The organism is Methanosarcina sp. MTP4 (assembly GCF_000970045.1).
GTDB lineage: Archaea > Halobacteriota > Methanosarcinia > Methanosarcinales > Methanosarcinaceae > MTP4.
In genome coordinates this window covers 2133843-2191513 of record NZ_CP009505.1, presented here as the reverse complement: position 1 = coordinate 2191513, position 57671 = coordinate 2133843, and the positions used below count along the sequence as shown (strand labels likewise).

50 protein-coding genes, 1 tRNA gene and 2 pseudogenes (1 of these 53 only partly in view) are annotated in these 57671 nt (G+C 44.2%); 25 read left to right on the top strand and 28 right to left on the bottom strand.

Features of this window, described 5'->3' with window-relative positions; all coding sequences use genetic code 11:
* The 3 genes from MSMTP_RS09210 to MSMTP_RS19220 form a co-directional block, all read right to left on the bottom strand.
* On the bottom strand, positions 1-490 hold the 5' portion of the coding sequence (locus MSMTP_RS09210; protein ID WP_048178744.1) for a YIP1 family protein. Its footprint begins 182 nt before the window's first position; only the first 490 of its 672 coding nucleotides appear in the window; it begins with the start codon at positions 488-490; its stop codon lies beyond the left edge, outside the window.
* A 288-nt stretch (positions 491-778) separates the two neighbouring features.
* On the bottom strand, positions 779-973 hold the full coding sequence (locus tag MSMTP_RS20370) for a DUF2178 domain-containing protein (RefSeq protein WP_082090566.1): 195 nt from the start codon (positions 971-973) through the stop codon (positions 779-781).
* Between the two features lie 431 nt (positions 974-1404).
* On the bottom strand, positions 1405-1599 hold the full coding sequence (locus MSMTP_RS19220; protein WP_156153765.1) for a hypothetical protein: 195 nt from the start codon (positions 1597-1599) through the stop codon (positions 1405-1407).
* A 256-nt stretch (positions 1600-1855) separates the two neighbouring features.
* On the opposite strand from MSMTP_RS19220, the gene MSMTP_RS09200 reads away from it, so the two are divergent.
* Both MSMTP_RS09200 and MSMTP_RS09195 read left to right on the top strand, forming a co-directional pair.
* The gene (locus tag MSMTP_RS09200) at positions 1856-2647 is read left to right on the top strand and encodes a hypothetical protein (RefSeq protein WP_156153764.1); all 792 of its coding nucleotides are present in this window, start codon (positions 1856-1858) and stop codon (positions 2645-2647) included.
* A complete protein-coding gene (locus MSMTP_RS09195) occupies positions 2644-2925 on the top strand; it encodes a winged helix-turn-helix domain-containing protein (RefSeq protein ID WP_048178742.1) in 282 nt (93 codons plus the stop codon). The genes MSMTP_RS09200 and MSMTP_RS09195 overlap by 4 nt, the downstream gene beginning before the upstream one ends.
* A 158-nt stretch (positions 2926-3083) precedes the next feature.
* Here MSMTP_RS09195 and MSMTP_RS09190 read toward each other — a convergent pair whose 3' ends face one another.
* Together MSMTP_RS09190 and MSMTP_RS09185 are read right to left on the bottom strand one after the other, a co-directional pair.
* Positions 3084-3983 carry a CPBP family intramembrane glutamic endopeptidase gene (locus MSMTP_RS09190; RefSeq protein ID WP_048178741.1) on the bottom strand — a complete coding sequence of 300 codons (900 nt, stop codon included), beginning with the start codon at positions 3981-3983 and terminating at the stop codon, positions 3084-3086.
* A gap of 396 nt (positions 3984-4379) precedes the next feature.
* Positions 4380-5261, bottom strand: coding sequence for a pirin family protein (locus tag MSMTP_RS09185; protein WP_048183193.1), 882 nt, complete (start codon positions 5259-5261; stop codon positions 4380-4382).
* 626 nt (positions 5262-5887) lie between these two features.
* On the opposite strand from MSMTP_RS09185, the gene MSMTP_RS09180 reads away from it, so the two are divergent.
* From MSMTP_RS09180 to MSMTP_RS09140, 9 genes are all read left to right on the top strand, one after another.
* Positions 5888-6577: a hypothetical protein gene (locus MSMTP_RS09180; protein ID WP_048178740.1), complete on the top strand. Its 690-nt coding sequence runs from the start codon at positions 5888-5890 to the stop codon at positions 6575-6577.
* A gap of 480 nt (positions 6578-7057) precedes the next feature.
* Positions 7058-8716: an ABC transporter substrate-binding protein gene (locus MSMTP_RS09175; protein ID WP_048178739.1), complete on the top strand. Its 1659-nt coding sequence runs from the start codon at positions 7058-7060 to the stop codon at positions 8714-8716.
* Positions 8694-9599 carry a class I SAM-dependent methyltransferase gene (locus MSMTP_RS09170; protein ID WP_048178738.1) on the top strand — a complete coding sequence of 302 codons (906 nt, stop codon included), beginning with the start codon at positions 8694-8696 and terminating at the stop codon, positions 9597-9599. The genes MSMTP_RS09175 and MSMTP_RS09170 overlap by 23 nt, the downstream gene beginning before the upstream one ends.
* A gap of 115 nt (positions 9600-9714) precedes the next feature.
* On the top strand, positions 9715-10698 hold the full coding sequence (locus MSMTP_RS09165) for an ABC transporter permease (protein ID WP_048178737.1): 984 nt from the start codon (positions 9715-9717) through the stop codon (positions 10696-10698).
* A gap of 170 nt (positions 10699-10868) precedes the next feature.
* Complete coding sequence (locus MSMTP_RS09160) at positions 10869-11714, top strand: ABC transporter permease (protein ID WP_231582736.1); 846 nt, start codon at positions 10869-10871, stop codon at positions 11712-11714.
* 20 nt (positions 11715-11734) lie between these two features.
* Positions 11735-13456 (top strand): ABC transporter ATP-binding protein, encoded by a 1722-nt coding sequence (locus MSMTP_RS09155; RefSeq protein ID WP_048178736.1) that lies wholly within the window; start codon positions 11735-11737, stop codon positions 13454-13456.
* Positions 13457-13791: 335 nt separating this feature from the next.
* Positions 13792-14784 carry an ATP-binding cassette domain-containing protein gene (locus MSMTP_RS09150; protein ID WP_048183187.1) on the top strand — a complete coding sequence of 331 codons (993 nt, stop codon included), beginning with the start codon at positions 13792-13794 and terminating at the stop codon, positions 14782-14784.
* On the top strand, positions 14781-15545 hold the full coding sequence (locus tag MSMTP_RS09145; RefSeq protein WP_048178735.1) for an ABC transporter permease: 765 nt from the start codon (positions 14781-14783) through the stop codon (positions 15543-15545). The genes MSMTP_RS09150 and MSMTP_RS09145 overlap by 4 nt, the downstream gene beginning before the upstream one ends.
* A 260-nt stretch (positions 15546-15805) precedes the next feature.
* On the top strand, positions 15806-16387 hold the full coding sequence (locus MSMTP_RS09140; protein ID WP_048178734.1) for a DUF2121 domain-containing protein: 582 nt from the start codon (positions 15806-15808) through the stop codon (positions 16385-16387).
* Between the two features lie 327 nt (positions 16388-16714).
* Here MSMTP_RS09140 and ade read toward each other — a convergent pair whose 3' ends face one another.
* Entirely contained in the window at positions 16715-18358 is a 1644-nt protein-coding gene (ade, locus tag MSMTP_RS09135) for an adenine deaminase (RefSeq protein WP_048178733.1), read from the bottom strand.
* Positions 18359-18626: 268 nt separating this feature from the next.
* Entirely contained in the window at positions 18627-21302 is a 2676-nt protein-coding gene (locus MSMTP_RS09130; protein ID WP_052718346.1) for a COR domain-containing protein, read from the bottom strand.
* 233 nt (positions 21303-21535) lie between these two features.
* Here MSMTP_RS09130 and MSMTP_RS09125 point away from each other — a divergent pair, with 233 nt between their 5' ends.
* Positions 21536-25339 carry a hydantoinase B/oxoprolinase family protein gene (locus MSMTP_RS09125; protein WP_048178732.1) on the top strand — a complete coding sequence of 1268 codons (3804 nt, stop codon included), beginning with the start codon at positions 21536-21538 and terminating at the stop codon, positions 25337-25339.
* A 127-nt stretch (positions 25340-25466) separates the two neighbouring features.
* Here MSMTP_RS09125 and MSMTP_RS09120 read toward each other — a convergent pair whose 3' ends face one another.
* Together MSMTP_RS09120 and MSMTP_RS20195 are read right to left on the bottom strand one after the other, a co-directional pair.
* Positions 25467-25700, bottom strand: a complete 234-nt coding sequence (locus MSMTP_RS09120) for a hypothetical protein (protein WP_052718345.1) — start codon at positions 25698-25700, stop codon at positions 25467-25469.
* 150 nt (positions 25701-25850) lie between these two features.
* Positions 25851-25976, bottom strand: a complete 126-nt coding sequence (locus MSMTP_RS20195) for a hypothetical protein (RefSeq protein ID WP_255350966.1) — start codon at positions 25974-25976, stop codon at positions 25851-25853.
* A gap of 383 nt (positions 25977-26359) precedes the next feature.
* On the opposite strand from MSMTP_RS20195, the gene MSMTP_RS09115 reads away from it, so the two are divergent.
* Entirely contained in the window at positions 26360-26926 is a 567-nt protein-coding gene (locus MSMTP_RS09115; RefSeq protein ID WP_048178731.1) for a flavin reductase family protein, read from the top strand.
* Between the two features lie 174 nt (positions 26927-27100).
* Here the strand turns inward: MSMTP_RS09115 and MSMTP_RS09110 are convergent, their stop codons facing one another.
* From MSMTP_RS09110 to MSMTP_RS09100, 4 genes are all read right to left on the bottom strand, one after another.
* On the bottom strand, positions 27101-27670 hold the full coding sequence (locus MSMTP_RS09110; RefSeq protein WP_231582735.1) for an Ig-like domain-containing protein: 570 nt from the start codon (positions 27668-27670) through the stop codon (positions 27101-27103).
* A 17-nt stretch (positions 27671-27687) separates the two neighbouring features.
* Positions 27688-27858, bottom strand: coding sequence for a hypothetical protein (locus MSMTP_RS19215; RefSeq protein ID WP_156153763.1), 171 nt, complete (start codon positions 27856-27858; stop codon positions 27688-27690).
* A 489-nt stretch (positions 27859-28347) separates the two neighbouring features.
* Positions 28348-28878, bottom strand: a complete 531-nt coding sequence (locus tag MSMTP_RS09105; protein WP_048178730.1) for a GNAT family N-acetyltransferase — start codon at positions 28876-28878, stop codon at positions 28348-28350.
* A 174-nt stretch (positions 28879-29052) separates the two neighbouring features.
* Positions 29053-29352 carry a carboxymuconolactone decarboxylase family protein gene (locus MSMTP_RS09100; RefSeq protein ID WP_048178729.1) on the bottom strand — a complete coding sequence of 100 codons (300 nt, stop codon included), beginning with the start codon at positions 29350-29352 and terminating at the stop codon, positions 29053-29055.
* 614 nt (positions 29353-29966) lie between these two features.
* Here MSMTP_RS09100 and MSMTP_RS09095 point away from each other — a divergent pair.
* From MSMTP_RS09095 to MSMTP_RS09085, 3 genes are all read left to right on the top strand, one after another.
* Positions 29967-30482, top strand: a complete 516-nt coding sequence (locus MSMTP_RS09095) for a hypothetical protein (protein ID WP_231582734.1) — start codon at positions 29967-29969, stop codon at positions 30480-30482.
* An 82-nt stretch (positions 30483-30564) separates the two neighbouring features.
* Complete coding sequence (locus tag MSMTP_RS09090; RefSeq protein ID WP_048178728.1) at positions 30565-31191, top strand: cysteine hydrolase; 627 nt, start codon at positions 30565-30567, stop codon at positions 31189-31191.
* Positions 31192-31724: 533 nt separating this feature from the next.
* Positions 31725-33545: a hypothetical protein gene (locus MSMTP_RS09085; RefSeq protein WP_156153762.1), complete on the top strand. Its 1821-nt coding sequence runs from the start codon at positions 31725-31727 to the stop codon at positions 33543-33545.
* Positions 33546-33648: 103 nt separating this feature from the next.
* Here the strand turns inward: MSMTP_RS09085 and MSMTP_RS09080 are convergent, their stop codons facing one another.
* The gene (locus MSMTP_RS09080) at positions 33649-34641 is read right to left on the bottom strand and encodes a YihY/virulence factor BrkB family protein (protein WP_231582733.1); all 993 of its coding nucleotides are present in this window, start codon (positions 34639-34641) and stop codon (positions 33649-33651) included.
* A 28-nt stretch (positions 34642-34669) separates the two neighbouring features.
* Between MSMTP_RS09080 and MSMTP_RS09075 the strand changes: the two genes are divergently transcribed.
* Positions 34670-35191: a cob(I)yrinic acid a,c-diamide adenosyltransferase gene (locus MSMTP_RS09075; RefSeq protein WP_048183173.1), complete on the top strand. Its 522-nt coding sequence runs from the start codon at positions 34670-34672 to the stop codon at positions 35189-35191.
* Between the two features lie 129 nt (positions 35192-35320).
* On the opposite strand, the gene MSMTP_RS19210 is transcribed toward MSMTP_RS09075, so the two are convergent.
* The 8 genes and pseudogenes from MSMTP_RS19210 to MSMTP_RS09040 form a co-directional block, all read right to left on the bottom strand.
* Complete coding sequence (locus MSMTP_RS19210; RefSeq protein ID WP_156153761.1) at positions 35321-35461, bottom strand: hypothetical protein; 141 nt, start codon at positions 35459-35461, stop codon at positions 35321-35323.
* A gap of 355 nt (positions 35462-35816) precedes the next feature.
* Positions 35817-36044 (bottom strand): hypothetical protein, encoded by a 228-nt coding sequence (locus MSMTP_RS09070; protein ID WP_156153760.1) that lies wholly within the window; start codon positions 36042-36044, stop codon positions 35817-35819.
* A gap of 294 nt (positions 36045-36338) precedes the next feature.
* Positions 36339-36628: pseudogene (locus MSMTP_RS09065) on the bottom strand (NosD domain-containing protein); the annotation flags it as partial.
* A gap of 318 nt (positions 36629-36946) precedes the next feature.
* Positions 36947-40168, bottom strand: a complete 3222-nt coding sequence (locus tag MSMTP_RS17955; protein ID WP_052718343.1) for a nitrous oxide reductase family maturation protein NosD — start codon at positions 40166-40168, stop codon at positions 36947-36949.
* A 30-nt stretch (positions 40169-40198) separates the two neighbouring features.
* Complete coding sequence (locus MSMTP_RS09055) at positions 40199-41467, bottom strand: nitrous oxide reductase family maturation protein NosD (RefSeq protein ID WP_052718342.1); 1269 nt, start codon at positions 41465-41467, stop codon at positions 40199-40201.
* 30 nt (positions 41468-41497) lie between these two features.
* Positions 41498-42682: a nitrous oxide reductase family maturation protein NosD gene (locus MSMTP_RS09050; RefSeq protein WP_048178724.1), complete on the bottom strand. Its 1185-nt coding sequence runs from the start codon at positions 42680-42682 to the stop codon at positions 41498-41500.
* A gap of 832 nt (positions 42683-43514) precedes the next feature.
* Positions 43515-43652: pseudogene (locus MSMTP_RS19200) on the bottom strand (methyltransferase family protein); the annotation flags it as partial.
* A gap of 366 nt (positions 43653-44018) precedes the next feature.
* Positions 44019-44804, bottom strand: a complete 786-nt coding sequence (locus tag MSMTP_RS09040) for a GNAT family N-acetyltransferase (protein ID WP_048178722.1) — start codon at positions 44802-44804, stop codon at positions 44019-44021.
* Between the two features lie 314 nt (positions 44805-45118).
* Between MSMTP_RS09040 and MSMTP_RS09035 the strand changes: the two genes are divergently transcribed.
* Both MSMTP_RS09035 and MSMTP_RS09030 read left to right on the top strand, forming a co-directional pair.
* On the top strand, positions 45119-47173 hold the full coding sequence (locus MSMTP_RS09035) for a HEAT repeat domain-containing protein (protein ID WP_052718341.1): 2055 nt from the start codon (positions 45119-45121) through the stop codon (positions 47171-47173).
* Positions 47174-47324: 151 nt separating this feature from the next.
* Positions 47325-47747, top strand: coding sequence for a secondary thiamine-phosphate synthase enzyme YjbQ (locus MSMTP_RS09030; RefSeq protein WP_048178721.1), 423 nt, complete (start codon positions 47325-47327; stop codon positions 47745-47747).
* Positions 47748-48437: 690 nt separating this feature from the next.
* Here MSMTP_RS09030 and MSMTP_RS09025 read toward each other — a convergent pair.
* From MSMTP_RS09025 to MSMTP_RS09015, 3 genes are all read right to left on the bottom strand, one after another.
* A complete protein-coding gene (locus MSMTP_RS09025) occupies positions 48438-49034 on the bottom strand; it encodes an isoprenylcysteine carboxylmethyltransferase family protein (RefSeq protein WP_048178720.1) in 597 nt (198 codons plus the stop codon).
* Between the two features lie 265 nt (positions 49035-49299).
* Positions 49300-49779, bottom strand: a complete 480-nt coding sequence (locus MSMTP_RS09020) for a trypsin-like peptidase domain-containing protein (protein WP_048178719.1) — start codon at positions 49777-49779, stop codon at positions 49300-49302.
* Positions 49780-49981: 202 nt separating this feature from the next.
* Positions 49982-50215: a hypothetical protein gene (locus MSMTP_RS09015; protein WP_048178718.1), complete on the bottom strand. Its 234-nt coding sequence runs from the start codon at positions 50213-50215 to the stop codon at positions 49982-49984.
* Between the two features lie 432 nt (positions 50216-50647).
* Here MSMTP_RS09015 and MSMTP_RS19705 point away from each other — a divergent pair, with 432 nt between their 5' ends.
* Together MSMTP_RS19705 and MSMTP_RS09010 are read left to right on the top strand one after the other, a co-directional pair.
* A complete protein-coding gene (locus MSMTP_RS19705; protein ID WP_197076038.1) occupies positions 50648-50821 on the top strand; it encodes a hypothetical protein in 174 nt (57 codons plus the stop codon).
* 274 nt (positions 50822-51095) lie between these two features.
* Complete coding sequence (locus MSMTP_RS09010) at positions 51096-51554, top strand: hypothetical protein (RefSeq protein WP_231582732.1); 459 nt, start codon at positions 51096-51098, stop codon at positions 51552-51554.
* Between the two features lie 722 nt (positions 51555-52276).
* Here the strand turns inward: MSMTP_RS09010 and MSMTP_RS09005 are convergent.
* Positions 52277-52361, bottom strand: a tRNA-Leu gene (locus MSMTP_RS09005).
* 239 nt (positions 52362-52600) lie between these two features.
* Here MSMTP_RS09005 and MSMTP_RS09000 point away from each other — a divergent pair.
* From MSMTP_RS09000 to MSMTP_RS08980, 4 genes are all read left to right on the top strand, one after another.
* Positions 52601-53356, top strand: a complete 756-nt coding sequence (locus tag MSMTP_RS09000) for an MBL fold metallo-hydrolase (protein ID WP_048178716.1) — start codon at positions 52601-52603, stop codon at positions 53354-53356.
* Between the two features lie 537 nt (positions 53357-53893).
* Positions 53894-54241: a hypothetical protein gene (locus tag MSMTP_RS08995; protein ID WP_048178715.1), complete on the top strand. Its 348-nt coding sequence runs from the start codon at positions 53894-53896 to the stop codon at positions 54239-54241.
* Between the two features lie 781 nt (positions 54242-55022).
* Positions 55023-55313: a hypothetical protein gene (locus MSMTP_RS08985; protein WP_156153758.1), complete on the top strand. Its 291-nt coding sequence runs from the start codon at positions 55023-55025 to the stop codon at positions 55311-55313.
* A gap of 23 nt (positions 55314-55336) precedes the next feature.
* On the top strand, positions 55337-55630 hold the full coding sequence (locus MSMTP_RS08980; RefSeq protein ID WP_048178712.1) for a hypothetical protein: 294 nt from the start codon (positions 55337-55339) through the stop codon (positions 55628-55630).
* 52 nt (positions 55631-55682) lie between these two features.
* On the opposite strand, the gene MSMTP_RS08975 is transcribed toward MSMTP_RS08980, so the two are convergent.
* Both MSMTP_RS08975 and MSMTP_RS08970 read right to left on the bottom strand, forming a co-directional pair.
* Positions 55683-56501 carry an Mrp/NBP35 family ATP-binding protein gene (locus MSMTP_RS08975; RefSeq protein WP_052718340.1) on the bottom strand — a complete coding sequence of 273 codons (819 nt, stop codon included), beginning with the start codon at positions 56499-56501 and terminating at the stop codon, positions 55683-55685.
* 368 nt (positions 56502-56869) lie between these two features.
* Positions 56870-57622: a metal ABC transporter ATP-binding protein gene (locus MSMTP_RS08970; RefSeq protein ID WP_048178711.1), complete on the bottom strand. Its 753-nt coding sequence runs from the start codon at positions 57620-57622 to the stop codon at positions 56870-56872.
* Positions 57623-57671: the final 49 nt, after the last annotated feature.

Below are 57671 nucleotides of genomic sequence, written 5' to 3'. Positions count from 1 at the left end.
ATAGGGGATTATTTGAGAACATCTGTTCCATACCCTGGGCCATAAGTTGTGGGTCTTGTGCTGAAAAATCTACTGAAGATACTAATACATACGTTACAACCAAACTTATGAAGCTGCTAAATATTTGTGGCACAAATCCGTAGCCTACAAACTCTAACGTTCTCTTAAAAGAACCCTTTGAAGCAAATACATATGATATAGAATATAAGATTCCGGCCAGTATAAACCAATTTAAAAACGTTCCAATCAAACCTCCAACAATACCCCCAATGACACCGATTGACATTACTGTAGCAGATATAGATGAATCCATATCAGAAGGTAAAAATTCTTTAAGTTTATTCATGACCAGAAAACTTGAACCTATTGCAAATATTGATATTACAAGCATTATCAATAGAGGATACTTAAAACTGACTTCAGTTCCTATTTTCTCCCTGAAAAACGAATTAGGATCGAATATTAGATTATTTAGGTTTAGATTATCCATATCTTTTACACCATTGTAAATCTTATTCAATATATGCTATACACTTCATTAAAATTTCACATCATCTCTAAAGTACTTATATTTAACTTCGCCAGTCCAGGTTTTATTCCAGCCGAATACCCCGCAGCTTGCTGCGGGGATGGACACTTCCCCGAGAACCGTTGATGATATACGATTTATCAAATCCATTTTTTGTTTGTTAACTTCTGCTCGAACTAAACCTTGGTAGGTCTATTGTCTTCTTTTACGGAATCTCTTTTACATATTTCTTCTGTACCAGTAAAAGATTCACGTATAAGAGATTCCTGTAATAGCAAAAAGTGCTCCTACTACCGGCTTCGCGGGCAATTGAATGTCCAAAATCGCAAGAGTTGCATACAGAAATCCCTGGATTATACATATTAGCTGGAAGGTTTTGAAACTGGCTTTTTCTGAAATTCGATAATCTCTTTCGTCTTCCTTTACTTCTCCACTTAATTTCATATTTGTCACGATGTCAAAACTACATTACATATTGTATATAAAACTATCCTTTTAGACGGAACAAATTTACATACTGTGGGTTTTAAAAATATAGCAATTCAAAGTAAACGGTTTATCTGGTCCGGCATTCTGCTTCACATAATTATAAAAGAAAAAGCTACAGTCTACGAATGCCCTTTTTCACATCTCTTTTTTAGGTCCAAATTCACCTTTGACACCTTCTGGAAGTTTACCGCAGTATATCCTATCGTTCAAAGATGAGTAAAAAAGTGCGTAAGGCTAACCAAAAAGGATATCCGAATGACTGAATTAAATAATTCTGATAAAATATGAGGACTAAATCCGGTGTCGGTGCACCGGACAAGCAGAGACAACGAAAAAGAATTAGGCCTTATAATGTTTGGCGCAGTTCAAAAATAGTTTTTTTAATTTCAATAATTTGCCTTATTTTGCCCTTTCCCGAAGAGATAGAAGGCAATTGCGTACAGGATTCCTGAGATGACCGCAGCAATCATCCAGATGCCCATCAACACGTTGCTTAGGCTTTTTTTCTGTGTGAGGATATCGTAGCTTGCCCACAGAAGAATAAAACTTAAGCTTCCCAAACCGATAACTAATAAAGACAAGTTATACCTCCTCTACTGCAAAGAACACTTTCAACATTATATGATTTTTTATATCTATACCCCTTTATTCTTCATGCTTCTCCGTAATAGTCCGAAACTCCTGCTGAGCCGTACTGCCCTTCCCCGGGAAGCTTTCAAGGCATTTTCTTAATGAAAGACGTTTTCTAAAAGAGGATTACTTGTATAAATACATAAGGTAGTAAAAAAATATAGTTCACCTCCACTTTTTCCAAAAATTATATATAATTCCGGCTTAATGGACGTACCCATGACCCTCGGGGCGCTTAATGCGACCTTTAATGAAGAATTCATTAATCTCGCCTCGGAAGCTGCAGTATCGACCAGCATACCCGAGCTTGTATTCAGCCTTATCACATATTTCCTGATGGCAGCCTTGGCCCTGCAAATCTACCGGGAGGTTTCGAAGATTTATTCCTTCATGGAGTACGAGGGGCTCAAATATTTCAAAAACGCCTTCCTTTTCTACGGCTTTGCAAACCTCTTCCCGGCTGCACTGACTCTTGCTCTCCTGCTGGCAAAATCCTCAGCCTCGGCAACCCTGTACCTTCTGGCAGTTGTCCTTCTGCCTTTATTCTTCCTTACCGGGTTAAGTTTCCTGTTTGCCAAAGTAAACCTGCTTTCCTCCATTATCTGGAAACTTGTAGAGGGAATTGTCAGGACAAAGACCCGCAGAACCCTGTTTTTCCTTTCCGTCATGCTGTTCGTACTGGTGGACGGGATAGTCTATCTCCTGGTCCTGGCAGTTGCCGGGAATTATCTTGCCCTGGGGTACAAGGCCCTTATTTTTGTGCTTATCCTGCTGCTTATCAGGTCAAACATGCGTTCGGGAGAAGGGACAAAAACCCTTACCCACCCCTACTACCTGGGCCTGATCCTGATCTTTACCCTGAGTTTCCTGGGAAATTTTTCAATAATAATTGAAGACAGCCATGAACTTATGGGCTATGCCCTGGATTTCCTGACCCTTATCGCCTATGCAATAATTCTCAAAGGAGTGAAAAAGTGGAGTCGCATTCTTCTGGGATGAAGCCGTTTCAAAAGCGAAGCCGGCTGGAAATTATAAGGGACATCCTCACGGTTATCCGCGACTCCGACAGCACCATCAGTCCAACAAAACTTCTTAGGTTGTCCAATCTCTCCTACCAGATGTTTGAGGAATATCTCGGAGAGCTTGAAGCCAAAGAACTGGTCGAATTAAAACCTTATAAAGGGAAGAGGAAGATCTACTCCCTCACGGAAAAAGGCCGGATGTTCCTGGAAAAATACGAGGACTTCGTCTCTTTTTTAAGGGATTTCGGGTTGTAAACTGCTTTTTCGATACATTGTTCGTTATTAATTTTCTCAGTGCTTTGTCGCTGTCCGGGACGACCTCTCAGTTCGAAGTTTCAAGGTGCAAGCTCATTTTTTCGGATCAAGATTTCGAGTTAGGATTTAGGGTCAGGGTTTCGGATCAGAATTTTGATTCAGGATTTTGAATCAGGGTTTCGAATCGGGGTTTCGGCTAAGAATTTCGATTCATTTTTTCTGCTCAGGGTTTCGGGTCCCCAGATTATTGTGACCGCAGCGGCGGCAATGATCAAGAACAGGATGTAGTAAATCTCCGCCCTTGCAGTGAATTCAAAGAGTTCTCCTGTGAAATTGACCATGAAATGGAAAAGTATGGCCGAAAGCGTGCTTCGCCGGGAATTGTTATAGATCCAGGTCATCAAAACCGACTGGGGGATCTTATCCAGCATGAAAAGCCAGAATCCCGGGGTGCCCAGGCCCAGGCCGTGCTGGTAGGTGCCTTCGATGAAAAACAGGGGCATGTGCCAGAATGTCCAGACTGTCCCCAGGATCAGGCTTGATTTCAAGGCGTTTCGGTTTGACTGCAGGCGGTCTAGGGCATACCCTCGCCAGGCGATTTCCTCGGGCAGCGGGCCGAAGAGGAGCAGGAAAAGGGCAAAAGGCACGATTGCCAGGGGCTGCTCTAAAAAGCGGCCTGCGGCTTCAAGCTGAATTCCCCTGCCCCCGAGAAGGAAATCGGAAAATGCAGCAAGCCCGGTCAGGAGAGGAACGGTGAGAAAAATAACGGCATACCATTTCAGCCCGATTCGTTTGTAATCGATTATCCTCTGCCAGTAGTCCCGCCGCCCTTCCTTTCCTTCGGTCAGGTATACGAGAAAAACAGCCGTTACCGGGAGCATCAGCCCGCCGAGGTAGCGCAGTACCGTGCTTAAATATGCATGTTCCGGCATTTCCAGCAGGGCAGCCGGGAGCTCAAAGAGCCAGGAAAGGCTGTAAGCAAGGATAAAGAAGAGCCATGGGCTTGAGAGGGTTGACGTCTGTAAACGCTTTTTTTCAAATATCCCGCAACTTTTCATTAAAATTTAAGGATTTGGAAAAGAGTTAATGTTATCTATAATTTATACAGTCATTTATTTTTACAGTAATTTTCGTATTCATTTTTGGGTTCCGTAGAAATCCTGTTCTATCGCTTAAGATGCTCCTGGTTTGTGAACGGGCCACTCTTAACATTTCATCCACGGTCTGCCTTTTATTAATATATGTCTTATCAAATAATTAGCTGCCAACGAGCCTTCATATGTAGAACGGCGCAGTATTTCGGAGATAATCCGTACTTCAGAGCGGTACCGCATTTTATCATGGCTTACGCAGGAAAACAAAAATATATAAAAATATGGAAAGTATTATTCGGGTATTATCTGGCTATTATTTTGGGTATTATCTGGCTATTATTTCAGGTGTTATTTCAGGTGTTATTTCAGGTGTTTGATAAATCTCCCGCTTCTGTATTCCTCAAATGCCACTTTCAACTCTTCCTGCGTGTTCATGACAATCGGCCCGTACCAGGCTACAGGCTCACGGATAGGTTTTCCAGAGACCAGGAGGAACCTTACCCCTTTTTCTCCTGCTGTCACCTCTATTGAGTCCCCGTCCCCGTACAGGACAAGGTTTTCCTGATCGATCAGGCAGTCTTGCCTGAGGTCGAAGTATTTTGCCCCTTCCAGCTCGAAGGCATAAGGGTCCCGTTCCTCATCGAAATACCCCGCTCCGTCTATCACGTACGCGAACATGGTATAACCCGGGATGGCCATGTGGGTGAATGTTGCATACCTCGGAACTGTCACGTCCACATATACAGGATCGGTTACGATTCCCTTAACCGGCCCTTCAACCCCATTTATAGCCCCGCAGATAATTCTCATCTTTATGCCTTTTTCCAGGAAAAGCTCGGGAATCTGGCTGCTTTTGATCTCCTGGTAGCGTGGGTCCATCATTTTATGGGAAGCAGGAAGGTTTGCCCAGAGCTGGAAACCCCACATAAGCCCGCTTTTCTCCCCTTTTGGCATCTCCTGGTGGACAATCCCGCTCCCGGCAGTCATCCACTGCACGTCTCCTGCCTCAATCACGCCGCTGTTCCCCATGCTGTCCCCGTGATCGACCTCCCCGTGCAGGACATAGGTAATAGTCTCGATTCCCCGGTGCGGGTGCCAGGGAAAACCCATAATATATTCTTCCGGGTACTCCGAATGGAAATCATCCAGAAGCAGAAACGGATCAAGTTCCGGGACCTGGTGGAACCCGAAAGCCCGCTTTAAATGAACTCCCGCACCCTCAATAGTTGGCATACTTTTCATGATTTTCTTAATTTTCCTGACCTTACCCAATCTAATTCCCCCTCTGTAGAAAGTGGTTCGGAAATGTTGTTCGAAAATGTTATTCAAAAATGTTGTAAATCAATAAATACGTCCGCTTATGTTGTAAATCAATAAATACGTCCATAAGTCCGCTTGAGCGAAGCGAAACGGACAGCGTACTGTTGCGATTTCATCGCAACTCTGCTGGTGCAACTCTGCTGGTGCAACTCTGCTGGTGCAACTCTGCTGGTGCAACTCTGCTGGTGCAACTCTGCTGGCTCAACTATACCGAAACGTATCTCGTACTCCCCAGTATAGAATTATCCGGTGTCGTGATATAAATTTTTGCTGGCTAATAGTCGGGAAGTAAATTGCTGCAGGTAAATCGTTGCAGGTCTGAAAAGTATCTTTATGTCTTTCTTTTTATAATATCTCAATGATTGAAAAAAATTATATAGTTCTCTTTTCAAACAAGTATATTGAAGTTCATGCAGGTTTGCGAAAAACATCCTATGCCTAAAAAAAGCCCGGACTATAATATGGGAGCTTTCCCGGGCTCATTCAACTTCATCCTTTGGGATTTCCTTCGATTATACTGAAGAAACCGATAAAATAAGTGATATATCATGGGTATTTTTTCAAAAAGTGCAAGTTCCGAGCTAAAGGCATTCCTGGAAACCGAAGACCTTGATGACCTTGTAAAAGCAAGAGAGAGGGTCCAGCACCTGGACGAAAACGACATAAAGAAAATCCGTTCAATCCTGGAAAAGTGGGATAAGCCCCAGGAGGTGTCCAATCTCCTTTTCCATCCCTCTTTGATACCCGAAGACATCAGGTTCAGCTCCCTTCTCAAAGGACTGGAAGAAAGAGATAATCTCTACTACCTCCTTGCTTCAATAGCAGGTTTGCAGGGGATGGAAGAAGAATTTTCCGAAGAAGAAAAGATTATAATTAAGGAGCATTTGATTTCAGCCCTCGAAATCACAGGAGGGGTTCTTGCAGCCAGAGCTTCCGTTACGATCGTCGGTTTTCTTTCCATTGGGGATGCGAACAGGATGTTTAAATTCCTGTCTCATCCGGAAGAAGTTGTAAGGCTTAACATTCTGTCCTGGCTTATCGAAACCCTGGAGGAAACGGATGTAGAAACATTTGCCTTAATGCTTCAAAGCAGCGAAGTCCCGGAGGACATACAGGCTGACACAATAGAAAAATTCCGGGAACACCTCCGGAAAAAAGAATCAGGAGAAACCGATTTTTCCACAATGCCCCTTTATGCATATATCCCCAATTTAAATGAAGTTTTAAAGAGGGCCTGATTATCTTATACATGAAGCGCTACGGTTCTTTTCTTTTTTTCTTTTGATGTTTTTTCTTTTGATGTTTTTTCTTTTGATGTTTTTTCTTTTGATTTTTTTCAAATGAATACGGGAAGAGATGGGGGATTGTAACAGGAAATGCAAATAAGCTATGTTGATCAATGAAAATTAATCTCTTTTTCGAATTATGCCCCTCTATATTTGTTATTCGGAATCACCCCGGTAAAGTATCCCAATTTTGGGACCAAAAGTTCCGAATTTTTAAAGCTGAATGAGTATAAATTAATAAAATTGAAAGGGTATGTAACCTAATTGTATAATTCAAGATGGTTTTGATATCTTTTTTTCCTACTTTTCTTTATATTAGGAGCATTTCGTAATACTCTTATATGTTTAGGTATGATCTATGTTTTGTTAATATCATTTATTCAAATTACCAGGTGATTAGTAGGGTAATTCACAAAAATGAGGTGTTCTGTAATGGAGAAAAAAAAGTTATCAGTATTATTTTCTGTTTTCCTGACAGCCCTGATTTTAATTACGGCGGGCTGTATCGGCCAGAGTGCTCAGACCGAGGACGTTGCTGAGGAGACCTTAGCTGAGAATACTGTTGACGGCTCACAGCATGCGGATGTTGTTTACCTGAGCGGCGGAGATTATGGCTATCCACAGCCGTTTACGATATATCCCAGGGGTCCCGGGTCATCAAAGGTCGGGATGATCTTTGACAGCCTGGTAGAAAGGGATGAAATGGGCATAATTCCCTGGCTGGCTGAAAGCTGGGAGATCAGTCCGGATGGGACGGAATATACATTTTATCTCCGGGAAGGTGTCGTGTGGAGCGATGGGGCACCTTTTACGGCAAGCGATGTTAAATTTACTTTCGATTACGAGCAGGAAAATGTACCTGTCGCGGGTGGAATTGAGGCAGGGGTTATAGACAATGTCCAGGTAGTGGATTCCAGTACAGTCAAATTTGTACTGACCCAGCCTGTTTCAACATTCCTTTACAAGCTCACGGGTTTTAAGATCATACCCGAGCATATATACGAAGATGTATCGGATCCTACCAGTTTCCTTGATCCGGAGGCGGTCACAGGTACCGGTCCGTTCCTGCTTGACGAGTACAATAAAGAGCACGGATCATACCGCTTTGTAACAAACGAAAAATTCTGGGGACCGGATACTTCCGTTAAATCCGTCGAATTTGTTCCGGTCAGCGATTCGTTAATAGCTTTTGAACAGGGGGAAATCGATTTCACAGGCATATCCCCGGATATTCTTGACCGGTTCACATCAGACCCTGATGTAAGAGTGGTACAGCAGCCGGCTTTCTGGGGTTACCAGTTTTATTTCAACATGAAAAAATGTCCGGAGCTTAACGACAGAAGAATAAGGCAGGCCTTTGCTTATGCCATTGACCGTGAAGAACTGGTGGAAAAGATCGCAAGAGGTGCAGGGAAAGCCGGTAAAATGGGCATACTCTCCGAAGACCACATATGGCACAACCCTGACCAGCCCGAATATGGCTACGACCCGGAGAAAGCCAGAGCATTGCTTGACGAAGCCGGTTGGACTGACACGGACGGGGATGGAATACGCGATAAAGGCGGGGAAAAACTGTCATATGTCCTGTCCCTTGGCAGTGGCGAAGTCCGCATCGGCGAACTTATAAAAGAGAGACTGAGCGAAGCAGGAATTGACGTTCAGGTGAGAGCCTTGGAGAGCAAATCCCGGGATGCCAACCTTAGGAACGGGGACTTTGAACTTTTGATCAGCGGCTTTGGCGGCTGGGGAAGAGATGCGGATTATCTCCGTACAAGGTACTGTGATACGGGTTCGCAGACAGGAAGTGTGTCATCCGGTGCAGCAGTATTTGGTTACCATAATGATACCCTGAACGCACTATGTGCCCGGGAATTGCAGGAACTGGACGATAGTGAACGGAGAGAAATAGTATACAATATGCAGACCGTGCTTGCGGATGATGTACCCGCAATCCCGCTCTATTATACTACAAGATATGATGCATGGCGCATTTCAAAATACGACGGCTGGATGAACATGTATGACCATCATGCAAGAACCCACAGCATTCTTTCGTATCTTGAGAGGGATGGAATTGCAGAGAAAAGATAATATCAATAACCTGATCGAATGCTGGAAAAAAGCTACGGGTAATGGTCTGACTGTCCTTGATGAAGGCAGGACGGCAGAATTCTGGAACAAACGCTCCGGGAACTATGCTAATAATATTGACAAGGACAAAAGAAAGAAGAAAAGCGCCGACATTCTTGAATTTCTTAAGGAAGCCGGTTTTAATCCGGAAGGTTCCAGAGTCCTGGATATCGGGTGCGGACCCGGTACCCTCTCCCTTCCCCTTGCAAGGCTTGGAGCGGAAGTGACTTCACTTGACATCTCTTCCGGAATGCTCGACAGACTGAAAGATGCCGTAAAAAAGGAGCCTCTTCCGATAGATATCATCGAATGCTCCTGGTGGACGGCAGACATAGATGCCCTTGGATTCAGGAACGAGTATGACCTTGTAATTGCGTCCATGACCCCCGGAATAAGGGATGTTGAAAACCTGGATATGATGATGGCCTGCTCAAAAAACCTCTGTTATTACAGTAACTTCCTGAGAAGAGGGGAGGACAGGGCGTATCGTGATATCCGGACTTCGATACTCGGTGAAAACTCTGCGAATAACATGAACGGCATGATCTACCCTTTCATGTACCTTTATCTCTCAGGCTACAAGCCACTGGTCAGGATCAACCATTCCGAATGGCATGAAGAGACAAACTGGAGAGAAGCCGCAGAAAGGGCAATAGAGTTCATTGGAAGGAGCCGTGATTTTGATGATGAAACTAAAGAAAAAATAATGGATTATTATCAAAATGTCTCTCCGGATGGGATCTACCGTTCCGAATCGGATGTATATACCGGTATGATGGCCTGGGAAGTTAACGGCAGAGGATCGGATAGAAACGTAACGCCAGAGGATCGGAAAATAAGTTAACAGCAAATGATCGAAGAGTAAGTTAACAGCAAATGATCGAAGAGTAAGTTAACAGCAAATGATCGAAGAGTAAGTTAACAGCAAATGGTTGGATGGTAAAGGGGCGGATGATTGGATGGGAGAGGACAGGAATTCATTTATTTTCAGGTTGTTATTGACCCTTTTTGTAATTCTTGCCATTAATTTTTTCCTTCCGAGGATGATGCCCGGAGACCCATTCTCAACCACTTCCGCAGATGAGGCAGGGGAAGAGATTATTGTAATGACAGAGGAGCAGCGCCTTTATTACATGAACTATTACGGGCTTGACAGGCCGCTACACGAACAGTTTTTGGTATACATGAAAAACCTGATGAAGGGCGACCTGGGCAGGAGTATTTATTACAAAATGCCGGTCAGTGACGTAATAATGCTCCATCTCCCCTGGACTGTGTTGATTGTCGTGGGAGCTACGGTAATCAGTACCTTCTCCGGTGTGGTTCTCGGGACATTTTCGGCAAAAAACAGGAAAAAGGGGAGTGACAGAATTATGATGACGGGATTAATTGCCTTTGCAGAAATTCCCTCATTTCTGCTCGGGCTGATTCTTCTTCTGGTTTTTAGCGCGTATTTCAGGCTTTTCCCGCTTGCAGGGGCTATTACTCCCTTCGCGGACTATAACGGTCCTGCAGAACAGGCCTGGGATATACTGTACCATGCTTTCCTGCCTGTCGTGACCCTCTCCCTTTCCCAGCTGACCGGCGTGTACCTGCTCACCAGAAATACCCTGATTACGGTGACTACAAAGGAATATATAAGGACTGCCCGGGCCAAGGGGCTTGGGGAAAAAACCGTATGGAACCGCCATGCACTCAGGAATGCCCTGCTTCCGGTAGTGACAAGAACAGGCTTTATGATCGGGATAATGATGGGGGGCGTTGTACTTGTTGAGACTGTTTTTTCTTATCCCGGCATAGGGATGACGCTCAGAAGTGCTGTGGTCGGCCGGGATTATCCCCTGATCCAGGGTATTCTCCTGGTAATTGCGGTCTCCATACTTGTCTGCAACCTGCTGGTCGACAAAATATACGGAAAACTTGATCCGAGAGTCGTAGTATGATAAAGGATATTGCTGCCTATGGAAACGCCGGAATACTCTCACTTATTCAGGCTTTAAATATTAACGGAATTCTCAGCAGTATAGCCAGGAAATTTCCTAAATTTAGTACTGTAGATAAGACATCCTCTAAATTTAGTGTTATAGCCAGGATATTTTCGAAGTTCAGTATCATGACCGGGACATTCTCCAGGTTCAGTACTGAAGGTAAAATTGGGATCCTTGGCATTACCTGTATCGTTTTAATGGCAGTTTTTGCTCCTGTGATAACAATGCATCCTCCTCAGAAAATCACAGGGGATTCCCTTGAAGCTCCCGGGCCCGGACACATACTCGGAACCGATGAACTTGGTATGGATATCTGGTCACAAATATGTTACGGTGCAAGAATGAGCCTTACAATAGGGCTTGCAGTAGGTTTTGCGGCAGGTTTTGGGGGAGGAGCTATCGGAATACTTGCCGGGTATATTGGAGGGTACGTTGACCAGGGGCTGATGAGGGTAATTGACGTGACAATGGCTCTTCCGAGTTTTCCTCTCCTGATTGTAATATCCGCTTTTCTCGGACCGAGTATTCTTAACGTAATTCTTATCCTCTTTCTTTTCAGCTGGGCCAAACCCGCACGCATTGCGCGTTCCCAGACACTGTTTTTAAAGAAGAACAGCTACATTATTGCCGCCCGGAATTACGGGGCAAAACCATTCTACCTGCTCTGGAGGCATATCTTTCCAGAAGTCATGCCTGTTCTGCTTGTGCTCATCATCGGCATATCCTCCCATGCAATCATAGCCGAAGCGGGGCTTGCCTTCCTGGGGCTTGGAGACCCTACTTCCAAGAGCTGGGGGATGATGCTTAATCATGCAACCGGTTTCAGTTCGATATATTTTACTCCATACTGGCAGTGGTGGCTGTTGCCCCCGCTGTTTATGCTTATTTTCCTCCTGCTCTGTCTGGCATTCATAAGCAGGGATATGGAAAGGATACTTGATCCGAAATTAAAGATAAAGAAAGGGTTCTGATTAGGAGAAGGGTTCCGATTATGAGTCTGCTACAAATCAAGGATCTTAAATGTCACTACCTGACCGATACTGATACTGTCAGGGCTGTCGATGGCATTTCTTTTGAAATCGAAGACGGAGAAATCCTGGGTATTGTCGGAGAATCCGGAAGCGGCAAAACCACTGTTGCCCTCGGGATTATGGGGCTATTGCCGGAAAATGCAGCCATTTCCGGGGAAATTCTCTACAGGGATGAGGAAATCTCTTCTTTGCCCGAATCCGGGATGGACAGGTTAAGATGGAAGGATATTGCAATCGTTTTCCAGAACGGCCTGGAGGTGATGAACCCTGTTATGAAAGTAGGCGTTCAGGTAACGGAACCAATGAAAAGGCACCTTGATCTCAGCCCGGAAAAAGCCCGGAGTAGATGTGCCGACCTGTTCCGGGCTGTCGGCCTTGACCCGAAATGGATGGATTCGTATCCCCATCAGCTCTCCGGGGGTATGAGGCAGAGGGTTCTTCTGGCAATGGCTCTTTCATGCGATCCAAAATTGCTGATACTTGATGAAGTTACTTCGGCCCTTGACGCATTTACCCGAAAGGAAATCAGGGATCTTCTGGTCGACCTTCAGAAGAAGAACGGGTATACGATGTTAATGATCTCTCACGATATCACTTTTGTGTCATCCGTGGCGTCAAGGATTACTGTCATGTATTCAGGAAAGGTTGTGGAAAGCGGCCCTGTAAGGGATATTCTCGTATCTCCCCGCCATCCTTATACGAGGGGGCTTGTCCATTCGACCCCGGATATTTTCGTTTATAAAGATTTATGGGGAATTCCTGGGGATGTTCCTGCAGGGGATGGGTTTAAGGGCTGCCCTTTCAGCCCGAGGTGTACACAAAAAATCGATATATGCACTAAAGCTCCCCCTGTCCTGGTGCCGACAGGAGGCGGGCGGGAAATTGCGTGCCATAGGGGAGGCGTAGCAGGCCTTCTGGAAGCCAGAAACCTGAGTTTCAGTTATCGTCTGCCAGACGGGGAATATCTTCAGGCAGTTGATGATGTCAGTCTGGAAGTGAGAGAAGGGGAGGTTCTTGCACTTGTCGGTCAGACCGGTTCGGGCAAGTCAACCCTTGCACATATCCTTGCAAACGTAATAAGGCCCGAATGCGGAGAGGTCTTGTTTATGGACGGGAATGTCAGCAGGGAAAACTACGGAAACAGGTTCAACGGCATTCAGATAGTATTCCAGGACCCTTTCAGCTCAACCAGCAACAGGTTTACCGTGCTTGATGCAGTCAAAGAGCCTCTTTATATCAATAAGATCGGGGCCAATGGTGACAGGTTGCAAATGGTAAAAAATGCCCTTGAACTTGTTCGCCTTCCCACCACCGATAATTTCCTCCGTAAATATTGCGGGGAACTCAGCGGCGGGCAGAGGCAGAGGGTTGCACTTGCCAGAGCAATGGTTATGGAGCCAAAACTTCTTATTGCCGATGAAATTACTTCGGCTCTGGACGTTTCAACCTCTGCAAACGTATTGCGTCTTTTAAAGGGCCTTCAGAACAGGAGAGGGTTTGCAATGATATATATTTCACATGACCTCTCCCTGACACTGAAGATTGCTGACAGGATAGCCGTTATGAATTCCGGAAAGATTGTAGAGATGGGTAATTCCCACGATGTGATGCTTTCACCTTCTGATGAGTATACAAAAAGGCTTGTGGGTTCAAGAATAGGGCTTTGCTGCCATAACCATTGAGCAAAACCAATCTTATTTATATAATATATAAACTTGCACTGTTTATTTTTGTCAATGGAAGGTGAATTTTGAAAGATGAATTTCTTAAAATTGTTCAAAAAGCTCGGTTTGAAGGTTTGTTTAGTTTGAAGGTTTGTTTAGTTTGAAGGTTTGTTTATAGTTCTGAACGTAAATATTTACACTTATATATAACCACGGAAGACACAGAAAACACGGAAGGTATGTGCCTCTATTTCCTTTATTCCGTGTTTTCCGTGCTTTCTGTGGTTAAATTTTCACTTGAGATTGGTGAAGGAATTTGGGTCATTGACTATAGTTTGAAGGTTCTGTTTAATATGAGTGCAATAATAATTAAAGAGCTGACAAAAAAATTCGGGGAATTTACTGCTGTGGACAGTGTCTCATTTTCGGTTGAGCCCGGAGAACTTTTCGGGCTTTTAGGCCCTAATGGTGCGGGAAAGACAACTATTCTCAATATGCTGACTACTCTTCTTCTTCCTACGGCAGGTGATGCTGAAATCGCAGGATATGATCTTAGAAGAGATCCTGGTGAGGTAAGGAATAATATCGGAATAATATTTCAGGACCCTTCGCTTGATATAGGGCTTACCGGGAGGGAAAATCTCGAATTTCATGCCATGATGTACAGCATCGGTTCGGAGGAGAGGAAAAAAAGAATCCGGGAAGTGCTTGATGTTGTGGGTCTGGCTGATAAAGCCGACATTCTTGTTGAAAATTATTCGGGCGGGATGAAGAGGCGGCTTGAAATTGCAAGGGGGCTTATTCATTATCCGAAGGTTCTGTTTCTGGACGAGCCTACTCTCGGGCTTGATGCCCAGACCAGGAGATCAATCTGGGACCATATCAGAAACCTGAACAAAAATTATGGGACATCTGTCATCCTTACTACCCACTATATGGAAGAGGCTGATTACCTCTGTGACCGCATTGCGATAATTGATCACGGGAAGATTATTGCACTCGATACTCCGTCAGGTCTGAAGAACTGTCTTCGGGGAGATTGTGTCAGCTTGGCTATTGAGGGGAGGGGAGATCTCATTGCTACTGCCCTTGGGGAGAAAGAATGGGTAAGGGAAATTGTTCAGAACGGAGAAATGCTTGATGTTATTATCTCGGATTATGAGAAAAATATCCCTGATATTTTTCAGACTGCCGGCAATCTGGGTATCGGGATCAGTTCGATAAATTTCAGCAAACCAAGTCTTGAAGATGTTTTTATCCGCCTGACAGGTTCGATAATACGAGAGCAGGAAGGCAGCAGGCAGTCAGCCAGGCGGGACCGGATGAGAAGGAGGATGCTCCGATGATTCAGGGAAAAGTCGTATATGTTCTCTGGCGGCGTGAGATGATAAAGTATTTCAGGGCAAAATCAAGGGTAGTGGGCGCTATTGCCATGCCGGCTTTTATGCTGATCTTTCAGGGTATGGGCTTTAGAAAAGTTGAATTTCCGGGGCTGCCTGAATCTATAGGATATTTTCAGTATCTGGTGCCGGGTATTATCGGGATGACTCTTCTTTTTACGGCTGCTTATGCAGGTATGAGTGTCATAATGGACAAGCAGTTCGGATTTTTAAAAGAGGTTATGGTGACTCCTGCAAGCAGGGTTTCTATTGTTCTCGGGATGATCTCCGGAAGTGCGACCACATCAATCCTTCAGGCCCTTATTATTATGATGATGTCGGTATTACTTGGTTTTAGGCTGCCTTTTATTTCTGCGATCCTGTCCTCTGTCGTGATAATGGTTCTTATATCGATAACCTTTATAAATATAGGATTGATTTTGTCATCCGTACTAAAGGATTTTCACGGGTTTAGCACAATTATTAATTTTATTGCATTTCCCCTCTTTCTCTTATCCGGAGCTTTATTTCCGGTTTCAAATTTGCCTGCCCCGATAAGGATTCTGTCTTATTTTGATCCGCTGACATACGGTGTGGATGCTTTGCGGGGGGTATTGATTGGTCATTGTGAATTCTCAATTCTTCTGGACGTATGTATTCTTTTAACACTGTCGGTCCTGATGGTCTGCGCCAGTGTTTATTTCTTCCGGAGGGCAGAGATGATATAAATGTATTTTTGTTTTTAAACCGGAATAATTCCGGTTTCCGGAGGATAACACCCGGGAATCACTATTAATGGCTGTTATTGATGCCGTTTCTTTCTTAAATTGGGTATAAATCTCAGTCAGATGTCTTCAGTTTCTCCATTTCAAATCATTTAGAATCCTTTCGAATTGTATTTAATTCAAAAAGAAACTACTCCAATAAGGATAGCACTAAATATGGGAATTTCCGTATTTGCATAAAAAACCCAAGGAAGATTCGGTAAATGAGCCTTGTAATCGCTTTCATCGGAAAAAACGGCGCTGTAATGGCCGGGGACATGCGGGAAATAACGTTTGAGGGGGAGAAAGAAAACCGGGAAAAGCTCGAAAAAGATCTATATAGCGGCGCAATCGTTTCGGACGCTGAGCTGGAGAAAAAAGCTGAAGAGCTCGGAGTCAAAATAACGGTCAGGGACGACAAGAACAAACTCGAGGAACGGGACGGGGTTCTGGTTGGAGAAGTCTCTTCAGTCGAAGGAGGCGTTGTCCGCAAAAGGAGGCTCTACGTTTCGGCAGGAAATTACGCTATTGCCGAAATCGAGGGTTCGGAAATCAGGGTGACCGCACAGGGAAAAGGCAGCAACTTCATAGCCTTTGGAAACGACACGACAAAAGCAATAGCAAACAAATGTTTCAAGGATAACTGGAAAAAAGGAAACCTTCAGCTTGCGGTAAAAATCATAATGCTTGCAATGGAGACCGCGGCAAGAAAGACAGCTTCCGTTAGCAAAAAGTACATGCTGCTCCAGACAGCATCGAATGTTGACGTATCCGGAGTTGTCGAAAAGGATCTGAGTGAACCTTAAGTATTAAATGAATTAAATGGAGTTCGGGAATCCGGAAAAACCCGGATAATCCCAAAAGTACGTTAATAGCAGGATTGATGTCTGTCATTCTCTTTCTATAGTCCCGGACATAAATATTTACACTTACTTTATAACCACGGAAGACACGGAAAGCACGGAAGGATTGTGCCCCTATTTCCTTTATGATAGTGATTTCTTCACCTGTAATTCCGTGTTTTCCGTGCTTTCGGTGGTTAAACTTTTACTTGAGATTGGTGAAGGAATTTGGATACTTGACTATATTTCTCTTACTATTTCTCTTACTAACTTGCTTATTCATTCCTTTACTCATTCTTTCACAAAGAGGTCGACGAATTCGAATTTTGTCACATCGAACAACCCTTTGTCGCCCAGTTTAAGTTCGGGAATCACCAGCAGGGACATGAATGAGAGGGTCATGAAGGGCGACTTCAGCGAGGTGCCGAGCTTCTGGGCTTCGGCATTCAGCAGCTGGTATTTTGCTGCCACTTCTTCTCCGTCCCGGGTACTCATCAGGCCTGCAACTTCCAGCGGGAGATCCAGGAGTTTCTCTTCGCTTCCCACGACTATTCCGCCTTTGTTTTCAACCAGCCTGTTAACGGCTGTAACTATGTCCCCGTCAGTTGCTCCCACCGCAATGATGTTGTGGCTGTCGTGGGCGATGCTGCTTGCTATGGCTCCCTTTTTCAGGCCTATATTCTTTATGAAACCGACCTGTGCAGGGTCGTCCCCGTACCTGCTCAGGACTACCATCTTCAGGATATCCCGTTCAGGGTCCGAAACAAGGCTGCCGTTTTCCACCTTCGGAAAGGCAAGTTCCTGCCCTGTTACAAGCTCCCCGTCTTCGGCAACGATCACCCTGATTTTCCTGTTCTCTTCCCCTGGCTGCAGAGGCAGTTTAACGTCCTCAGCCGTTATTTTGCTCCTGTTAAAGACATTTTTTGCAGGGCTCTCGCTTGCCGGGAAAAGGACCTTCCCGTCCTCGTAAACACATCCCCCGTCAATCCAGGTACTCAGCACGTTGAACGCTTCAAGGTCATCCACAATAATGAAATCTGCAGGGTCGCCTTCCCGGAGCATCCCGACGTTAAGCCCGTAATGCTCCACAGGGTTCAGTACCGCTGCCCGGAGCAGCTTGTAGATGTCGAGCCCCTTCTCCTGCCCGCGCCTGACCAGCTTATCGATGTGCCCTTCGTAAATCAGGGTGTCAGGGTGGGAATCGTCGGTGCAGAGCATGACCGATTCGGGATACTCGTCGATCAGCCTGTACAGGGCTTCGAAGTTCCTGGCCGAACTCCCTTCCCGGATCAGCACTTTCATGCCGAGCTTGATTTTTTCGACCGCCTCTTCGTAAGTGAAACATTCGTGGTCCGTGGAAATGCCTGCTCCCACATATTTTTCCAGGTCGGCTCCCGTCAGCCCCGGAGCGTGCCCGTCTATGAGTTTGCCGTACTTCTTTGCCGATTCCAGTTTGGCAAGCACGTCGGGAAACCCATTGATTACCCCGGGAAAGTTCATCATCTCGGAAAGGTAGTGCAGGTCGTCCCTTGCAAGCAGCCTGTCCACAGCCTCCGGGTCCAGGACAGCCCCTGCAGACTCGAAAGGTGTGGCAGGTACGCAGGACGGCACCCCGAAAAAGACTTTCAGGGGGGTTTTTCGGGCATCCTCTATCATGTAATCGATCCCTTCAACCCCCATCACGTTTGCAATCTCGTGGGGGTCGCTAACCACCGCAACCGTTCCCCGGGCAACAGCCATCCGCGCAAAAACCGAAGGCACGGTCATGGAACTTTCGATGTGCACATGCGCATCGACCAGCCCGGGGAGGATATACTGCTCAATGTCATGATCCTTTTCTTCCACGCGCAGGACTTTCCCGTCTTCAACGGCCATTTCGCCTTTGAACTGCCGTTTGCCGATAATGTCAACAATGATTCCCTGGAAGGTTTTCATGCCTTTTTTATTACAGCCTCAAATTTATAAAGATTTTCGAACATGACGCTTCAATCAGGTAGCCTGCCAAAGATAGCCTGTCAACAGGTTTTGTGGTGTTTATTGGAACCCCGGGCTCTCACCGGTCGAGCCTGCGAGACCGGCTTTTTCAAGAAAACACATAAAAAAGAGAAGAAGTTTAATTGACTCAGCCTCACATTTAAAACATTATTGAAAATATTGGGGGTGCAGACTTGGAGGCTGAACAGGATGTGAAAGCGTCAACAAATCATTTTCCAAGGAATAAATCAGGAATTTGGGGTAGCGCAAGCCATTGAGCACATTTGTTATAGTCTTTACCAAGTTTCTGTGCAAGCTCCATTCCTTTTTGGGTTTCGGAAATGAGTTTGTGGTATTCTGAGTTAGCATCGTCTAATTTATCCAGGAACCTACATAACTTATTAAGAGGTTTGGCTAACTTTTCCTTTTCTGAGTTAGCAGTTACCTCATCCAAACTATCCTGAATTTTATCCAATTCCCTTTCAAGTTTTGGATCTAAATGCTCAACTTCTTCTTTCAGATTGTCAAAATCGGTTTGAATTAGATGCAAGTCCACCTTTAGGTTCACATTGACTTCTGTATCAACACTTGTATTTTGTTCAACTGCTATGGTTGGACTTGTTTCTGAATGAGCATATGCAGTAGGACTGATAATAAAAGTTGGCCCATTACCGGAAAAGTCTTCAAATTTTTTCCATCTTTCTTCCCTTTTAATGTAACCGTCTAATAATAATGAAATTGACCTTTCCTTGTAGCTTTTGTGGCATTGAACAGTTTTTATGTTAGCCTTTTCGGCTTTTAACAAATCTTCGTAAAAATATCTTTGAGGGCAACTTTCTGAGCAGTTACAAGGGATTTTTTTACTGAATTTTATCGTTTTTATCGAAGCATTTATATGATCAAGATGGTAACATATAATCTCTAGGGCTCTCCTTTTGTTGTCTCCTTTTATTCTTATTTCGATTTGCTTCTCATCAAGCTTCATCTCCACAAGTGCACACGCATCGTGGAGTTTTAATAGTGCTCCCTCTCTCCAGCAGAGGGGCATACCATTTTCCTTTTTCTCTAGGTCCTGATGCATACGCACGATTAAGCGGGTTATTATGCCTGGAGGTAAAAAGTAGTCATAACAATAATAGAAATGCAGGTTTTCTTCATCACCCCAGATAAAATCAGGTGCTTCAGGAGATAAGAGCTCAGCGACCAGATGGCTTTTTCCATCAGGTAGTTCATAAGCAAGTTCAAATTTATTCATCAATCTCAAAAGTTTAGAATCAATCTCAGAGGGATATAAATTTCGTACCCATATCTGAGATAATTCATCGTGTAATAGGACGCCTTCACGTCGTCGAACTGAGTACGCGGATAATATTTTATAGAAAGCTCCAGTAACCCACTCAGGTTTCAAAATAACTATATCCTTAAGTTCAATATTCTCTTTAAAATGAAGAATTACACCTAGATCATGCAGATATCCATCTAATACTTCAATATTTTTGTTGTCCAACCCTTCTGAATTACAAATTTTACAAAAATCAGCATAGGTAATCCAATTTTTACCTAAATCTTCTAGATTTTTCCTCACATTATACCACGATTTTACCCACCTTACCCTCATTAAAGGGAGGTCCCACGCTGTTTCGCATATGCTCTCCTCCAACTTGGGAATTCCTTCTCCATCTCTACTATCAACTTTTAAGTAACCTACAATTTGAGGAAATTTATATCTCAAATCTCTGAGGTTCAGATCATCATCGTTTTCTCTCATTTTGGACATGACTAATATTACCGGACTTTTCTCTCCAAAAGCTTCAATTGTGTGCAACCAATAGTAGATATGGTCGTAATCTTTGGTTCTCCGAGCATTCCATACAAGTACATAGACAGAGCGTTTTGTAAGAAAAAATTGGTGAGTTGCATGATAGATCTCTTGGCCCCCAAAATCCCAAATGTTGAGTTTAATTGTATTATTTTCTGAGTGTGGAGAGGAAACATTCCACTTTAAAACGTTGATTCCCTCGGTCATTTCAGTTTCCATAAATATATTGTGAACCAATCTGTATGCAAGGCAAGTTTTCCCAACGTCCCCATTTCCCACCAATATTAGTTTAGCTTCATTATGTTCAGAAGCTTTTTCTTGCTCCAAATATGTGAAAATAGCCTCTATTCCCTTCGAAGCAATTTCTGGTGGGGGCATTTCCAATGGATTTCCGGATAAATCAAGTGTTTTTAGGTTTTTGAGTTTCGAAATTTCTGGAGGTAACTGTGTTAGTTGATTGTGAGATAAATCAAGTATTGTTAGGTCTTGGAGTTTCGAAATTTCTGGAGGTAACTGTGTTAGTAGATTGTGAGATAAATCAAGTTTTTTAAGGTCCTTGAATTCTGTAATTTCTATAGGTAATTGTGTTAGTTGATTGCTTGATATGTAAAATGTTTTGAGGTTTTTGAGTTCTGCAATTTCTATAGGCAACTGTGTTAGTTGATTACGCGATAAAGAGAGTATTTTAAGATTTTTGAGTTCTGCAATTTCTACAGGCAACTGTGTAATTTTATTTCCAGATAAGGAGAGTGTTTCAAGGCTTTTGAGTTCCGTAATTTCTGGAGGCAATTGTGTAAGTTGATTGTTAGGTAAGTGAAGTGTTGTAATATTTTTAATTTTTATAATTTCTGGAGGCAGTTGTTTCAGTTTATTTCCAGATAAATAAAGTGTCTTAAGATTTTTTAGTTCTGCAATTTCTGGAGACAATTGTGTAAGTTGATTATGTGACAAGGAAAGTTCATTAAGGCTTTTTAGTTCTGCAATTTCTGGAGGCAATTGTGTAAGTTGACTATCAGATAAAGAAAGTGATAACTGATTCTTTTTAGAAGCCATTTTAATATGTTCTACTACTCTTTCATTTACCATTAGATCAATTCCCTGCACACTTAGCTTATAACTTAAAAACTTTCAATCTCTTTTTTTAAGAGTTTGGAGCTTTTACACAAAAAGTTTTCTATATTTTTTAAATCTTACCCGTAAGTACACAACTTTCTACAAGCCATCATGAGCTTAATCTTCCTGCAATTCTGAAAAGTGAGCTTAAACCCCCCAAAAACCCGATTAAGAATTAATATTACTTACACAATTATATTCACAACATGTCCTCCCAATCCCAAAAACCCCTCTGGCAGTTCTGGATCGACCGTGGCGGCACTTTTACGGATATCGTAGCCCGTTCCCCGGAAGGCAAACTGATTACCCACAAACTCCTTTCGGAAGACCCCGGCCACTACAGCGATGCAGCCATGCATGGGATCAGGCAGATTCTGGGCCTGCCGAAAAATGCAGCCCTGCCCACGAAACAGATCGAATCGGTAAAGATGGGTACCACTGTAGGGACCAATGCTCTCCTTGAAAGGAAGGGCGAGCGCACTGTTCTTCTTATCACCCGGGGCTTCGGGGACGCTTTAAGGATAGGCTACCAGAACCGCCCGGATATTTTTGCTCAGAAGATAGAGCTTCCCGAACAGCTTTACGAAAGGGTTATCGAGGTTTCCGGGCGCTACGCTGCGGATGGGGAGGAGATCGAACCCCTGGAAATCGAGGCTGCAAGAAAGGAGCTGGAAGTAGCTTTTGAATCGGGCATAAGGTCCGCAGCTATTGTCCTGATGCACGCATACCGCTTCCCGGAGCATGAGCTTAGGTTGGGAGAACTTGCAAGAGAAATTGGTTTTACACAGGTGTCCCTTTCTCACCAGGCAAGCCCACTCATAAAACTCGTCAGCCGGGGAGAAACGACCGTGGTTGATGCATACCTCTCGCCTGTGCTCCGCAGGTACGTCGATATGGTGCAGAAAACCCTGGAGAAAGGGACTGGAGCAGGAAAAGGGAAAGTAGAGGGACATGATAACTACGCTGAGGCGGGAAAAAGAAACACCAGGCTCATGTTCATGCAGTCCAACGGGGGGCTTACGGACGCCCACTTTTTCCAGGGCAAGGACAGCATCCTTTCGGGGCCTGCAGGGGGGATTGTTGGGGCTGTTGCCACTTCTGCCATGGCAGGGGCAGAGAAGATCATCACTTTTGACATGGGGGGCACGTCCACGGATGTCGCCCATTACGACGGGGAGTACGAACGCAGTTTCGAGACCGAGGTTGCAGGTGTCCGGCTTCGGTCCCCGATGATGCGTATCCATACGGTTGCAGCCGGAGGCGGATCGATCCTGCATTTCGAAGCCGGAAGGTTTAGGGTCGGGCCGGATTCTGCAGGAGCTGACCCCGGGCCTGCTTGCTACAGGAAAGGCGGGCCTCTTACGGTTACGGACTGCAACCTTATGCTCGGGAAACTGCAGCCGCAGTTTTTCCCTAACCTTTTCGGGCCGGAGGCTAACCAGCCTCTTGATTTGGAAGTGGTCCGCAGGAAGTTTGGCGAACTTGCTGAACAGGTTTCGGTTGGCTCAGTTGGAAGTACTTCATCTCCTTCATCACCACCATCATCAGTGGAAGAGGTTGCCGAAGGTTTCCTTTCCGTGGCTGTGGAGAATATGGCAAATGCCATCAAGAAAATCTCGGTCCAGCGGGGGTACAACGTAAAAGAATACACCCTCTGCTGCTTTGGAGGTGCAGGAGCCCAGCACGTCTGCAGGATAGCGGATTCCCTGGGGATGAAGCGCATTTTCATCCACCCGTTTGCAGGGGTCCTTTCGGCATACGGCATGGGGCTGGCTGACCAGAGGCTCATAAAAGAGCATTATGTTGGAACCGTGCTTTCCGATGAGCTTACGGGAAGGCTTGAGTCCGTATTTTCCGGGCTGGAGCAGGAGGGCAGGGTGGAAATGCTGGAGCAGGGAGTTCCTGAGAAGGGAATTGCAGTGCTGCACAAGGCGCACATGCGTTATGAGGGTTCGGATACGCAGCTGATAGTGGACTTTGCGGGCAGGAAGGAACTTGTCGAAAGCTTCGAGGAAGCCCACAAAAAGCGTTTCGGGTTCATAATGGAAGACAAAGCCCTGGTTGTCGAGGCTGTTTCCGTGGAGGTTATAGGGGTTACTGAGCGGGTTTCGGACTCCGTAATCAAAATTGATGACATTGCAGAACCCACGCCTATTGACACTGTGAGGATGTACAGCTATGGGGAGTACCATGAGACGCAGGTGTTTGCGAGGGAGGCCCTGAAGCCCGGAGCCTGCATTAACGGCCCTGCCATCCTTACCGAGAAAACGACGACCATAATCATTGAACCCGGCTGGCAGGCAGAGGTTACGGAGCACGACCACCTCCTCCTCAGCCGCAGAGTCCCGCTTCCGGCCCGGACATCCATCGGGACTGAAGCCGATCCCGTGATGCTCGAAATCTTCAATAACAGGTTCATGTCCGTTGCCGAGCAGATGGGCTATACCCTCCAGAACACCGCCCATTCGGTAAACATCAAGGAGCGCCTGGACTTTTCATGCGCGATTTTTGACAGGGAAGGAAACCTGATCGCAAACGCCCCCCATATTCCCGTCCACCTGGGTTCCATGGGAGAGTCCGTAAAAGCCCTTATACGTTCAAAGCTCGGGGAAATGAAGCCCGGGGACGTGTACCTGATAAACTCTCCTTACCAGGGGGGCACGCATCTCCCGGACATAACGGTTGTGACCCCGATGTTTGGCAAAACAGGCTCAGCAGGTCCCTCAAGTTCAGCAGGTGCAGGCGGAAATATTATAAATCAGGCAGAAGAGATCCTTTTCTACACGGCTTCCAGAGGCCACCACGCCGATGTGGGCGGGATCACGCCGGGTTCGATGCCTCCGGGGAGCAGGACCATTTGGGATGAGGGGGTCCTGAGCGAAGGGCTCAAGATAGTCGGACAGGGGCATTTCTATGAAGAGAGGCTGCGGGCCTGGCTGAACTCGGGAAAACACCCCACCAGAAACCCTGACCAGAACGTGGCAGACCTCCGCGCCCAGGTGGCTGCAAACGAGAAAGGGGTCCGGGAACTGCGGAAAATGGTTGACCAGTTTTCCCTGGGGACTGTGGACGCTTATATGGGTCACGTGCAAAGAAATGCAGAGGAGTCCGTCCGGAGGGTCATAGACGTGCTTGACGACGGGGAGTTTTCGAACACCCTTGATGACGGAAGCGCGATCAAAGTGAAGATCAGCATCAACCGGGAGAAAAGGAGTGCCTGCATTGATTTTACGGGCACTTCCCCCCAACTCTCTAACAATTTCAATGCTCCGGCTTCGGTCTGCAAGGCAGCGGTCCTCTACACTTTCAGGACCCTGGTGAAAAGCGATATCCCTTTGAATGCGGGCTGCCTGAAACCCCTTGAAATTATCATCCCTCCCGGCTCCATGCTCAACCCGGAGCCTCCGGCTGCGGTTGTTGCAGGTAACGTTGAGACCTCCCAGTACATCGTGGACGCCCTTTTCGGAGCCCTCGGGACCATGGCAGCCTCCCAGGGGACCATGAACAATTTCACCTTCGGAAACGCCGACTACCAGTACTACGAGACCATCTGCGGAGGCGCAGGCGCAGGCCCAGATTTCCCGGGCACGGACGCGGTCCACACCCACATGACCAATTCCCGGATAACCGATCCCGAAGTCCTGGAAACCCGTTTCCCGGTACGTGTAGAGGAATTTTCCATCCGCAGGGGCAGCGGCGGAGACGGAAGGTTTAAAGGTGGAAACGGGACTGTCCGGAAAATCAGCTTCCTGAAGGACATGAACGCCGCCATCCTCTCAAGCCACAGGAAACTTCCGCCTTTCGGCCTGAAAGGAGGGGAGCCTGGAAAATGCGGGAAAAACATGATTATACGCGGGAACGGCAAGGTTCTCGAACTTGAAGGCCAGGCAGGATTTGAAGTTCAAAAAGGGGATGTTTTTGTGATCGAGACTCCCGGAGGGGGAGGTTATGGAGAAAGAGAATTAGAAAAGTTGCAGAAAAAAATAAAAGCGGGGGACAGCAAAAAATAAAGTTGTAAGTTTTCCATTCAGGACCTGCCGCTCTACCTGAGCTTACCAAACCAGCCTAACTCTGGTTTTTCTCCGCATACTCAGCTTCGATCCGGTTTCGGGCTTACCCCGATCCCCCGAGTTACTTCTAAAAACATACTGAAAAACATATGCTGGTCGGGCGTTTAGGATAGACGGTCTTCACCATGGAAGAAGCAGGTTTTTTGAACGGCAGGGAAATGGACTTAAGTTTTTTGTGTAAGTGCATGTCGTGAATATGCCTGTCATAGGTATATTTTATAGCAACTCCGGCAACTGCACCTGCTGCAACTCCGGCAACTCCCCCCGCCAGCAGACCACCTGCTATATTTTTTTTCGTCAATTAAGTACTCCCTGATAATATCACTGGACTCACTTTGAACTTGCTTTGAACTTGCTTTGAACTTGCTTTGAACTTGCTTTGAACTTGCTTTGAACTTAATCCACTTTCTCCAGCTGATTTTACAGTTGTTTTACTTTGATTTTATCCCTTTTACTCAACCTCGATTCTGGCCCATTCTCCTTGTGAGTCGTCCCCAAAAACATATGCAAATACATATATAAGTGCAACACCGGCAAGTGCACCCAGCATTATCTTGTAGCATTTATTAAAATTCATCACTTTATTCCCCCTATCTTTATACTTTTTTTACTCATTCCGGCAAGCAGATCTTTGAATCAGCAGCAGGAAAGAATAAAAACTGTTATTTTGATTTAATGTTTAATTTAATGTAATGCTCCCCATATTTACCGTATATCTCGCATATTATATAATGGCAACTGCATAAAAATATATGCTAAATTAAGCCTTTTCCTGAAGCCTTAAAACACTTTTTTACAAAGGATCCTGCTTTGACGAAGAACCTATATTTCTCGGTGCTGAATGTATAATTACATCGAAAAAAAGAATATCCAAAATAAGACATAGAAAAAAATGAACATCAAGAAAACACATCGGAAAAAGATTGCAAGGTTATGTATTTCGAAAAGAAGGTCTGAGCTATGAAAAAATCAATCGGAGCAAAAACCCTGGCATTCCCGGCCCCTGCCTGGGTAATCGGGACATACGACAGTAATGGAAAGCCCAATGCCATGACAGCCGCCTGGGCAGGGATCTGCTGTTCAAACCCTCCCTGCGTCAGCGTATCCCTGAGGAAAGCCACTTACAGCTACGCCTGTATTCTGGAAAATGAGACTTTTACGGTAAACATACCCTCTGAGGACTATGTAAAGGAAACCGATTATTTTGGGATTGCAAGTGGCAGGGACGAGAACAAGTTCGAGGCAACAGGTCTGACCCCCGTAAAAAGCGGGCTCGTATCTGCTCCTTATATAGAGGAATTTCCTCTTGTCCTTGAGTGTAAACTCCTTCACAGTTTTGAGATCGGACTTCACACCATGTTCGTGGGAGAAATCCTGGACATCAAGGCGGAAGAGGCTGTGCTGGATGAAAAGGGGCTCCCGGAGATCGGGAAAGTCAGGCCCCTGGTATACGGGACCGGGGACCGGACTTACTACGGGGTTGGAAAATCCCTTGGAAAGGCTTTTTCCATTGGGAAAAACCGCTAATAGGTCCTGATATTCCATATTAAAGGTGAAATGCAGAGGGAAGTGAGAAATGCCGAAAGAAATGATCTCCCGAAAGAGCATCGTTTCAGGAAGCGAGTATATACGTGCAGGGAAATAAAAGAGGGATAAAAAAGGAAAGTAATGAATAAAGGTTTCTTCAGGTGCTGAAATATTTCATTTCACAATGTTGAAAGTGTATTCGAAATCCCCTCCGGCTTTTCCATCTTTGTCCCCGTCAAGGGGATTTCCTTCAGTATCCATAATGGCACCTTCCCCTATGTCGGTTCCTATCAGAGCGATGGTTATTTTGGCTCCGGTATCACTCACAGGATACGGTTTGTTCGGGCGGAACATCAGCGTTCTGTTGCCGGCATCAAGGAAGCCGCCTACAGGTTCCTCGGATTCCGAACTTGTGACGATTACCGTGTCCTTCGTAATTGTCGAACTGTCCACATCCTTATCGAATTCGACCCAGATGGGGGATTCCATGCTGTGTGCAAAGGTTTGCCTGTCCGGGTAAACTAATTTCACCTTAGCAGGTTTCGGTCCCTTTTTTAACTTCTCGGGAATCTTTTTGATTTTCTCGTGAATGTATTCCTTCTGTTCCTCATGAACATACCTGTCATAAGCATACTTCATCGTAATTCCGGCAGTAATACCTGCCGCTATTCCGGCAACCGCGCCTACCAGCACTCCACCTGCCAGGCCACCTGCCAGACCACCTGCTATTTCTTTCTTCGTCAATTTCATACCTCCTTATTTCATGCTACCTTACACAACTTTGACTTTAAATCGAGTTCTCCACATCTGTTATAAGCACATTTCATGGCGACTCCGGCAACTGCACCCACTGCAATTCCGGCAGCAGCACCCGCCGCGATTCCTGTAACTACCCCAACCAGCAGACCGCTGGCTACCTCTTTCTTCGTCAATTCAATATCCCCATTTAATCCAATATCCCCATTTAATCCAATATCCCCATTTTACCCATTAATTACTCAACTTCAATCTTACCCGAATTTTTTCGTGTATTTCTTGCAACAGCATATATGACCGCGGCACCGAAAAGTGCACCTGCAAACAGTTTACAGCACTTCTTCTTATCTGGCAAGCTTATTACCCCCCAATTTTATCCCTGCCGACAGACTCGTTTTCATAATTCCCATCGGGCAGGAACCTGTCAATAAAAATTGGATTAAAAACCCGTATTCCCCATGGGTTTTCTTTCTAACGTACTATATTCCACATATTATATAATAGCTACTAAATAAAATAGTTGGCAAACTTGAATGGTTATTGATTGCCCAATTTACGATCTGAGCAACAAGTCTGGTGATACTAAAGCAGTAAATCGGGCAATAAATAATCGATAAATATACAAAGTAAGAAGTTCCTAAAAAAAGAGTCAAATGACCTGAATTTTAGTTTTTATGCCTGTTGCGCAGTTCGTAGGTGATAGTACCTTCTTCAGGTCCGTTTCCCGCAAATGTGAATCCGTTTTTCTCCAGAACACGGATCGAAGCAATAAGGTGAGGATAGGTATATGCTATAATGTGGTCTATCCGAAGGGCCGAAAATGCCCATTCCACCATCGAACGAACTGCTTCGGTGGCATAGCCCTGCTGCTGGTATGTCGGAAGGACCGAGTACCCGAGTTCAAGGCTCCCCTTGGCACTGGCGAGAAAACCTCCGCTTCCAATAAGGACGTTGGGGTCACAATCATCCGGTTGGGCCAGCCAGTAAAAGCTCCAGATCTTTCGGTCCCCGGCCCGCATTAGCTTGAGGAACTCCTCAATAACTTCGCTGGTTATTTGTTCCGGCGGCCACTCCCCGGGGACACTGGCATTTAAAGCAGTTGCAAGCCCTGCCCGGTCGTGCAGGTCCAACAGATACAGCTTTACGGTCGCAGGAATCAATTCCATGCGTTCGGTACAAATGGGAAAAGCATGCATAACCTGACCTTTTTTGAATTAATCGAGATTTGAATTAATCAAGAGATGTTTTTTGAGCGACAAAGCTATTGAAAGATACAGCTATTGAAAGATACAGCTATTGGTCAAGGTTCGCTAGCAACAAGTGCAATGTTGTTGAGCAATAGCTGTCTATCTTCTTTAGCACAGCCAGGATTATAAAATATCCCCTAAAGCATTTGCAGCCGTGTAAACGCTTCCAACCCCGAAAATGTACTGGGCAATCTTTACTGCTTCCATTACCTCTTCTTTCGTTGCCCCTTCCTGCATGGCCTGCATTGCGAGGACTTTTACCCCGTCAACTGCCCCGTTAGCAGCGTCCAGGGCCATTGCCATGAGAAGCTTGTACTTCAGGGGTATGCCGCCTTCATCAAATGCTGATCCGCGGGTCGCTTCAAGAAGGTCGAAAAATTCGGGGTCTGCAGCTTTTATTACTTCCATTGGGTCTCCTGACATCTGACCATCTCCATTCCATTATTTATCTAAAATTTATCTAAATTTTTGTGTTAGTAATATTCCACCTTACTGGTAATTAAGCTTAGGTGAAGCCCCATCGAACTTCAGGGAATTTGATCCCGAGTTTTCAGGAAATTCAATCAAGAGTCCAAATATTTGAGGAGTATCCTGAAAAGAGCTTCCGGAAAAATGATACTCCGGATAATGAAAAAACAAGATTAATAAGGAAATTATAACCCGGATAAAGAGATGTTTCTAAGGAGATGAGATGGCTTTTACTTTGAATTCCTGAGAAAAAAAACTTATAGGGGGATTAGGGCATCTGAGATTGGAATTGTTGGGTGGGAGTGGGGGGTTAAAAAAGTTGATTGTGCTATTGGTGAGAAAAGCGTTCTCAGATGCCCTCTATCTTTACCAATAGGCCCCTAATATATAAAAACGTGGATATATTGATACTTTGTGGCTTTTTATGGAAGTACTGTATATTTTTTTGCAACTACATTTCTGACAATCTTTCTAAAATTCTCTTATAAGCCATCTCTTTCTAATGAATTTCCGTATCAGACGCCAGCTTTTATATTCATTGTTCATATCTCCTGTATGGGGAGTATAATATGGATAAGGAAACCATTCCGCCAGGCTTTAAAGATGCACTTGATTTCAAATTTGTTGACGTGCTTTTCGGAAGGAGGTCACGCCGTTTTTTCCAGGGAGCTTCGATTCCCGAAGGGTACTTCAAGTATACTTCAAAGCATGACCCTTTGCCCCTTACTGAACTGGAGCAGATGATGGTTTTATCGGCTGCAGCCGGTAATACGGGCTGGCACAACCTGATTATGCGTGGGGAAAGGTATGCGCCTGACCTTTCCAACTATGCCTGCAGTGCCGGAGGGCGTACGTTTCCGTCGGCAGCATTTCATACAAGCGAGCTCTTTTTCACCGACGATTCCGGAGTTTATTTCTTCGAGACCCGGGATGCGCCTGCTCTGGCAGGACGTTCGGACGAAGGGACCTTTGATCCGGAAGAGCTGCTTGAAGCCCACAGGGCCAGGGTCCGCAAACTGGCTGACGGCCGGCTTTTTGCCATTTTTTTATTTTTTACTGCAGACTACAATATACCTGTAAATTGAAACTTGTTTACAGAGACTTGTTTACAGAGACTTGTTTTAAGTTTGAAGTTCAGGAATAATATCAAATCAGCGGGGGTAGTAAATGACCGACGTAAAGAGAGAAGGAACAGCCTTTATCATAGTAGACGCACAAAATTATGTTCTCCACGAAAATGGATTCGGCGCGGAATGGGGGGTCTGTCAGCACGCTAAAGAAACGAATATGATCGAAAATACGAAGAAAGCCACAGAAAAAGCAAGAGTAAAGGGGATTCCGGTAATTTATATTGTAATGGGCCTGAGGCTGAAGGTTTTGCCTGATATGGGATTATGGAAAGATATTAAGAAGATCAACTTCAAAGAAATCAGTCCCGGAGGAAGTGGGCCTGGCCGCAGTCTTGCGGAAGAACTCACGATTGTGGAAGAACTTACCCCTCATCCCAAGGATTTCGTAGTCACCAAGTACAATACCATGGACGCCTTTCATAATACTGATCTGGAGCTAATACTAAAGGGTCTGAAATGTGATACCCTGATCCTTACAGGGGATGCAACAAACCTCTGCTTCGAAACCACGGTGAGAAGCGCGTTTAACAGGGGCTATAAGTGCATAGTGCTCAGCGACTGTACAGCCACTATAAATGAAGAATTTCAAAAGTTTGCGATAGAAGTCATCTTCCCGATGCTTGGTGAAGTTATAATGGTGGAAGAACTGGAAATAATTCCCTGAACCCGGAGACCGCTTTTTGATCCAAATTTCGTAGGAGTAACCCTGCCAGCTTGCCTGGTGGCGCCTTCCCAAAAAGAAATAAAAAGAGATATGTCAACCATGTAACGGGGAACGACCAGTTGAGAGATTATGCTTAATTTGCTAAAAAATTGTTAATGGGAATGGGGCATCTGAGTTAGTAAAAGAGTGGTTGGGGAAAAGGGGAGTAAAAATGGAGGTTAGTTGGGAAGAGATTTCTCTCAGATGCCCTTATACTATAATATATGCTTAATTATATAAAAACCCATGTATTCATATCGAGCTTCAACATTTGTTAATTATATTAGACTGTTCTTTTATTAGACTACGATCTGTGAGATATGTTTGATTATATGTTTAACAATCTTTTTTGGGGCTGAATTATCTGATAGTTCTCCACGAAAAATTCCGGAACAAAAGAAATATGTATTCATAAGTTCAACATAACTCCGGGGAAAATTATAGGCTCATTGGGGATTCCGGAGCCTGGAAATATATTCACGACCGGGGGAGTGTTGAGCATTAATATATCTAACAGTAGAAACACTGTGACAATTATCGGAGGGGGGCTGGTCGGCAGCGCCATACTGAGGGAACTCGTGCAAGGTTGGGTCTGTGGAACGAGGGAGCAGATGAACACCTGCCCGGATTCTCGCCTCCATACGGCATGCCACCCTGAGCTTGAGACGATTCATATCACAACGCGCAGCGAAGCCAGTCTGGTCAGGCAGTTATGGAAGATTAAAGACTTCCTGGCCCGGGAAGAAGATGTCAGGGTGGAGCAGGTCGAGCCCCTGAACTTAGCTCTGGAATGCGGGCCGAACCGGCTCAGGATCGAGGCTGAGCAGCTCGATATTGTCCCGGAGGGTCTGGGGTCTTCTACCGTGGATGACGAGAGTTTCAGGAAAGCTTCGGCTCTGTATTCCTATCTGGCGGAAAAGCGCCCTGAAACCCTGGTCCTCGGGGTCAACCTGGCTTCCGTGGCTTCCTACAAGAAGAAGGAAATCCAGAACGCCGTGCTTGCCTGGGTCCTGATTACCCTGAAAGAGGCAGCTGACGAGTTTGGCATAGAAACGGTAGCACTCATAGGGACAACTGCGCTCGGAGGTATGGGCAGCAACATGGTCTGGACCCACCAGAGTTCGCAGCAGATGGATTCCAACCTGGTGAACAAGATCCTGGCGGCCTATGGCATCCTGGGGATTGTGGATAGGATCCACCAGGACAGCGACTCCTCTACCCGCTGGGTCCTGCTTACCCCGGGCAGTTTGCTGGGGTACGACTACCTCGATTCCGGACCTGTCAGGTACTTTTCCCTGCCCGAAGGGCTGCCTGAAGGGGTTGAAGAACCCGTCTGCAAAAGCTGCCTGAAAGTTCCGCTGTATGAACCCCTGGAGTTTGACCTCTTGGCCCTGTCCGACGAGCCGATTTTGTGGGAAGAACGGAGGGTAAAGGAGGCCTTTCTCTCCGGGGCTAAAATAAAATGCGGAGAATCGGGAGAATATTCCCCCTTCCAGTTCGCCTGCCTTTCCCATGCCTTCCAGATGGGTTTTAACACGGACGTTTTTATCGCCAGGATTTTGATGGACGAACTGATGGGAAAAAGCACCGGCTACAACCAGATCCCTCTGGGCTCCGGCAAAGTGATAGAACCTACGGCCCGGGGCCAGCTTGAACGGGACCTGGTCCTGAAAAGGTTTGCCGAAACGGAGCGCGAGACCGGCATTCGGGCTCCCCCTATCTACCCTGCGCTGGGCTCTACCCGGACCCAGAAAGAAATTGTCCTGGCCGACCTCCTCTACCGGCTGCTGAAGGAGCACTTCGGGGAGCCGACTCTCCGGCAAATAAGTGCGTACAGCCCGGAAGCCCTGGCAAAAGAGCTCTGGGAATACCTTCAAGCCCACCCGCAGCTTTTTGCCGAAATCACAGCCGTAATTCCAGTCATATCTCCCGAAGGAAAGCTCTGCACAGGGCCTTACGTGATGTATCTGAAAAAAGGGGTTTCCAGAGCCTCAGACCTTGCGGAACTTGCCGATAAGGAATGCCTCCGGGATTTTGCCGCCCTCGGAGCCGTTGACCTCAGGCCTGCGGGAGAACAGCTATCATGCGGACGTAGAGTCTACGAAACCGGGGTGGAAATTCTGATCAAGCGTGCCCGTTTAATCCTTGACAGATATGCCTGTGCTTTTCCTTCAACCGAAATTGACCAGGCTGGCAGTAGTACGGACCCGCGGGTCAGGCACTGGAAACTGCTCAGCAGCGAGTCCCAAACAGCGTTTGATCCTGTCTTCTTTGTCGTTCAATTCCTGGGAGGAGAACGCCCCTACCTGCAATGAGCCCTTCAATCATGGGTTCTGCCTTTTAAGGTGCAACCTGATCTGGGATTTTAGTGGTAACGAAGTCTTTCAAGATCCAGGGGGCCTTTGGAGAACTCCGTTTTCAGGATTCAGAGTAGACTTTTGTGAACTCTACGCCTATGGTGAGCATGATTGAAGTGTAATACAGCCAGAGGAATAGCCCTATTATTGACCCGATTACCCCGTAGAGGGAATTAATTCCGCTGTATAAGAGATAAATTCCGAAGGCATACTTGCCTATGGTTATGAGAATTACGGTTACTACTGCCCCTACGAAAGTGGGTTTGAAATCAAGCTTGCTATCCGGCAGCACCCTGTATATGAACATGAAAAACAGGACAAGGATGAGAAAACTTGCTATTGAACTCGTATACTGGACAAGGCCCACGGAACAGGGCAGAGAGTCCTGTAAAAATTTCGAACTCCTGAACAGGATACTTTCAACAAGGATGCTTATTACCAGCAGCCCCCCGAATATTATGACCACGATAAAGGACAGGACTGTGTTTCTTATAAAGCTCTTAATCGTACCGTTTTCAGTGGGCTGGACATCCCACATTTGCTCAAGAAAATTCTTCAAATGCCGGAATACGTTGCTTGCGCTCCAGAGCAGGAACACAAAACCGACAAGCGCGCTTATCGAAAGGGATTCGACTTCGGGAATCTGTTCGAAAAGCAGATTTATCAGCCCTATAATCCTATTATCGACAACTCCTTCAAGGGAGTTGAATATGAGTTCCTGGATGTCCTTCGACTTCAAAAAGATGCTTCCTACGGATACCGATAATAAAAGAAGGGCAGGCAGGCTCAAAACAAAGTAATATGCCAGTGCGGCGCTGTAAGTTTTTCCGTTATCGTCCATCCATTCCCGGAAAGTTCCGATAATAAGGCCCTTGAAATATTCCAGGCTCATGCCTTCCCCACAAATGTTTTCCCAATCTGGTTCCCTGATTTTTTCTTCCCGAATTGCTTTCCCGGGTTCGTTCCTCTCGGATTTGTTTTCCCCTGTTTTGTTTTCCCCCGGGATGCTTTTCTGCTTGCTTATATTTGTCTCCGGAGTATATATTTTTATCAAACAAAAGTTAATGTTAAAAGGAGGGAAAATGGCAAAGGGCATGGTATACCTTTATACAGGGGAAGGAGAAGGCAAGACCACCAACGCTTTCGGTCTGGCCCTGAGGGCAGTGGGACACGGCTACAGGGTCGTAATTGTCCAGTTCCTGAAGGGCAGGAAGTACATAGGGGAGTATAAAATAAAGGACAGGTTGGCTCCGGAATATGAGATCCGCCAGTTCGGAAGGGAAGAGTTTATAGACTTCACAAAACCCAAACCCCTGGATTATGAGCTGGCAGAGAAGGGCTTGGAGTTTGCAAAGCAAGCCCTGAAGGGTAAGCCCCGGCTCCTTATACTGGACGAAATAAACCTTGCAACCCGTTTCGGTATAGTTAAGACCGGAGATGTCCTTAAACTGCTGGGGGAGATTCCGGAGGAGACCACAGTAGTCCTTACAGGGAGGAAGGCTCCCGCGGAACTTATGGAAAGGGCGGACCTGGTAACCGAAATGAAGTTTATTAAGCACCCTTTTGAAAAAAACGTTTATGGAAGGGAGGGAGTTGAATATTAATTAACGTCAGAAAATACCCGAAATAATCCCGGAACAATGCAATGACCCAACACTGAAGAAGTAACAGTAACCTATCAGTGAAAAGTGAGTTTCGAGTTTTTTATTCCCTGGTTTTGGGAATTTTAGCATTTAATAAGTGACTTCAATAAAATTTCCTTCCCGGTCTGTCGCTCTGATCTTGAACGCTACAGCGAAAGGATCTTTTGCAATTCTGTCACTTACGATCACTGAATTTTTATCCTGAATGTAATCTCTTTCCATGGTTTCCATCCCTTCTAGTCAAGATAGCTCCTTTTGGGGGATCGGTAATCTCGAGATGAGTTACATAAGGGCAAAAATCCCTATTAAAAGCATGAATTCTGCTTTGAAGGAGAGTTTCAGAACCCTCCATACGTCCCCGAAAATCTTATCCTTTTCATGGGTCCCCCAACCCCTGAATTTTTTCTATGATTTTCGATGTAAAATATTTGATATCCAACAATACTCCTTTACAGTATATAAAATTATTTTATTTTTAGCCAAGTTTATTTTTTAATAATAAAGTTTTTTTAGAACGAATATATCGCTTCCATCTACTTTTTTTAAAAAAGAGAAACATGCCGGAATGAATCCAGCATACCTTAATTCATTTAACCTTAAGCAACACCCAGATGGTATCAGTCCCTTCAAATATTGATCCGTCCGTCAGTTCTCCTGTCACCGTAAGCTCCATATTTTCGGCATCAAGAAGAGGAAGTAAGCTCTGTTTGTCGAACTTTACCATTAAATCGGGTTTGCCGTTACAGTCATAATCTCCAACATTTACTGGAGCGTTTTCTGCAGGATGCAAGCCCATTAACAGGATCGTTGACACATCAATGTCATTAACATCATAGCAGGCAGGAAGTTCGATGTATGCTGTTATCCAGTTACCTTTGCTTTTCGGGTTCAGGACGCCGGGGTTGATATCTACCGTTGCCTGAATAGCTGGAGCAGGCCCGGCTGGTGTTACCAGGGGCAGGTAATCCCCTCCGCTGGCTATTTGCCCTTCAGAGTTATATGGAAGCAGGGTATCTCCAAGACCGTCTCCGTCAGTATCGGAATCGGCATAGTCCGACCAGTAGTTTCCTCCAAGGAAAGGTCCTCCGACAATATTTGTGCCTTCTGTTTTCGTGATATTCCAGGTGTTGTTCCCGTATCATAGGCGTTGTTGGTACCGTTGAAGTAGTTGTTGTAGATGACATTATTGTTTGAAGAGGAAATATCAATTGAGCTTTCATAACCTCTTATATAGTTATCGATCACCGTGTTGTTGTTAGAATTAGACAGTTCGAAGCAACCATAATAGGAATTGACTATATTATTGCTCTTTGTATTGTTGTTTGAAGAGAAAAGCCAGATGCCATACTCACTTGCATCTATGCTATTCCCTGTAAGTATGTTGTTGTCGAATTGCATATGACAACTTTAAAAATGAAGTAAAAATTATTTTTTCATAATTCAAATTTTGCGTTATACATACACAAGTTCGCACAAAAAATACCAGGTAGCTATATGCCTTTAAAAAAAGGTGGTAAAACCAATGCTGATAAAAAAGTATGAGGTCTGGAAATTTTAAGCATCCTTTTTGAGCCCCTAATCTAAATTTTCAACCGGGTATTATACCCGCTCTGAAAAGGATCCTGAAAACCAAAAAATAAAGGAGGAAAAAGAGTTTTCAGGCTCTTTTTCTCCCTTAACTTGATTCAAATTCCTTTTTTTCAGATCCAGAGCCTATTAGCCAGTTTTGAAAAGGGCTACGATATCGTTGAAATCGATCTTTCCGTCTCCGTTGAAATCGAAAAACTCCTCAAGCATGTTTTCTTTGATCCATTCTATGTTGTAGGACATTTCAAGGTCCCTGGAGGAGATTTCTTCATTTCCGGTAAAGTCTTTGTAGCCCTCAACTGTATCCGGGTTCTCCGGGGAATTACCATAGTCCGGAGTAAGTGCCATATTGACTTCGATGCTGCCTTCAAGGACGGTGGTTCCTACCGGGTTTCCGGAATCATCATCCAGGTCCTCCACCGTGATTGTGAGATTTGTTTTCCCAAAAGCTTTTCCGGAAACTGTCAGGTTCCCAAGAACGACGCTTTCAGCTCCTGCCTGGATCATTTCGTCCCCGTCAAAAGCAGCCATGTTAACCGAAGCTGCAGGAAGGCCGGAACCGGCGGTCAGGTTTGCCCACACCGGGAACTCGATTTCCGTGATTTCCGCAATTGCCGGGTCTTCAATGCTGAAGGTCAGGTTGTAGCCCGCAAGCCCTTCGGGGAATTCGTCTGCCATAACCCGGATTTCGGCACCCTCCCCTTCGACAACGAGAGTAGTCTCAGGGTCAAACGAAAGGACAGTTAAATCGGGTAATGGCCCAGATACGAGTCCGGAGCCGGATCGGGAGGCAAGAATCTCATAGTTCGCCCGGCTGTTATCAGTCCCTTCAGACTCGACTGTTGCCGGAATCAGGGGAGTGGTTCCGGATGGTGTTGCCAGAGGCAGATAATCTCCTTCGTTAGCTATTTTCCCTTCTGAATTATACGGAAGTAAAGTATCTCCAAGGCCGTCTCCGTCAGTATCAACACCTGCATAATCCGACCAGTAGTTCCCGCCGAGGAAAGGCCCTCCGACAATGTTTGTGCCTGGGGTTTTCGTGGTATTCCAGATGTTCTTCCCGTAATCATAAGCGTTATTGGTACCGTTGAAGTAGTTGTCGTAGATGAGGTTATCCATCGATCCAGTGAGATAAATGCCAAACTCTTCATTCTGGCTTACCAAGTTGCTGATCAGCGTGTTGTCGCTGGAGTACATCAGACGGATGCCGTAATTGTTATTCGATGCGGTATTATCTGTTAGCATGTTGTCGCTGGAGTGACTCAGACTGATGCCGCAATAGTCGTTGTTCGATGCGTTATTATCTGTCAGCGTGCTGTTATTGGAATACCCCAGATAGATGCCGAAAACATTATCCGATACAGTGTTGCCTGTCAGCGTGTTATTGTCATTGGAGAACCACAGAAAGATGCCGTGATAGTTATTCGATGCGTTATTATCTGTCAACGTGTTGCCGCTGGATTCACGCAGTTCGATGCCTTTTTCATTGTTGATCGATGCGTTATTATCTGTCAGCGTGTTGTCGCTGGAGTAACGCAGATAGAGGCCTATTTCATTGTTGTTCGATGCGTTATTATCTGTTAGCGTGTTGTCGCTGGAGTAACGCAGATAGATGCCGTACTCGTTGTTCGATACTTCATTGTTATCAATGTTTGACCCGGTTGTATTATGGAGGTAAATGCCATATTCATTATTTTCGAGATTCAGGTCTTTTATAGAGATATCCCGGCAGTTGATGCAGTAGACAGTCCCCGCATTTGAAGTAGAATCAAGAGTTATGTCTGAAAGATTTACAAGGTAGTATATCGGTTTACCGTCTACGGTGTTGCTTGTATCAATATCATTTATTCCTCCACCTTCAAAATTATACTTATTGTAAGTCATTCTATTATCCGTCAACGTGTTGTCGGAACCACTAAGAGAGATACCGTAATAGTCGTTGTCCGATGCGGTATTATTTGTCAGCGTGTTGTTGGAACCACTAAGAGAGATGCCGTCAGAGTTGTTTGATGCAATGTTGCTGGTCAGCTTGTTGTCGGAACCACTAAGAGAGATGCCGTAATAGTCGTTGTTCGATGCGGTATTATTTGTCAGCGTGCTGTTGGAACCACTAAGAGAGATGCCGTCAGAGTTGTTTGATGCTGTATTATCTGTCAGCGTGTTGTTGTCGCTGTAGTAGTACACATAGATGCCGTCAGAGTTGTTTGATGCTGTATTATCTGTCAGCACGTTGTCGCTGGAGTCCTGCAGAAAGATGCCGCCCCTGTTGTCCGATACAATGTTGCTGGTCAGCGTGTTGTCGCTGGAGGACCCCAGAAAGATGCCTTCATAGTTATTCGATGCTGTATTATCTGTCAGCGTGTTGTTGTCGCTGGAGCCCTGCAGACTGATGCCGTAATTGCTATTCGATACATTGTTGCTGGTAAGCGTGTTGTCGCTGGAGTACCACAGACTGATGCCGTGATAGTTGTCCGATACCCTATTATTATCAATTTTTGACCCGGTTGTGTTATAGAAGTAAATGCTATATGCATTATTTTCAAGATTCAGGTCTTTTATGAAGATATCCTGGCAATTGATACAGTAGACAATCCCTGCATTTGAAGTAGAATCAAGAGTTATGTCTGAAAGATTTACAAGGTAGTATATCGGTTTACCGTCTACGGTGTTGCTTGTATCAATATCATTTATTCCTCCACCTCTAAAATTATACTTATTGTAAGTCATTCTATTATCCGTCAACGTGTTGTCGGAACCACTAAGAGAGATACCGTAATAGTCGTTGTCCGATGCGGTATTATTTGTCAGCGTGTTGTTGGAACCACTAAGAGAGATGCCGTAATAGTTGTTCGATGCGGTATTATCTGTCAGCGTGTTGTCGCTGGAGTGATACAGATCGAGGCCGGTGCCGTAACAGTCGTAGTCGTCGTAGTTGTCGCTGTCCGATGCTTTGTTGTTGGTCAGCGTGTTGTTGCTGGAGTCACACAGATAGATACCGTAATAGTCGTTCGATGCAGTATTATCTGTCAGCGTGTTGTCGCTGGAAGAATCCAGATAGATACCACAACTATTATCTGATACAATATTGTTAGTAATAATGGACCCCTCAACTCCATTGAGATATATTCCAGCATTTATATATTCGGTGGCCCCGGTCACAGTAAAGCCACTTATCGTCACATTTTTTCCGATCACATTGAAGACGTGATCATCTGAAACGGCCGCCTTAACAATTGTATCATCCGGATTTCCTGACTGCGAGATTATTGTCAGTTCCTTGTTCACATCTACGTTCTCTTCATAGGTGCCGCTGTACACAATGATAGTGTCCCCGTCCTTTGCAGCATCCACGGCGGCCTGAATGGAGGTGAAATCAGCTCCCTACCCGGCACCGTTGTTCACGGTATATATTGCTGCAGGTTTAGGGGACTCGACTGGTTTTACCAGGGGTAGATAATCCCCTCCGTTTGCAATCTGCCCTTCGCAATTATATGGAAGCAAGGTATCTCCCAGACCGTCTCCACTGGTATCGGAACCAGCATAATCCGACCAGTAGTTCCCCCCAAGGAAAGGCCCTCCGACAATGTTAGTGCCCGGGGTTTTGGTAGTGTTCCAGATGTTGCCGGTGTTTGTGCCTTCAAAATATGTGTTGTTTGTGTTGTTGAAGTAGTTGTTGTAAATGAAATTGTTGCTGAAATCCTCCAGAAGCATGCCATAGTAGTTGTTCGATACCTTGTTATTGCACAGCGTATTGTCGCCGGTATACGAATCGAAAAAATCCTCAAAGTTAGTCAGACACATGCCGCAGTAGTTGTTCGATACTGTGTTATTGTTCAGCATGTTGCCGTCGGAATCCAGATAGATGCCTGATTCGCGGTTCGAATTTGCTGCGTTATTGATTAATATGTTACCGCTGGAACCTATAACGTCACCACATTCTACCCACACCACACCATGGTCAAGAATGATTCCGTTTTCGGTGTTATTTGATGCTGTGTTATTGCTCAGCGTGTTGCTGCTCGAAGATACCAGATAGATGCCTGAGTCGCTGTTCAAGTTTGCTGTATTATTGTTCAGCATGTTGCCTCTGGAATAATACAGAAAGATGCCTTGGCCGTTGTTCGATGCTTTGTTATGTTCAAGTTTATTATGGCCACTCCGACAATCCAGATAGACACCACGATCGTTGTTCGAATTTGCAGCGTTGTTGATTAACATGTTGCCGCTGGAAACTGCGACTATTAATATTTCTCCGCCTTCTAATTCTCTTTTTTGAGAGTCCAGATTGATTCCGTCTGCGGTGTTATTTGATGCCGTGTTATTGTTCAGCGTGTTGTTACTGGAACCCATCAGGTAGATACCATACTCGTTCAAGTTTGCTGTGTTATTTTCAATAAGGCAGTATTCAACTCCTTCAAGATAGATTCCGGCACACCCGGTGTCACTGGCTCCTGTTATGTTAAACCCGCTAATTTTCACTCCATCTGCTGTAACATGAAAAACGTGGTCTGAACTGTTGGCAGGCTGAACTATAGTGTCCTCCGGATTTCCTGACTGCGAGATTATTGTCAGTTCCTTGTTCACATCTACGTTCTCTTCATAGGTGCCGCTGTACACAATGATAGTGTCCCCGTCCTTTGCAGCATCCACAGCAGCCTGAATTGAAGTAAAATCTGCTCCCTACCCGGCACCGTTGTTCACTGTGATACATTCTGCTGCAGGGGGCTCGGCTGGTGTTACCAGGGGTAGATAATCTCCTCCGTTTGCTATTTGTCCTTCGGAATTATACGGAAGCAGGGTATCTCCAAGACCATCCCCATTGGTATCGGCACCGGCGTAATCCGACCAGTAATTCCCCCCAAGGAAAGGCCCTCCGATAATGTTTGTGCCTGGAGTTTTAGTTATATTCCAGATGTTGTTTCCGTTATCGTAAACGTTATTGGTGCTGTTGAAGTAATTGTTGTAGATGAGGTTGCTGTTTGAATTATTGAGATGGATATTGGAACAACCTTCCTCAAGTTTTGTTCGTCTTGCTATGTTGCCAGTCAGTATGTTGTTGTTGGATGATCCCAGATAGAAGCTATAGCGCATAGAGTAATGCTCATCTTCGACCACAATGTTGTCTTTCAATATGTTGTTGTTGGAGTTACTCAGACTGAAACCATTAAGGCCTTGGGCACTGACTGTATTATTGCTCATTATGCAATAACTGGAAGAACCAATAATGATTCCCTGAGCACCGGAGACATAGTTATTGTTCATCGTGGTGTTGTTTGAATGTGACACCATGATCCCTAATTCAATTCCACTTACATAGTTATTGCTCATTGTGTTGTTGCTTGAATATAACAAATCGATTACTTCCCAAACCCCACTTATTGAATTATCGCTCATCGTGTTGTTGCAGGAATATCTAAGCCAAAGGGGATGTTCCCCACCAATATTGTTCCCTATCAGTATATTGTTGTTGGAATTTTCAATAAAAATGGCAAATTCCATAGCCGAAATACTGTTATTGCTCAAGAGGTTGTTGTCTGAACCAGAAAGGCTGAGGCAATGAATGCCTCCATTGCAAATGTTATTTTTCACCTTGTTGTTGCTGGAAGATATCAGAGAGATTTGATAGAATTCATTGTTACTAATGTTGTTATACTGAGCGCCATCAAGGCGTATTTCCCGATTGCCACCATCTAACTTAAAGCCATTTATTGTCACGTTATTTGCAGTTATTTTGAATGCCTGAACGATCGTATCTTCCGGATTTCCTGACTGCGAGATTATTGTCAGTTCCTTGTTCACATCTACGTTCTCTTCATAGGTGCCGCTGTACACAATGATAGTGTCCCCATCCTTTGCAGCATCCACAGCAGCCTGGATGGAGGTATAATCTACTCCCTATCCGGCATCGTTGTTCACAGTGATATCTGCCGCTGAAGCAGTTCCCATGCTTATTAAAAGTAAAGTAACTAAAAAATAAATCCCAATACTTTCGTTACTTCTCACAATATTTACCCCTATATGAACATATATTGAAAAATTATTCTTTCAAATATGATTAATGAACATATACATATAAAATGTAACGAATTTTATATCAGCAGTTTATATAAATATTTATAAGTTTTTATAAAAAAGTATTATTTTATTATGATTAGTCTGCGTAGTTATGAAAAATTAAAGGTTCCGGATGCTTATGGGAGGGATTCCGAAATATGAGGTTTGCCAGAGGCAGGGTTGCGATCCCTCTCGCTTTCATGTGGCGTTATCAGGGCCTGGCTTTTAAGAGAAAAAAAGATGAAAGTACTAAGGTTTGTGGAGTAGACACAGGAAAAACTGCTTTTTGGGAGCTATATAAATGACCTTTTTGGGCAATCAAAGGAAAACGTGAGTGTGAGGCAATGAAAGTTGATCCCAAGGTTTGTGGGAATTTCGCTTTTGGTTTACGGTTTATTCCATTATAGAAAAAAGAACCGCCGGATTATCATAAACCTGTCATCAACCTGCTAATTTCACTTAGGTTTGGTTTATGCCAGAATAAAACGTACATGGAGTGGGTTTTCTATAGATGATGCAGGAAAAAGGTTAGGCGAAGTATTGCCTGAACGAAGAAACTTAGGCCCGAACTGAAGAGGCAGGGGCCTGAACTGAAGAGATAGGTTACTGGTGCGTAAAATCGGGGCTAATCAAAAATTTTTTATTAATATCCCCCTGAATGGGGAATTATCCTGTGAACCCGTTTCTGGTACTCCCGGTATTCGTCACCAAACTGGGACACAAGCCTGCTTTCCCAGTGCAGGGACCCCAGAAACAGGTATATGGTGGTCAAAATGTATATGTTGTTCACGGTAATCTCGGCTGATGATGCTGTTCCAATGCTTATAAAAAATAAAGAGATTACAAAACAAATCGCAATACGTTCTTTAGTCATCATTATATTTCCCCCTTCATGATAAAATATTGAAAAAGAATGCTTTCAGGTAGAGGGTATAATTATATAAGTATATTAAATAAAATGAAATTTATATCATTAATTTACATACATAAAAAATGAATATATATAATATAAATTTAATATTTATTTTAATAATTATTCATTTATTAGAGACTGTAGGAAATATATGGTTGCAAAGGGCCAGGGACGTCTCCAAAAAAGCCTGTTTCAGGGAAGAAAATAAAAAGAGATATTGAATTCAGGGAGACTTTATAATTTTGAAAGAGGCTTTTTAAAAATATAGCTTCCTTTTCGGTTAATTTTATCGTAAATAAAATCCAGGCCGACGTAGTTTGATTTTTCGATAATTTCTTCAAATTTGCTTCTTGTTTCAATTCTGATTTTAATTGCTCCGGAAATATCTTCTTTCTTTAACTCCTGGATATTAAGGGGTATTTCAACGAATTGTATATCGCTGTCAGCACATGGGCAATTCAGTTGTGAGCTCGAGCAATTTCCTTTGACGCTATCTTTTATCCTGTTTTCTACGTGTTTATCCCTTATATTCCACTCAACTATGAACCTATCTGTTGGAAAACCGGAATGAATTCTGGATTCGATAGGTCCATAATAATCTACAGAATGTCGGGTAATTATCCCCCCGAGTTTTCTAATGTACAGATTGGCATTGACACTTTCCAGAGGGTCAAAGGTCCAGAATATCTTATCGATGTTTTGCGATAACATCAGTTCTCTCAATTTTAACATTAAACTATATCCGACGTTTTTCCGCTGGAAATCCGTTGCCACGGCTAACATATGCATGATCACTTCCTGAGGATTTGAAGTTGGAAGTGTGAGAGTGAAACCAATAATTTCGTCATCCAGGAAATACCCAAGAATGACTGCTTTGGGACCCATTTCATCTGAAACTACTTTCAGCAAATGTGTAGGAACTACATCAATATCTTCCAGACCCCATACTTTCTTCTGGGTTTCCAATAACTCATGAAATGTATTAATTTCTATTATTGGTTTTATGAGTCCATTATCCATTTTCTTCGCCTCCCGGAATTTTGCTCATCACGAGCTCTTTTGTGAAGTCGTCTGCCAGGCCGATGGAATTTTGCTGGGATACAGAGTCATTCCCTGGATTTTCCCCAAAACTCTTAAATTTTTTTATGTTTAAATATACTTCCAAATTATTTAGGACTTACGAACTTTAACCCCCGCAAACCCGGAAAAACCATAGTATTAGAGAACGAACTATTTCTCCCACTCTAACCCATGCTCAATCCCGGGAATCTTGATTAGAAGCAAAAGAAACCGTTTTAAGCATTATCGGCATAGGAACTTATGGGGTTGGCCGGTTGATAGATCAAGAGGAGATCCACAAGCAATGTCTTAGCAAAGATCCGGAAGAACGTATCAAGGCGTTGAAGCAATTAGAATCTTATTTTTCATTACTACCCGATAAAGAACAGGCCTGGAACGACCTAGTCAGGCTTACAGGTGACCAGGACCGTTCTGTGAGGTCAGGGGCTGCGGATTTCCTTGGTTCTGCGTTTTTTCAGGCGCCGGATAAACAAAAGGCATGGAACGACCTGGTTAGACTTGCCAGTGATGAGGACCGTTCTGTGAGATCCAGGGCCTCCGAAGCCCTTGGTTCCGCGTTTTCCGAGGTGCCGGATAAGCAAAAGGCCTGGGACTATTTAATCAGACTTACCGGGGATCAGGATAGTGAGCTTAGATCCATGGCTGCCTATGCTTTTGGCCCCGTGGTTTCTGAAGTGCCAGATAAACAAGAGGCCTGGAACGATTTAATCAGACTTACAGGCGATCAAAGCAGTTTTGTGAGAAATAGAGCCGCCTCTGCCCTTGGTCCTGCATTTACTCAGGTGCCGGATAAACAAAAGGCATGGGAAGACTTACACAGACTTACTTCTAATCAGGACAGCTTTTTGAGGTCCGGGTCTGCCGAAGCCCTGGTTTCCGCGTTTTCCCGGGTGCCGGATAAACAGCAGGCCTGGAACGACCTGCTTAGCCTTAGCTCTGATGGAAACAGCTATGTGAGGCCCAGGGCAGCTCCTGCCCTTGCTTCTTCGTTTTCCCAGGTGCCAGATAAACAACGGGCCTGGAAAGACTTAATTGAACTCACCTCTAATCAACACCGTCCTGCAAGGTCAGAGGCTGCCTCAATCCTTGTTTCTTCGTTTTCTCAGGTGCCGGATAAACAACGGGCCTGGAACGACTTAATTAGACTTAGCTCTGACCCGGACAGTTTTGTAAGGTCTAAAGCTGCTTCTGCCCTTGTTTCTTCGTTTTCTGAAGTGCCGGATAAACAAAAGGCCTGGAACGACCTGCATGGACTTACCTTTTACAAAGAAGAAGGCATGAGGTCAAAAGCCGCCGAAACCCTTGGTTCCGTGTTTTCCCAGCTTCCGGATAAACAAAAGGCATGGGATGACTTAATTAGACTTAGCTCTGATCCGGACATTTTTGTAAGGTCTAGTGCCGCTTCTGTCCTTAAATCTGCGTTTTCTCAAGTGTCGGATAAACAAAAGGCTCGGAACGACTTACACAGACTTGCCGCTGATCAAGATCGTGCTGTGAGGTCCAGGGCCGCCGAAGCCCTTAAATCTGCGTATTCCAGGGTGCCGGATAAAGAACAGGAATGGAACGACCTGCACGGACTTAGCTTTGATGAAGACAGTGCTGTGAGGTCAAGGGCTGCCAGATCTCTTGCTTCTGCGTTTTCTCAGGTGAAGTATAAACAGCAGGTCTGGAACGACTTGCATAGACTTAGCTCTGATGAAGACAGTGCTGTGAGGGCAGCTGCCGCCGGGACTCTTGGCTCTGCATTTTCTCGAGTGCCGGATAGACAACAGGCATGGGACGACCTGCATAGGCTTACTGCTGATCAGGACATTTCCGCGAGGTTCAGGGCTGTCGAAGCCCTTGTTTCTGTGTTTTCCCATGTGCCGGATAAACAGGAGGCATGGGACGATTTAATTAGACTTACCGCTGATAAGGGCAGTGATGTGCGGTCAAAGGCAGCTTCCGCCCTTAAATCTGCTTTTTTGCAGGTGCCGGATAAACAGCAGGCCTGGAACGACCTGATGGGACTCACCGCTGACCCGGACAGTGCTGTGAGGTTAAAGGCAAGTTCCGCCCTTAAATCCGCGTTTTCTCAGGTACCGGACAAACAGCAAGCCTGGAACGACTTAATAAAACTGACCGGAGTTAAAGACCGGAATGTGAGGTCCAGGGCTGCTTCTGCCCTTAAACCTGCGCTTTCTCAGCTGCCGGATAAACAACAGGCCAGAAACGACTTAACGAAACTGACCGGCGATAAAGACCGGAATGTGAGGTCCGGGGCAGCTTCTGCCCTTAAATCTGCGGCTTTAAAAATGCTAGATCAATAACAGACCTGGAACGACTTAATTGTACTACCGCCGATCAAGAAAGGGATGTGGGGGAAAGACCGGTTAGCCGAAGTCGTTTATTCCTAGGATGCTGGCTATTTGTATCCCTTTTTTGCAAGAATATATCAATCTGACCTGTTAATATCGTTTTATGCTTGTTGAAACGAGGGAAATTTCAGTCCTAGGAAAAGAAGATTGCGGAATTGTTGACATTACTGAAATGGTATCAAAGGAAGTCAAAAGCTCAAAAATAAGAAACGGGACAGTTACGGTCTTCTGTGTCGGTTCAACCGGAGCAGTAAGCACGATGGAGTTTGAGCCAAACCTTTCAAAAGACGTTTCGGAAACCCTTGATAAGCTAATCCCCCTGGATAAGGACTACCACCATCACAAGATCTGGGGCGACTACAACGGGGGTTCCCATTTAAGGGCACTGCTCGTCGGCCCGAGCTTTATGGTCCCTTTTGTCGAAAAAAGACCGACCCTCGGGACCTGGCAGCAGATCGTATGCATAAACTTTGACAGGCTTGAAAGGACAAGAAAAATCGTGCTGCAGATTATAGGGGAGTTTTAACCCTGTCGGGGAATTTTAACCGGGGCAGAGCCGGGACAGTTACAAACACAGCATCATCAGCTGTAATTCCATCATTTAGCTATTCCCAGAAACCTTTTTTCAACTTGCTTTATAGTTACCGTCACGCTCACCGGTCGTCGAAGACGACCGGCTTTTCCATGAAGTATAATTTAATAGAGTTAGGAGTTACGCACTTGAGATGTAAAACCAAGCACATGAGTGCTTGCCATGAATATTATGCTTTAGACAGTTTGGTACTTCATGCTACTGGTTTCTTGTTCAACTGCGTAAGTCCTAAGAGTAAAAATAGAGATTTGTGAAACCCCCATTAATACAAGTTATTTTAGGAATATAAAAATTAGATATGAGTCAGATATTGACATGATATTTGGGAAATTGACATGAAATGAGGCTAACAAAAGAAAAGCTACAAAGGCAGTTTATTCTTCAAGCACTTCTTTTTTGAAATTTTGGGGAAGGCCGCCCGCCAGCGGGCGGTGAGGGCCCCTGGAATCGATATGAGGAAGGAAATTCCCAAAATTGAACTCAGAAGTAAATCCTGTCAAAAAAATCGGGGCCGTTTCAAGCAATATGACAGTAATGACAGGATTTTTACAGAACCTTCTTTCATATTCGATATTTTATTCTCATTATCAATTTTTTATTCTCATTATCAATTAAAATTTTTTATTAATATCCCCCTGAATGGGGAATTATCCTGTGAACCCGTTTCTGGTACTCCCGGTATTCGTCACCAAACTGGGACGCAAGCCTGCTTTCCCAGTGCAGGGACCCCAGAAACAGGTATATGGTGGTCAAAATGTATATGACAAGCAGGTTGACGGTCATGAAGGGAGTCAGCCAGATAATGATCAGGCCCGTGAGCAGGAAGGGGTCCCTTACCCATCGGTAAATGCCCCGGATGTCCAGGGGGCCTGCGTCAGGAGTCTTGGGAGCAGCAAGCTGTGAGCGCAGTTTGAACCTGTGGGGTGCATCCCGCATAGCTCTGGGGGCAACGATTGCAGCAGTCAACTGTCCCCCGACCATCAGCCAGCGCCAGGGTGAAGGTACTATGTAGAGAATAGGCCCCGGATTTTTGATGAGCAGATAGACGAGCGGAGCTATTGTTACAAATGCGATCAGGCTGTATACCGGCATATACAATGTTTCTGCCCTGGAACCCACGATTCGCACGACGAAGCGTTTGCAAGGCAGGCTTGCCGTAAGGCTGTGAATAACTGCAAATGTCACCAGACAAAAAGCAAGGACAACTGTGGATGAAACCAATTCCAACACTCCCGATTTTTTTGGATAATTCGTATTTAGCGTTTATTACGCGATGGGGCTGCCAAACCTTCTGGTGCTAATCAGTTTTCCAAATATTCCCACACCAACATCTAAAAATCTCATTTTATAGATCCCCGATAAATATTAGAAGTTCCCGCAATATAAAGCAAACGGCATAAAATAAACAACACAAATCAAACGGCATAAAATAAACAACACAAATCAAACGGCGAAAACTGATACCGCTTTTATCTCTGAAATCCCGTTATCCTATCAGGCTTCGGAGAATGTTAGATGAAATTGCAGTTCCCATGCAGGTGTCCATCGTTATGGAAGATATGAACCCTACTACCTTTCCCGCCTGCAGGATAGGAGAACCGCTATCCCCTGGCTCCGGTAGATCACGGCAACGGAAGCCCAGGTAAAGCAACGAAGTTCCGGCATTGACCACCCTGCATTTGATAACATGAAGATCATTGACAAGCAAAGCCTGCTCCAGTTCGGCTGCGCTGCCAAGTTTGGTGATTTCAAACATGCAGTCAGGAGGAAGCTCTATCAGGGCTAAATCAAAGGCCTTCAAAATTTTCGAAACAGCGAGTTCCCTTCCACCAACCAGTAAATGGTCCCCTTCCCCCTGAAAGATATGAGAAGCCGTGACCATGTAAGGCAGTCCTTTGATTTGGATAACAGCGCCGATGGTGCAGCGCTGTCCTTTATAAAAAAAAGAGCCGCCTGATTTTATCATAAGCGTTCATCAACCCGCTGTTATGGAATTTCTGATGTTTACGTTAAATTGGTGTTTTAATTATATTTAGCGTTATATATAAGAATCGATTAGACGTGAAAATTCGCTTGTTGCTTGATGCAAAAAGCAGCTCAGAAAAAAAACAAAAAAGCTGAGCAAGCAGAATATTTAAAGATTAAAGAGATGGAAGTGAATTTTTAAATTATTCATTCGGAATATACTCAATTCCATTAGATCTTAAGTAAGCAACTGACCCTATCTGAAAAATAAGAAGTATTGTATCAATAACAGAATTGGCAACATCCCCTATACCAGGAACTAAACCAACACTTAAGTCTGTACCTACATTTAACACTCCACATATTAAAATCAGCATAATTGTAGATTTTACTTTTGAACTTTTGACAATTAATTGTGTAACATCGTTTCCATTCATTTTATTTACTCCTTCTGTTTATATGACCTAAATTAAAATAATTCTCTATTTCTCCATAAGAATTTTTATTCAGGATTATGTCAACAATTCTTTCAATTTTCCTCAAATACTCATAATTTCTAAACAAAGTTATTTGTATAAAAATATTCTGAAACTTTGTTTCAAAAAGTTGTGTCATTTAAAATAACACTTTTTTGTAGAGGTCCAGATCATTGAAGAAAATGAGAAGGTGTTAAGTCTCAGGCTCTTTTTTCAAAGATTATCAGAAGATCGTCAGTGAGCCGTTTATTGATTATGAATCAGAGAAAGCTAAGGAAATATCTCAATTTTTAAGCAATTGGGCAAGTCAATTTTACGGTATGTTTAACACCTTGTAAACAAGTTTGATGGGAAGACAGGAGTTTAGAGATAAAACAGATTCAGGCTAATGGGTTGGCCTACATTGGAAAAGCAGCTAATAATATTGAGGATCAGCCTTTGGATGTTACCACGTCTCAAGTTTTCATTAATGAGGAAGAGATTAAGCAAAGGATATTGGCTTTGACCCCTAAGAGGCAAGGGGGATTGGAATTAAGCATAGGAGTACTTGAAGAGGATGAAAGATAGAATTGTAAATTATGGGGGGATAAACTTAAAAACTAAATCCATGAAAAAGTTTATGAGCGCATTTAGAAATTAATACATGAACGGCTTTTAAAATAAATTTGTAGATCTAAGCACTGAATTACAAACTTATATAAATTCTGAAAAACAAATCTGCTTTGATTAAGAACTTCAGTACATTGAATCTCAGTTGTCATTATATTCTCAAATAAACATTAGATTTTTCGAAACTTTCTGTAGCATTTAGTAGAAGTACAGGATTTCAGAGATGGTTTATTTGGCTAGTAAGATAAGAAATAAGCCTATTATTATAGGATTTCTTCTAATAATTGCTTTATTTATCTATGTCTCCCTTTTTTTCATATTTAAGGAGCCATCATCACCGTATTTTTTAGCACCATTTTTTGTAATACACAATCATGACGTTAATAGTCATGAAGTGACAGTGGAAGTACTTGATCAACATAATAAATCAATAATAAACCAAACATACAGTTTGGAACCTAGAAGTGATGTGTCACAATCTCGTCCTTTGAGTCTATGGTTACAACAGGAAAAAAGAGAGTATACCTTTAAGGTGACTATGGATGGCCAAATTACAAATAAAGGTAACCTGGAAATCTTAGACAGTCACACTTCAGTAAGCATACGTTTATACACCGTAGTTGGTGAAACTATTCCCTACGATAAACTCCGTGAACCCATTCCTATTCTTATAGAGGCTGTAGAATATTGAGAAATCTGATGTTCTCTACATTTTTTTCCACTTGAGCTTATGCCAAAATTTACTAAAATGCTTTAAAACGGTAAAAAAAGCTTAAGAATACTTATTTATCCAAATAATTACATATAATGCTTTTAAATTAGTACTCCTCAAAATGCCGATTAAAAATTTTAATCATAAATACTTAATTTATGTTATATATAAATTTTAAATTGATATTTAATATGATTTTTTATCATAGAATGTATAAAAATCTAATTTTTTACTATGTTTGAAACTCCTATTTGCCCCTATTTTACTTAAACGATTAATACAACATCTAATTGCTATTATACCTTTATTTAGGCATATAATTACTTTAAAAATGTTTAAAACAAATTTTTTCGGCAAATAATTTTTATTAGCCAATATATTGGAAACTAAGGAATTCTGTGAAAAATGGCATAAGCTCACTTACAACAGTTTTTTCTCACAGACTTTTCACTTTTTAATCGGCAAAAACATAAATTAAATGATAAAGTTATTTTTTGTCATGGCAACTTTGTAAATTAACGGTTGTGCATAACTCTTACAGAAATGCATACAAAAAAATCTTATATTTCATTCAATGGGAATTATTAAAATGGATTTTCTAGTTAAGACAATTTTAGAAAAAATCGGCTTTGCGTAATCTTTGCAAAAATGCGTTGTGTTTTTTAGAGATATCCCCATCACTTTAAAAAATGTGTAAAAAATGCGAGGGGTGGGATTCGAACCCACGAAATCCTTCGATACCGGATCTTAAGTCTGGCGCCTTTGGCCAAGCTGGGCGACCCTCGCAGATTGAAATATAAATTTTTATTAATAGTGATCTTATATTTCTTTGTTAATTTTCTTAGTTTTGGGTTACTTTTTACTAATCTTTAGTCCAACATGTTGTTTCTTAAGTCCGGCGCCTTTGGCCGGGCTGGGCAACCCTCGCTCTTCGAAAAAAGCTGAACTGTTTTTAGCCGCAAAAACTCCTTAATGCGAGCATTCTTTAAATAAAGTTAAATTATTTAAAGCTTATTCTTTAATTCATGGAAATTACATTCCTTGGCACAGGAGTTGCGATACCCCAGAAGGGTCGGGTGCAGTCAGGTGTACTTGTAGAGTTTGAGGAAAAACCTCTGCTTATCGACTGCGGAAGCGGCGTTCTGAACCGGATTTTAGAAGCTGGGGTCCGGCATACGGAGATTGATACCGTACTGCTCTCTCACCTTCACCTGGACCATGTTGCGGACCTGCTCTGCCTCGTGAAGGCGAACTGGCTCATGGGAAAAACCGATATGCGGGTCTACGGGCCTGAGGGGACTGAGGACTGGTTATTTGACTTGCTAGGGCTTTATGAGTACATTCTCGAGGAGGTGGACGTGAAAGTCATTGAGTGCTCTCCGGGAAAGGAGTTCGTACCCGAGGGGTTTGACTGTGAAATCAGTTGCGCGGCTGCCGTACACAGTGTCCCGACCCTGGCTTACCGGCTAATGTCGGGGGAAGGGGAAATCGTCTACTCCGGGGACACGGAGCCCTGCAGGGACGTCCTGGACCTGGCAGTCGAAGCCGACCTCCTTATCCATGAATGCTCCTTTCCCGCAGGCATGAAGGTCACGAACCATACGACCCCGTCGACCCTCTCAGATATGCTGGACGAGTACAGGGACGAGATAGGAAGTCTTTGCCTGACGCACTTCTACCCCGAAATGCGGGGACACGAAAGAGAAGCCATATACCGGCTGAAAGGGAACTTTGACGGGGAAATAATCCTGGCAGAAGACCTCATGAACCTTGAACTGTAAAATTGAACTGAAAATGTCAACTCTATATTTTAATTCACCAATTGTCTCAAAATATTCGCTCAAATGTTAACTCAAAGAACTGGACGGTTCTTATGCGGGGTGTGGCAGACTGTGCAGGTAATTCTCCACTCCGTCACGCTTGTACCTCAGGCAGGACATTTTCATCAGGTTATAGATCTCCGGCAGCAGGGCTCGGAACCGCTCCATAGGCTCTCCTGCAGTGCCCCCCTAGATGCGCCTCGTGACGGTTTTCACAGTGGCTTGCTGGAGAGATCGACTTCCGGCCGCACATACTGGGGCCAGGAGACATTATTGGCCGCATGAAATTAAGGCGAAGGAGGCAGAAAATGATTTTTTAAATAGCAGAAAATAGAATCTCCTTTTGTCCTGGAAAAATTCCTGAATAGAATATTACTGGAAAAGATTTCAGTTAAGATTTTCTTTCACATATTTCCTTTAACACGTTTCCTTTATAATTTCGTAAAAATACTTCTATATCCGGATATTATTTTCGGATTTCACAGGGAGTGATCTTTCATGGCAAGAATCCTTTCCGAAAAAGACATTGGCCTCTTGAAAAAACTTGCACCTGAATGCGAAGACCTGCTCTGTTCAGGCTCCGGAGTTCCCTACCGTTCGATTCTTCCTCCCCTGGCAAACCACTACTCTGAGGACGCCATTGATTTCCATCGAAGGGTAAGCGGAATTTCCCCCGGGGACCTGGAATACCTCATCTCCCTTATCCTGAGTGGGGAAGAGAGCCTTGGCTGCGTTCCCCCGGACTACATAATCATTTTCCTGAAAATTGTTGAGGAAAAACTTGGGGAAGAAGCCGCAGCCACGGTCATGCAGAAGTACGAAGAAAATCGGGAGTGTCACAGCTGAAATGTCTTGTAAGTATTTCATAATGTTTCATGATATTTCTTAATATTTTTTTCATTCAGACTCCTCTTGAGGACAAGTGTTATCCATATATGGCATGCTGCCCTCAAAAGTCCCGGGACATATTTTTGCTTTTTGGACAAAAAGGATGGGGGATTTCCAAAAGCTTCTGATCTTGCCTTTCAGGGTGCAGTTTCGGATAAAAAGTAATACTTTTGTTAGGTGATATCCATACCAAAAACAGAAAGTTTCCTTGAACTGGCAAATTTTGTCCATATTAGAGAGCGGTCTCTAAAAGTCCCGGAGAAATTTCCTGCGAATTCTACAAAAAGGAAATGATGTTTCCGAAATAGCATGAATTCCCATTTAGTATTTTTCAAGATCTCTCAAGTTCTCCTGGCTTTTCTTCTAACTCCCCTCTAACTTTCTTTTCAGGTACGCAACTCTTTAAAATGTATGGACAGCCAGAAAAATAGTTTTTAAAACGGAAAGCGGATTGAAACTTGCCGGTGAATGGTTTGATCTCAGGAACGGTTTCTATAAGAAGGTTGTTCTGATGCGAGTATTTACACTTCTGGATTCCGGAGTATGAGGTCTACCAGAGGCAGGGGCATGATCCGCTTACTTCTATGAGGCATTATCAGGGGCTGGCATTCACGAAGGAAGAGAAAGGGGAGATTAAGAGAAGGTTGGCTGGGTGGACGGAGTGATTTAGGGGTTTGTTGGGTGGGTGAGGGAAAAATGGCTTCGTAGGAGGCCCTATTAGTGACTTTTGGGGGCAGAGATGGGACGTAAGCGGGTCTTTATGAACGTTGATCCTGCGGGTTGTGGTGCATGCAGGAAAAATGGCTTTGTAGGAAGCCTTCTCAACATCAACAACAGCTACGTGAGTTTTGTCAGGAAGTACGGAAATGGCCGATACCACTTTGATTTCAAGCCCCTGGAAAAGCTCGTCGAAGACGAGATCATCACCCTCGAAGATGCTCAGAACACAATCGACGCGTTCCTGGAAAATAACAAGGACCTCGGAGAAAACGAAGACATCGCGGCAGTCGGCCTTTCTGTATCCCCATAGATGCCAAAGGCTCCCTGAACGTGATGGAGTTCAAAAAGAGCCTGCAAACGGATATCCAGGTCGGCCTCCTGCAATCCCCGCTCATCATGGGCGATACGAAGGGCACCATCTACGCTGCCGGGCATGTAGCCGAAGTGGACCGGCTCGCGGTCCTCGAAGGCCTTCAGAAGATCATCCGGAACATCGCCAACGACGCGATCAACAAGCGTCTGGCCCTGACAAACAAAACCCAGGACTCTGTCTGGTCGAGTTCGAAGATCTTTCCAGGCCCACGCTTGAGGCCGGCGACGTCCAGGAAATGTACAACACCGGAGTAATCACGAAAGAGCAGTTCCTGGATAGGGATCTGGCTATTTACTTTTCCCCTTTTTACATCTTTAGAATTTTACTAACTATTCTCTCAAAAGCCTTCTTTGCAGGTGAATCGCTTCCCTCAAACATCAGAGGTCTGCCGCTGTCACCCCCTTCGCGAATACATTGCTCAAGAGGGATCTCACCTAGAAAAGGAACACCTTCTTCCCTAGCCAGATCTTCACCTCCGCCCTGACCAAAAATATACGCTTTTTCGCCACATTTTTGGCATACAAAATAGGACATATTTTCAATAACACCCAGTATTTTGAGATTTGTCTTCTTTGCCATCCTCAGGGCCCTGCATGCAACTTTTGAGGAAACATCCTGAGGTGTTGTGACAATAATTATACTCATATTGGGAAGGAGAATTCCCGAAGTGATCGCAACATCTCCTGTGCCAGGAGGTAGGTCGATTATCAGATAGTCGATGTCCCCCCACAAAGTTTGGGTCAAAATCTGTTTGATTGCTTTATGAATCATTGGACCCCGCCAGATAACTGGCTGATTTTCCTTGACGATAAACCCCATTGACATTACTTTTATTCCGTGTTTTTCAAGGGGCAGGATCTGATCCTCGGCAGTTGCTTTAGGCTGTCCGGTGATGCCCAGCATTTTTGGGATAGTGAATCCATAGATATCAGCATCAAAAATTCCCACCTTAAAACCCTTTCTGGCAATGGCTGCAGCTATATTTACCGCTACCGTAGATTTTCCAACTCCTCCTTTTCCACTGGCGACAGCGATAAACTTAGCAGATGATTTTATGTGTATCTTAACTTCTTCTTTGGCGGATGCATTACGCCTTTTCTTATTCGCTGAAATTGTCTCTGCCATTCCAATTCTCCCTTAAAATTGTATCAAGTACGGCTCATGCAAAGTATTAGCACTTCGTGAGCCGATTTCTATTATGATATTATTCGAGACCACAACATCTTTGTAAGCATAAATGCCCCATATTTCCCCAATTCTTTATGGTTTATTTTTAAGGGTTTATACTCTCATATGATAATCTAGAAGCTATTATTGCATTGGACTAATCAATCCCTAATTTCTCTATATAGAGCCATTTTCTGCCACTTATAAAAATCATCATTTAACCATTGCATAAACTCCGATGACTAGCAGATGATATTGGCAAGCATCACGGCAATGGTAGTGTTTCTTACAAATTCATACTGTAATAGCTCCATCATGCAAACCCTTCAATGCTTTTTCAAAACCCTATGTGGAAAACCGTGAGCAATTAAATCGATCGGACACTCATAGGCTGCTTCCAGGTCTTCCGGAAGTAATTCCTTTGAGTTATGGTAATACAGTTTGCGGTTTAAACAGGCAATCTTATCGACATGGACAGAGATAGCACCTATATCATGTGATACCAGAACAATAGCCATTTTTTCCTTGAGTTTTTCTAACAGTTTATAGAATTCTTCCTGCCTCACAATGTCTACACCTGTTGCAGGCTCATCCAGGAGAAGTAATTTAGGTTCCTCAGCCAGTGTCCTGGCTATGAAAACCCTCTGCCTCTGTCCGCCAGAGAGACTTCCGATTATCCGGTCCTTATAATCGAGCATCTCCACTATCTGAAGAGCTTCAAGAGCCTTTTTCCTGTCGCAGTCACTGTATCTTCTTAGCAAACCGACCTGACCCAGGCGGCCCATCAATACAACTTCCCAAACACTTATAGGGAAATTTATATCAAGGAGGCTGTACTGGGGGACATACCCGATATACTTTCTTGCTTTTTGAGGGTTTTTCCCGAAAACCGTAACTGTTCCCCTGCTGGGTTCTACCAATCCTAAAATAACCTTAAGGAGGGTGGATTTTCCCCCTCCGTTGGGTCCTATAATACCAAGAAAATCATGCTCTTTTACAACAAGATTTACATCTTCAAGTACAGGTGTGCTATTATAATGTACCCACACATCCTTCAGGACTACAGCTTCATTACTCATATTCGCGTCAGGATTAAACAGGTATCTCTACCTTTACCTGGAAATTATT

Bases quoted from the DNA above. Each gene is read 5' to 3' on its own strand.
- MSMTP_RS20370 (WP_082090566.1), bottom strand. From the start codon at position 973: ATGAAATTAAGTGGAGAAGTAAAGGAAGACGAAAGAGATTATCGAATT.
- MSMTP_RS09200 (WP_156153764.1), top strand. From the start codon at position 1,856: ATGGACGTACCCATGACCCTCGGGGCGCTTAATGCGACCTTTAATGAA.
- MSMTP_RS09195 (WP_048178742.1), top strand. From the start codon at position 2,644: ATGAAGCCGTTTCAAAAGCGAAGCCGGCTGGAAATTATAAGGGACATC.
- MSMTP_RS09190 (WP_048178741.1), bottom strand. From the start codon at position 3,983: ATGAAAAGTTGCGGGATATTTGAAAAAAAGCGTTTACAGACGTCAACC.
- MSMTP_RS09185 (WP_048183193.1), bottom strand. From the start codon at position 5,261: ATGAAAAGTATGCCAACTATTGAGGGTGCGGGAGTTCATTTAAAGCGG.
- MSMTP_RS09180 (WP_048178740.1), top strand. From the start codon at position 5,888: ATGGGTATTTTTTCAAAAAGTGCAAGTTCCGAGCTAAAGGCATTCCTG.
- MSMTP_RS09175 (WP_048178739.1), top strand. From the start codon at position 7,058: ATGGAGAAAAAAAAGTTATCAGTATTATTTTCTGTTTTCCTGACAGCC.
- MSMTP_RS09170 (WP_048178738.1), top strand. From the start codon at position 8,694: ATGGAATTGCAGAGAAAAGATAATATCAATAACCTGATCGAATGCTGG.
- MSMTP_RS09165 (WP_048178737.1), top strand. From the start codon at position 9,715: ATGGGAGAGGACAGGAATTCATTTATTTTCAGGTTGTTATTGACCCTT.
- MSMTP_RS09160 (WP_231582736.1), top strand. From the start codon at position 10,869: ATGACCGGGACATTCTCCAGGTTCAGTACTGAAGGTAAAATTGGGATC.
- MSMTP_RS09155 (WP_048178736.1), top strand. From the start codon at position 11,735: ATGAGTCTGCTACAAATCAAGGATCTTAAATGTCACTACCTGACCGAT.
- MSMTP_RS09150 (WP_048183187.1), top strand. From the start codon at position 13,792: ATGAGTGCAATAATAATTAAAGAGCTGACAAAAAAATTCGGGGAATTT.
- MSMTP_RS09145 (WP_048178735.1), top strand. From the start codon at position 14,781: ATGATTCAGGGAAAAGTCGTATATGTTCTCTGGCGGCGTGAGATGATA.
- MSMTP_RS09140 (WP_048178734.1), top strand. From the start codon at position 15,806: ATGAGCCTTGTAATCGCTTTCATCGGAAAAAACGGCGCTGTAATGGCC.
- ade (WP_048178733.1), bottom strand. From the start codon at position 18,358: ATGAAAACCTTCCAGGGAATCATTGTTGACATTATCGGCAAACGGCAG.
- MSMTP_RS09130 (WP_052718346.1), bottom strand. From the start codon at position 21,302: ATGGTAAATGAAAGAGTAGTAGAACATATTAAAATGGCTTCTAAAAAG.
- MSMTP_RS09125 (WP_048178732.1), top strand. From the start codon at position 21,536: ATGTCCTCCCAATCCCAAAAACCCCTCTGGCAGTTCTGGATCGACCGT.
- MSMTP_RS20195 (WP_255350966.1), bottom strand. From the start codon at position 25,976: ATGAATTTTAATAAATGCTACAAGATAATGCTGGGTGCACTTGCCGGT.
- MSMTP_RS09115 (WP_048178731.1), top strand. From the start codon at position 26,360: ATGAAAAAATCAATCGGAGCAAAAACCCTGGCATTCCCGGCCCCTGCC.
- MSMTP_RS09105 (WP_048178730.1), bottom strand. From the start codon at position 28,878: ATGCATGCTTTTCCCATTTGTACCGAACGCATGGAATTGATTCCTGCG.
- MSMTP_RS09100 (WP_048178729.1), bottom strand. From the start codon at position 29,352: ATGTCAGGAGACCCAATGGAAGTAATAAAAGCTGCAGACCCCGAATTT.
- MSMTP_RS09095 (WP_231582734.1), top strand. From the start codon at position 29,967: ATGGATAAGGAAACCATTCCGCCAGGCTTTAAAGATGCACTTGATTTC.
- MSMTP_RS09090 (WP_048178728.1), top strand. From the start codon at position 30,565: ATGACCGACGTAAAGAGAGAAGGAACAGCCTTTATCATAGTAGACGCA.
- MSMTP_RS09075 (WP_048183173.1), top strand. From the start codon at position 34,670: ATGGCAAAGGGCATGGTATACCTTTATACAGGGGAAGGAGAAGGCAAG.
- MSMTP_RS19210 (WP_156153761.1), bottom strand. From the start codon at position 35,461: ATGGAAACCATGGAAAGAGATTACATTCAGGATAAAAATTCAGTGATC.
- MSMTP_RS09040 (WP_048178722.1), bottom strand. From the start codon at position 44,804: ATGGATAATGGACTCATAAAACCAATAATAGAAATTAATACATTTCAT.
- MSMTP_RS09030 (WP_048178721.1), top strand. From the start codon at position 47,325: ATGCTTGTTGAAACGAGGGAAATTTCAGTCCTAGGAAAAGAAGATTGC.
- MSMTP_RS09020 (WP_048178719.1), bottom strand. From the start codon at position 49,779: ATGATAAAATCAGGCGGCTCTTTTTTTTATAAAGGACAGCGCTGCACC.
- MSMTP_RS09015 (WP_048178718.1), bottom strand. From the start codon at position 50,215: ATGAATGGAAACGATGTTACACAATTAATTGTCAAAAGTTCAAAAGTA.
- MSMTP_RS09000 (WP_048178716.1), top strand. From the start codon at position 52,601: ATGGAAATTACATTCCTTGGCACAGGAGTTGCGATACCCCAGAAGGGT.
- MSMTP_RS08995 (WP_048178715.1), top strand. From the start codon at position 53,894: ATGGCAAGAATCCTTTCCGAAAAAGACATTGGCCTCTTGAAAAAACTT.
- MSMTP_RS08985 (WP_156153758.1), top strand. From the start codon at position 55,023: ATGGGACGTAAGCGGGTCTTTATGAACGTTGATCCTGCGGGTTGTGGT.
- MSMTP_RS08980 (WP_048178712.1), top strand. From the start codon at position 55,337: ATGGAGTTCAAAAAGAGCCTGCAAACGGATATCCAGGTCGGCCTCCTG.
- MSMTP_RS08975 (WP_052718340.1), bottom strand. From the start codon at position 56,501: ATGGCAGAGACAATTTCAGCGAATAAGAAAAGGCGTAATGCATCCGCC.
- MSMTP_RS08970 (WP_048178711.1), bottom strand. From the start codon at position 57,622: ATGAGTAATGAAGCTGTAGTCCTGAAGGATGTGTGGGTACATTATAAT.